A 54,971-nucleotide genomic window follows, 5' to 3' on the forward strand; every position below is an offset into this window, starting at 1 on the left:
CGTCGAGGCCACGACGCGGAAGTCGAAGAAGCCGCGGTTGCGATAGTACTTACGCAGCTGCTCGCGGTCGTACTCGATGCGGTCCGGGTCGTAGTTGTCGTTGCTGGTCAGGAACTTGTACCAGTGCGACTCCTTGGTGACGATGACGTCGGCCAGCTCGTTGTCCGAGAATTCCTTGTTGCCCAGGAAGTTGACGCCGAGGACGCCGCTCTTGGGGCCTTCGTTGATCTCGAACACCAGATCGACGCGCTTCTGCGGCAGCTCCACGACCTTGGGGGTCACGGTGGCCGAGATGCGGCCCGAGCGGCGGTAGAGCTCGATGATGCGCTGGACGTCGGCCTGCACCTTGGCGCGGGTGAAAATGCCGCGCGGACGGATCTGGACCTCGTCCTTCAGCTTGTCTTCCTTGAGCGCCGAGTTCCCTTCGAAGACCACCTGGTTGATGATCGGGTTCTCGACGACCTTGACCACCAGGTCGCCGCCGACCAGCTCGATCGAGACGTCGGCGAACAGGTCGGTGCGGGCGAGGGTCTTCAGCGCCAGATCGAGGCGAGCCGGATCGACGGTCTCGCCGGCCTGGATCGGCAGGTACGACAGCACGGTGCCCGCTTCGATCCGCTCGTTGCCCTGCACGACGATGCGCTGCACCACGCCCGAGGTCTGGGCCTGGGCGAACGCCGCCTGCGGCGCGATCAGGGCGGTGGAGCCGAAGAGGAGCGCAACGCCGGTGGCGAACGCGGCGCTGTGTGCGCGAATTTTGCTCATGGGACCAATCATGGACGGGCGGGCGGCGTTCACGTGAACAGGCCGCCGATGAATTTGAACACGTCGAAGCGGTTGAGGTCGTTCCAGGCCGCGAACAGCATGAAACAAAGGATCAAGGCAAGGCCCGCCCGGAACCCGGCGGCCTGGAAATCGGCGCGCAGAGGACGTCGGAAGACGGCCTCGTAGGCGTAGAGCAGCAGGTGGCCGCCATCGAGCACGGGGATCGGCAGCAGGTTCATGAAACCGATGCTGACCGACAGGCTGGCGATGAACAGCAGTTGGTTGAACAGCAGCCGCAGCATCACCGTGCCGACGTCAGGCGCGCCTTCGACGCTGGCCTTGGTCACCGCGCCGGCCGAGTGGCCGATGCCGATGATGCCGCTGATCTGGTCGGCCGGCAGCTGACCGGTCAGCAGGCGGCCCAGATAGAAGGCGATGGTCTTGAGCATGTCCCAGACCTGGCCGACGGCGTCTGGGATGGCGCTGAGCAGGCTGGACTTCTGCAGGTAGGGCCGGCTGCGGCTTTCGAGGCCCAGCTGGCCGACCTTCACGCGGCCGCTGAACTGGTCCTTCTGCTCGACCAGGCGCGGGGTGGCGGTCAGCGAGACGGTCTGGCCGCCGCGCTCGACGCCGAACGCGATCGGCAGCTTGGCGCGCAGGGTCACGTAGCGCTGAACCTGCTGGAAGTCCTTCACCTTGCGGCCGTCGATGCGGACGATGGTGTCGCCGGGACGGAAGCCCGCCTCGGCGGCGGCGCTGCCCGGCGTCACGGCCGAGATGGTGGCAGGCGACTTCAGGTCGCCGATGACCAGCAGCACGACGGCGAAGATCAGCGTCGCCAGCACGAAGTTGGCGAACGGACCAGCGGCGGCGATCACCGCCCGCTGCCAGATCGGCTTGAAATGGAAGTACTTGCCGACGGCCTCGGCGCCTTCGCGCTGGGCGATCTCGGCCTTCATGGCGTCGAGGTCGTTCTGGTCGGGCACGCTGGCGGCGTTCTCGTCGCCGGCGAAGCGCACGTAGCCGCCCAGCGGGATCGAGGCGATCCGCCACTCCACGCCGTGCTTGTCGCGCCACGAGAACAGGGCCGAGCCGAAGCCGATCGAAAAACGATCGATCGCGACGCCGCACGCGCGCGCCGCCCAGAAGTGTCCGAGCTCGTGCACCGTCACCACGACGGACAGCACGATGATCATCGACACGATCGAGATCAGAATACTGATCATCGGCTTGGAATCAGAGCTCCCCGGTCACTTCACTAAAGGCGCTTGTGAGCGACAACCTCGGCCGCAATACGGCGGGCCGAGCCGTCGATCATCATGGCTGTGTCAAGAACGTCACCCGCCGTTACGGCGAGGTCCCCTACCCCATTCATGCGTTCAAGCGTCCCCTCAACCGAGGCGGCAATATCGAGAAAGCCGATCTGCCGGTCAAGGAAAGCCGCGACGGCCACCTCATTGGCCGCGTTCATCGCCGTCGGCGCGCCGCCGCCGAGGCGCAAAGCCTCGCGCGCAACGCCCAAAAGCGGGAACCGCTCGAGGTCCGGATCCTCGAAGGTCAGCTGGCCGTAAGCGCCCAGATCCAGGGGCTTGGCAGGCCAGGCCAGGCGCTCGGGCCAGGAATAGGCGTAGGAGATCGGGCTGCGCATGTCCGGCGGCCCCAGCTGCGCCAGGGTCGAGCCGTCGGTGTATTCCACCAAGCTGTGGATCACGGACTGCGGGTGGATCACGACGCCGATGCGCTCTTCCGGGGTGTCGAAGAGGTAGGAGGCCTCGATCATCTCCAGCCCCTTGTTCATCATCGAGGCGGAATCGACCGAAATCTTGGCGCCCATCGACCAGTTGGGATGGGCCACGGCCTGCTCGGGCGTGGCGGCGGCCATCTGCTCGCGAGTCCAGGTGCGGAACGGGCCGCCCGAGGCGGTGAGGATCAGGCGCGCGACGCGGTCCAGGCAAGCCGGCTGCAGCACCTGGAAGATGGCCGAGTGCTCGGAATCGACCGGGATCACCGTGCCGCCGGCCTCGCGCGCGATGCGCAGCAGTTCGGGGCCGGCGCAGACCAGGCTTTCCTTGTTGGCCAGGGCCACGACCGCGCCGGTGCGGGCGGCCGCCAGGGTGGGCGCGAGACCCGCCGCCCCGACGATGGCCGACATCACCCAGTCGGCGCCCATGGCGGCGGCCTGCTCGACGGCGGCCGGACCGGCGGCGGCCTCGACGCCCGAACCGGCCAGGCGCTCGCGAAGCTCGCCCAGCAGGCGCTCGTCCTCGATCACCGCCAGCTTGGGGCGCCAGTGCAGTGCCTGCTGCGCCAGGCGCTCGACGTTGCGGCCAGCGGCCAGGGCCAGGATCTCGACCGGAACCTTGGACTGTTCGAAGAGATCGAGGGTGGAGACGCCGATCGAACCCGTCGATCCCAGAACGACAACCTTACGGGACGCGGTCAATGAGCCCATCCCCAGTGGTCGATCAAACGCACGGCAGCCACGACGATGGCCGCGAACATCAGGCCGTCGACGCGATCCAGCAGGCCGCCGTGGCCGGGGATCAGATCGCCGCTGTCCTTCACGCCGAAGCGGCGCTTGAGCATCGATTCCCAGAGGTCGCCGGCCATTGTGGCCAGGCCGCCGAGCAGGCCGATCAGAGCCGCCGCCGGCCAGACCAGTCGCAGGCCGGCCAGCTCCGACACCGCCACGGCGCCCAGCGTGGCCGCCACGAGGCCGCCGACGAAGCCCGACCAGGTCTTGTTGGGCGAGATGCGGGGCCACAGCTTGGGGCCCTTCAGCACGCTGCCGGTCGCATAGGCGAAGATGTCGGCGAACCAGGTGACGACGAACAGCAGCAGCGTCCACCACAGGCCGTCCGACAGCGAGCGCACCCAGACCATCGCGATGACGGCGGGTGCGATGTAGATGACGCCATAGGCCGCGTCGGCCCGGCGCTCGACCGCGCCGCGCGCGATCAGGCCGGCCAGGAAGGCGCCGGCCAGCACGACGGCCCAGGCGACGAAGAAGTGGGCCAGGAAGGCGGCGATCACCGCCACGGCGCAGAACACCGCGACGACCGCACCGACCGCGTTGGGCGCTTTGGGGGCGCTGATCTTGCCCCACTCGCGGGCCAACAGGCCCACGCACACCAGGGCCAGAGCCAGGAACCAGTAGCTCCCCAGCCAGACGGCGGCCACGACCGTGGGAACGAGCACGGTGGCCGAAGCCACGCGCGTCCAGAGATTGCCCCAGTTGAAGCGCTTAGCCGGCGACGGCGACGTCATCGGCCGCAATGCCTCCATAGCGCCGGTCACGGCTACGATATTCCGCGACGGCGGCGGCCAGGTGCTCGGGGCCGTAGTCGGGCCAGAGAACGTCCTGGAAGATCAGTTCGGCGTAGGCGCATTCCCACAGCAGGAAGTTGGAGATGCGGTGCTCGCCGCTGGTGCGGACGATCAGGTCCGGGGCCGGCGCGGCCGAGGTCGACAGGAAGCCGCCGAACATCTGCTCGTTGAGATCGGCCGCCCTCGCCTCGCCCCGCTCGACCTGCTCGGCGAAGCGGCGCGCGGCGTCGGTGATGTCGGCCTGGCCGCCATAGTTGAAGGCCACCTGCAACAGGAAGCGGTCGTTGTTGGCCGTGCGGCGCTCGGCGCGCTCGATCACCTCGAGCACGTCGGGCGACAGGCCCGTGCGCCGGCCTACGATCCGCACACGGACGCCTTCGCGGCTCAGGCGTTCGAGGTCCGATTCGACATAGGCCTTGAGCAGACCCATCAGCTCGGAGACTTCCTGGGCCGGGCGGCGCCAGTTCTCGGTCGAGAAGCCGAACACGGTCAGCACGCCGACGCCGGCCGAGGGCGCGCCCTCGACCGTGCGCTTCAGCGCGTTGACGCCGGCCCGATGGCCCAGCGCGCGCGGCATGCCGCGACGCTTGGCCCACCGGCCGTTGCCATCCATGATGATGGCCGCATGCAGACCCGCGCCGGCCTCGCCCCCGGGGCGCGCGGTCTTGGTCTGCAGGCCGGTCTTCGGCGACATGCGCTCTTAGCCTTCCCTTCTCATCCCCCAGGCGTCCAGCTTAGAGGACGATCAGACCTGCATGATCTCTTGTTCTTTGGTTTTCAAGGCCTCGTCGATGCGCTTGATCGCCTCGTCGGTCAGCTTCTGGACCTCGGTTTCCATCTTCTTGCGCTCATCCTCGTTGATGGCGCTGTCCTTCTCGGCCTTCTTGAGGTCGTCGTTGGCGTCGCGGCGAACGTTGCGCACGGCGATCTTCTGTTGTTCGGCGTACTTGCCGGCGATCTTGGAGAGGTCCTTGCGGCGCTCCTCGGTCAGCGGCGGGATCGGAATGCGCAGGTTCTGGCCTTCGACCACCGGGTTCAGGCCCAGGCCCGAGGCGCGGATGGCCTTCTCGACCGAGACCACGACGCCGCGATCCCAGACGCTGACGTTGATCTGGCGCGGCTCGGGCACGCTGACCGAGGCCACGGCGTTCAGCGGCGTGCTGGAGCCGTAGGCCTCGACCATCACCTGGTCGAGCAGGCTGGCCGACGCGCGGCCGGTGCGCAGGGAGCCGAACTCGTCCTTCAGGGCGAGCACGGCCTTGTCCATGCGGTCTTTGTAGCGGGAAAGGACGGGCTTTTCGGCGGCGGCCATGGCTTGGGCTCTCTTCGCTTAGATAAAATCAGGCGTTGGCGACGACGGTGTGCGTGCCTTGGCCACGCAGCACGTCGAGCAGGTTACCCCGCCCCTTGATCGAAAACACCACGATCGGGATGTTGCTGTCGCGCATGAGGGCGACGGCCGAGGCGTCCATGACGCGCAGGTCCTTGGCCAGCACGTCCATGTAGCTCAGGCGGTCGTAGCGCTGGGCGGTGGGATCCTTCTTGGGATCGGCGGTGTAGACGCCGTCGACGCTGGTGCCCTTGAACAGGGCGTCGCACTGCATCTCGGCGGCGCGCAGGGCGGCGGCGGTGTCGGTGGTGAAGAACGGGTTGCCGGTGCCGGCGGCGAAGATCACCACGCGGCCCTTCTCGAGGTGGCGCTGGGCGCGACGGCGGATATAGGGCTCGCAGACGGTGGCCATCGGGATGGCCGACTGCACGCGGGTCTCGACGCCGATGCGCTCGAGGGCGTCCTGCATGGCCAGGGCGTTCATGACGGTGGCCAGCATGCCCATGTAGTCGGCGCTGGAGCGTTCCATGCCCTTGGCCGCGCCGGCCATGCCGCGGAAGATGTTGCCGCCGCCGATCACCAGGCACAGCTCGACGCCCGACTTGACGATCTCGGCGATGTCGAGGGCGACGGATTGGACGGTGTTGGTGTCGATCCCGTAGGGCGTGTCGCCCATCAGCACTTCGCCGGAAACCTTGAGCAGAAGACGACGGTACGGCTTGGCGGGGGTGGGATCGGACATGGACCGGGCTCTTCCTGAGTCGTCGGCACGCACCATAGTGTGCGTTACACAAAAGTGGGATCGGTTTTGCGCCATCCGGGCGCGACGCCGTTCAAGCGCAAAAAAAGGGCGCGGCGCGCGTTCGATGCGCGCCGCGCCCTTGATTTGAAGACAGCGAAAGCGGCGAGACCTGCCCGCCGCCTTGCCTGTCTTTTCCGGCCTTAGGCTTGGCCGGTCATCGAGGCGACTTCGGCGGCGAAGTCGTCCTGCTTCTTTTCCACGCCTTCGCCCAGGGCGAGACGGGTGAAGCCCTTCACGACGATCGGGGCGCCGAGGGTCTTGCCGGTTTCAGCCACCAGCTGCTCGACGGTCTGGTCCGGGTTCATGACGAAGGCCTGCTTCAGCAGCACGACTTCTTCCAGGAACTTGCGGATGCGGCCTTCGATCATCTTCTCGACGACGGCCGCCGGCTTGCCCGACTCCAGAGCCTGCTCGGTGAACACGGCCTTTTCGCGCTCGATGGCGGCCGGGTCCAGATCGTCCGGCGACAGCGACAGCGGGGCGGTCGCGGCGACGTGCATGGCGATCTTGCGGCCCAGCTCGCGCAGGGCGGCCTTGTCGCCGGCCGACTCGAGGGCGACCAGCACGCCGATGCGGCCGAGGTCCGGCGCGGTGGCGTTGTGGATGTACGAGGCGACGACGCCGTTCTCGACCGTCCACTTGGCGGCGCGACGGACCATCATGTTCTCGCCGATCGTGGCGATCAGGTTGGTCAGGTGGTCCTGAGCGGTCTCGCCGCCGGCCAGCTTGGCCGCGCCGATGGCTTCGACCGAACCGTCGGTGCCGAGGGCGGCCTGAGCGATCTGACGGGCAGCGCCCTGGAACAGGTCGTTGCGCGACACGAAGTCGGTTTCGGCGTTCACTTCGACGGCGGTCGCGGTTTCACCAGCGCCGGCTTCGGCGACGGCGATGGCCACCAGGCCTTCGGCGGCGGCGCGATCGGCCTTCTTGGCGGCCTTGGACAGGCCCTTGGCGCGCAGCCAGTCGATGGACGCTTCGATGTCGCCGTTGTTCTCGGACAGGGCCTTCTTGCAGTCCATCATGCCGACGCCGGACTTTTCGCGCAGTTCCTTGACCAGCGCAGCCGTGATCTCAGCCATGGAAAATCTCCAGATTCAAACGTTTAGCGACCGGGCTTGATAGCCCGGTCGCGTGTCGGTAGCGCGACGGCCGCCCGCCCTCCGTCAAGAGAGCCGGCGGCCGAAGAGAAATCAGCCGGCGGCCGATTCGTCGGCGGCCGGAGCAGCGACTTCTTCAGCAGCAGCTTCCGGGGCGGCCGCTTCGGGAGCGACTTCCGGGGTCAGTTCGCGGGCCAGGGTCGGCTCGATCGGAGCGACCGAAGCGCCCAGGTCGACGCCCGAGGCGGCTTGACCGGCGGCCAGACCGTCGAGGACGGCGTCGGCGACCAGGTCGCAGTACAGCTGCAGGGCGCGAGCGGCGTCGTCGTTACCCGGGATCGGGTAGGTGATGCCGTCCGGATCGCAGTTGGTGTCGAGGATGGCGACGACCGGGATGTTCAGCTTGCGGGCTTCCAGGATCGCGATCGCTTCCTTGTTGGTGTCGATCACGAACATGATGTCGGGGATGCCGCCCATGTCCTTGATGCCGCCCAGCGACAGCTCGAGCTTGTCGCGCTCGCGGGTCAGCTGCAGCAGTTCCTTCTTGGAACGGCCCGAACCGTCGCCGCCCAGGACGCCTTCCAGCTCGCGCAGACGAGCGATCGAGCCCGAGACGGTGCGCCAGTTGGTCAGGGTGCCGCCGAGCCAGCGGTGGTTCACGTAGTACTGGGCGCAGCGCTTGGCGGCCGTGGCGACCGGATCCGAAGCCTGGCGCTTGGTGCCGACGAACAGCACGCGGCCGCCGGCGGCGGCGACTTCACGGACCTTCACCAGCGCTTGGTGCAGCAGCGGGATGGTCTGCGACAGGTCGATGATGTGGATGTTCGAGCGCGAACCGAAGATGTAGCGGTCCATCTTCGGGTTCCAGCGGTGGGTCTGGTGGCCGAAGTGGGCGCCGGCTTCCAGGAGCTGACGCATGGAGAATTCGGGAAGAGCCATCGGGCCTTAATCCTTTTTCCGGTTGAACCTCCGCGGACACCCCCGCTCCAGACCATTCTGGAGGCGGGACCGGAACGGCGACGTCGGGATGTCTCCCCGGCGCTGCCGAACGTCCGCGTGTGGAATGGCGCGCAGATAGTCGCGAAACGCGCTGAATGCAAGCCTTTCCCGACGCTCGCCGGCCGCTAGGGTCGTTCTTTCCGGACATTCGCGGCTGCGCGCATGCACCGGCCGCCGATAGAGAGGTCGCCGATGGATCTGGTTGGAATCAGGGGACCGCCCTGCCCGCCATTGCCGAACCGCGGCCGAAAAGGTTGAGTGCGGTCCGCGCCGCGTCCCCTCGCGTGCGCCCGACCAGGATCACGATGCCCGACCTCTCGCGCCTGTCCGACGCCGAACGCCGCGCCCTGCTGCTGCTGGCGCGCGGCCACACGGCCAAGAGCGCGGCCGCCGAACTGGGCGTCAGCGAAGGCGCGGTCAACGAACGGCTGCGCGAGGCGCGGCGCAAGACCGGCGTCGGCAGCAGCCGGCAGTTGGCGCGCCTGGTGGTGGACGATGGAGCGGGCGATGGGGCGGGCGGCGCGTTGGGTGATGGAACGGCCGCCCTGGCCACCGGCGCGCCGGCCGAAGTCCCGCTCGCGACGCCTCCTGCCCGGCCCCAAGAAATTCGGGACGAGAAAATCGGGATGGTCGCACCGCGCCCGCCGGGCCAGGACGGACGGCGCAACCCCGCCTTCCGGGCCGCCTGGCCCCTCCTCACCGGAGCTTCAGCAATGATCGTCATGGCCGCCGCCATCGGCGCCTTCGCCGCCCTCGCCGTCGCCGACCACAAGGAACCGCGGCCGCCCGCGCCGCCCCGCGTCGTCGCCGTCTCGCCAGCGCCCGGCGCCGTGGTCCCGGCCGGGCCTCTCGCCCTGAGCGTCACCTTCGATCAGCCGATGCAGGCCGGCTGGTCGTTCGTCACCCGCAATCCGGCCGCCTTCCCGGCCTGCGCGCCCAAGCCCGTCCAGTCCAAGGACCGGCGCAGCTTTACCCTCTCCTGCACCGTCCAGGCCGGACGCAGTTACGAGGTCGGCTTCAACAACGACCGCCACCGCAAGTTCGCTTCGGATACGGGCGTTCCGGCGATCCCGGCCGTGGTCAGGTTCTCGGCGCGGTAGGAGGACGGGGGTGGAATCCCGTCAGCGCACAACGATCTCGTCGCAGCCACCATAGCGTCCAGGCGGTTCGTGGACCTGAGACCCGAGACTGCCCAGGTTCCCAAAGCGGAGCGGCGAGAGGCCTCGCACTGAGACTGAACGACGACAGGTTCCGGGCGAGCCGCCGGGGTGAAGTGATGGAGTGCCGGGGCCTGAGCTTGTCCGCTCCCAAGCGTTCCTGCCCGCGCCCCCTCGAAGCAACATCGACTGGAGCGGCGACAGACGTTGGCGCCTGTTCAGACCGACCCGGCCGCCCTTTACGTCAGAACGATTTGCCGTCGACCTGTTGCGGCTCCAGGGCGAAGACGTCGACGCCGTCGACGCAGCGGACATTGATCGCCGCCATCTTCGCGCCGGTTGGGGCTTCGCCGCGGGCGAAGGATTCGATGCCGCAGTCGGCGCAGAACAGGTGCTGGATCTTGCCGGTGTTGAACCGGTATTCGGTCAGGGCGTCCTCGCCCGAGACGAGGCTGAACTGGTCGATCGGCGCGAAGGCCAGGACCGAGCCCAGCTTGCCGCAGCGCGAACAGTTGCAGGTGATGGTCTGCGACAGGTCGGCCTCGACCTCGAAGCGGACCTTGCCGCATTGGCAGCCGCCGGCGTGCTTGCTCATGTCGTCCTCCCTTTCGCCGGCTACGGCTCGCGGCCAGCGTCCTCGATCAGGCTCCGCGCCTATGCCGCACGATGAGCCCCTAGTTCGCATCGTAGATCTATCCGGCTCGCCCCGCCCAGCGCGCCGAAAAGCCCGCGCCAGTTCAGGGATGGACAGCGACGCTAGACATCTTCCAGCAGCGCCACGCCCGGCGCGGTCTTCAGCGCCCCGCGCAGCGAGGCGTCCAGGGTGTAGCGCCCCGGCAGCTTCAGTTCGATCTCGCGGCCGCCGCCGAGGGCCGCCACGAAGCTGATCTCGCCGCCCTTCTGGGCCGCGGCCGGCTCGATGCGGCGCTTGAGAGCTTCGATCTCGGTGGCCGAGGGCGACAGGTGCACGCGCAGGCCGGCGACCACGTTCTCGATGGCCTTCTCGATCGGCTCGGCGTCGTCGCCGAAGAACCGCACCTCGCCGTCGCGGGCCTTGGAGCGGACCTTGATGACCACCCCCTTGCCCGGCTCGAGCACGTCACGGCACTTGCGCAGGGATTCCGGCGGGAACAGCACCTCGTACTCGCCCGACGGATCCGACAGCGACACGAAGGCGAAGCGCTCGCCGCTCTGGGAGGCGCGCTCCTGGCGGCGGCGGACGATGCCGCACATCCGCAGGGCCTCGGCGCCGGCCTCGGCCTGGGCCAGGGCCTCGGTCAGCATGACGGTGCGCCGGCGGCGCAGCATGCCGATCATGTCCTCCAGCGGGTGGCCGGTCAGGTAGAACCCGACGGCCGACAGTTCCTCGTCGAGCAGATCGACCTGGGTCCAGGGCTCGACCTTCTTCAGGCGCGGGCGGCTGGCGGCGGCGTCGCCGCCGAACAGGGCGTGCTGGCCGCCCTGGCGGTCGGCGGCGATGCTCTGGCCGTGGGCGATCAGCACGTCGGCGTTGGCGAACACCTGGGCGCGGTTCTTGTGCAGCGAGTCGAAGGCGCCGGCCCGGGCCAGGTTTTCGATGGCCCGCTTGTTGACCTGCTTGGGATCGACCCGCTCGACGAAATCGAAGATGTCGCGGAACGGCCCGCCCTCTTCGCGCACCGCGACGAGATGCTTCATGGCTTCCAAGCCGACGTTGCGCACGGCGCCCAGGGCATAGAGCACCTCGCCGTTCTCGACCTCGAAGTCGGCGCCCGAGCGGTTGACGTCCGGCGCCCGCACGGTGATCGAGAAGCGGCGGGCGTCCTGGTGGAAGACCGCCAGCTTGTCGGTGTTGGAGATATCGAGGCTCATCGACGCGGCGAGGAACTCAACCGGCGTATTGGCCTTCAGCCAGGCCGTCTGATAGGCGATCAGGGCGTAGGCGGCGGCGTGGCTCTTGTTGAAGCCGTAGCCGGCGAACTTGGCCACCAGTTCGAAGATCGAGCCCGACTGGTCCTCGGGGACGCCCTTCTCCTTGGCGCCGGAGACGAAACGGATCTTCTGGAGATCCATCTCCTCCTTCTTCTTTTTACCCATGGCGCGACGCAGCAGGTCGGCCTCGCCCAGGCTGTAGCCGGCCAGGATCTGGGCGATCTGCATCACCTGCTCCTGGTAGACGATGACCCCGTAGGTCTCGCGCAGCACGCCTTCCAGCGACGGGTGCAGGGTGTCGACGGGCTTTCGGCCGAACTTGCAGTCGACGAAGGTGTCGATGTTGTCCATCGGGCCGGGGCGATAGAGCGAGATCAGCGCGGTGATCTCCTCGATCGAGCCGCAGCGCATCTTACGCAGGGTGTCGCGCATGCCCTGACTTTCGAGCTGGAACACGCCGACCGTCTGGCCTGAGGCGAGCAGCTCGTAGCTCTTGGTGTCGTCGAACGGCAGGCGGCCAAGATCGACCTCCATGCCGCGCTTGCGCAGGTGCTTCACCGCCCGGTCGAGCACGGTCAGGGTCTTCAGGCCCAGGAAGTCGAACTTCACCAGGCCGGCGCTCTCGACCCACTTCATGTTGAACTGGGTGGCCGGGAAGTCCGAGCGCGGATCCTTGTAGAGCGGGGTCAGCTGGGTCAACGGCCGGTCGCCGATGACCACGCCGGCGGCGTGGGTCGAGGCGTTGCGGAACAGCCCTTCCAGCTGCAGGGCCACGTCCAGGCAGTTGGAGACGTTGGCGTCCTCGTTCTTGGCCTGCTTGAGACGCGGCTCAATGTCGATGGCTTGGGCCAGGGTCACCGGCGCGGCCGGGTTGTTTGGCACCATCTTGCAGAGACGGTCGACCAGGCCCAACGGCAACTGCATCACCCGGCCGACGTCACGCAGCACGGCGCGGGCCTGCAACGAACCGAAGGTGATGATCTGGGCCACGCGGTCGCGGCCGTACTTGTCCTGGACGTAGGCGATGACCTCTTCGCGTCGCTCCTGGCAGAAGTCGACGTCGAAGTCGGGCATGGAAACCCGTTCGGGATTGAGGAAGCGCTCGAACAGCAGGCCAAAGCGCAGCGGATCCAGGTCGGTGATGGTCAGCACCCAGGCGACCAGCGAACCGGCGCCCGACCCCCGGCCCGGACCAACGGGAATGCCGTGGTCCTTGCCCCACTTGATGAAGTCGGAAACGATCAGGAAGTAGCCGGGGAAGCCCATCTTGACGATGATGCCCAGCTCGAAGTCGAGCCGTTCCCAGTAGACGTGCTCTTCCATGGCCAGGGTCAGGCCGTCGAGCCGCTTGCGCAGGCCTTCGCGGGCCTGGTGGGCCAGTTCCTCGGCTTCGTTGCGGCCGTCGCCGGTGGGGAAGCTGGGCAGGATCGGGTCGCGCTTCTTGACCATGAAGGCGCAGCGCCGGGCGATGTCGAGCGTGTTGTCGCAGGCCTCCGGCAGGTCGGCGAACAGCTTGCGCATCTCGTCGGCCGGCTTGAACCAGTGCTCGGGCGTCACGCGCCGCCGCTCGTCCTGGCCGACGAACGAGCCGTCGGCGATGCACAGCAGCGCATCATGCGCGTCGTAGAGCTCGGGTTTGGCGTAATAGCAGTCGTTGGTCGCGACCAGCGGCGCATCGTGATCATAGGCCCAGTCGACAAGGCCCGGCTCGGCCGCCGCCTGCTGCGGCAGGCCGTGGCGCTGGAGCTCGACATAGAAGCGGTCGCCGAACACCCGCTGCATCTCGGCCAGGGCCGCGTGCCCCTCGGCCGTCTTGCCGGCCGCCAGCAGCGAGTCAACCGGACCGTCGGTTCCGCCCGACAGCAGGATCAGCCCTTCGGCGTGCTCGATCACCTTGGCCCAAGGCACCACCGGCTCGGCCAGTTCGCCGCTTTCCAGATAGGCCAGGGACGACAGTTCCGAGAGGTTCAGATAGCCCTTCTCGTTCTGCACCAGCAGGGTGATCGTCGGCTCTCGCGCCCAGCGCTCGGACGGCTTGGCGCCGATGCCGTTAACAGGCAGAGCGCAGCCGATAAGCGGCTGCACGCCGTTGTCCTTGGCGTAGACGGAGAATTCCAAGGCGCCGAAAAGGTTGGCCCGGTCGGTGATCCCTACGGCGGGCATGCCGCCAGCGGCTGTCATGCCTGGGATCTTGTCGGCCTTGATGGCCCCTTCCAGCAGCGAATAGGCCGACCGGACGCGGAGGTGGACGAAACCCTGACCTTCCACACCCGACATGACCATGACCTCGCTGCTTCTCGACTCAGGCCACCAACTGGGCGACCGAACACATCATCCAGACGAAGCCGGCGACAGATACAAGCGCCAAAGACTCACGCGCGATCCGGACCATAACATCCCTCCACAGCTCGTTGGCCAGTTGCCTTTTTGTTCTCTATTCCCCTTTCGTTCTGATCGCAATAGTCCACAGGCAAATTGCGAGCTTTTTTGCCGCGTGGGGTTGATGGTCGCGCCACAACTTTCCGGCTCTGGCCTTGCCGGCTGGAACACGGCAGAAGCCGTTTCATGCGCCTGATCATCGACACCGACACCGCCGGAGACGACGTCTTCTCCCTGATGCTCGCCCTGCGCCGCCCCGGCGTGACCGTCGAGGCGATCACCATCAGCCACGGCAATGTCGGCTTCGAGCAGCACGCCGAGAACGCCCTGGTGACGCTGGAGGCCTGCGAGGCGGCCGGCGTTCCGGTCTATCTGGGGACCCAGAAACCGTTCAGCCGTGTTCCGCTGGACGCCGCCTATGTGTTCGGCGCCGACGGCATGAGCGACGCGGCGTTCCCGAAGACCGCCCAGCGCCCCTCCCCCGGCCACGCGGCCGACGAGATCGTGCGGCGGGTGATGGAAGCGCCCGGCGAGATCACCCTGCTGGCCCAGGCGCCGCTGACCAACATCGCGCTGGCCGTGCTGCGCGAGCCGGCCATCGCCCAGGCCGCCAAGGCCCTGTGGGTGATGGGCGGGACCGACAACGGCGTCGGCAACGTCACGCCCGCGGCCGAGTACAACTTCTATGCCGATCCCGAGGCGGCCAAGATCGTCGTCAACGCCGGCTTCGACCTGCACGTGGTGACCTGGACCGAGACCCTGCGCGACGGCCTGCTGACCACGGCGCAGCTCGCCGAGCTGGATGCGATCGGCACCCCGCGCGCGAAGTTCTTCACCAAGGTCAACGAGGCCTCGCTGGCCTTCGCCCGCGACACCGAGGGTCTGGACGGCAGCCTGCACCCCGACGCCCTGACCTGCGCGGCCATGCTGGACGAGGCCCTCGTCCTGGACGCCGAGCGCTGCGTCATCGACGTCGAGACCATGGGCGAGCTGACGCGCGGCTATCTCAGCGTCTCGCACTCGATCCTGCCGGACATCGAGATCGCCGACCCGGCCCTCAAGCGCCGCGAACCCAACGCCCGGGTGATCAAGAAGATCGACCAGGCGGGGTTCTTCAACGCGATGCGCGAGGCGCTGCTCTAGACCTTAAAAGGTCTGCGGCTCCAGGTGGCCGTCGCGCAGGGCGAAGACGCGGTCCATGTAGCGGGCCAACTCCATGTTGTGGGTGGCGATCAGGGCGGCGACGCCCTGGCCGCGCGCCAGGTCGTAGAGCGCCTGGAAGGTGGCCGCCGAGGTGCCGGGGTCGAGGTTGCCGGTCGGCTCGTCGGCCAGCAGCAGCTTGGGCGAATTGGCCAGGGCGCGGGCGATGGCCACGCGCTGCTGCTCGCCGCCCGACATCTGGCCGGGCTGGTGATCGACGCGGGCCGCGAGGCCCAGCTGGCTGAGAAGACCCACGGCATGCTCGCGGGCCTCGCCGCGACGGCGGCCGGCGATCATCAGCGGCAGTTCCACGTTCTCGGCGGCCGTGAACTCGGGCAGCAGGTGGTGGAACTGGTAGACGAAGCCGACGGTCGACAGCCGCACCTTGGTGCGCTGACGCTCGGAGAGCTTGGAGCAATCCTTGCCGTCGACGGCGATGACGCCGGCGTCGGGGCGCTCCAGCAGGCCGGCGGCGTGCAGCAGCGACGACTTGCCCGAGCCGGACGGGCCGATCAGCCCGACCACTTCGCCGGGATAGACGTCGAGATCGACGCCGCGCAGCACGGTCAGCTTGCCCGCCTCGGTGACATAGGTGCGCTCGACGCCGCGCAGGGCCAGGACCGGACTACTCATAGCGAAGGGCCTCAACGGGATCGAGGCGCGAGGCCCGCAGCGCCGGCGGCAGGGTCGCCAGCACGCTCATCAGGGTGGAGATCGAGACGACGCCAGCCACCTCGGCCCAGTCGATCTTGGCCGGGATGTGGGCCAGGAAATAGATGTCGGCGCTGAACACCGCCGTGCCGGTGACCCACTCGACGAAGTTCTGGATGGCGGTGATGTTGGCGCAGAACAGCGTGCCCAGCAGCAGGCCCGCCAGGGTGCCGGCAACGCCGATCGAGGCGCCGGCCATGATGAAGATGCGCAGGATCGAGGACTGGCTGGCCCCCATGGTGCGCAGGATGGCGATGTCGCGGCCCTTGTTCTTCACCAGCATGACGAGGCCGGAGATGATGTTCAGCGTGGCGATGGCGACGATGAAGAACAGGATCAGCCGCATGACCTTGCGCTCGACCTGCAGCGCGTTGAAGTAGCTGCTGTTCTTGTCCATCCAGTCGGTGATGAAGGCGCCCGGGCCGACGGCCTGCTCGATCGTGGCCTTGGCCGTCTTGGCGTTGTCGGGATCGGTGAGTTTGACCTCGACATAGTCGATGGCCGTGTCGCGCCCGAAGAACGGCTGGGCCTGGGCCAGCGGCATCATCACGTAGGACTCGTCGAACTGGCTCATGCCGACGCTGAAGATCCCGCCGACGACGTAGTCCTTCTCGCGGGTCGAGGTGCCGAAGGCGGTGGCCGGGCCGGCGGGCGAGATCAGGGTAATCGGGTCGCCGACCGAAAGACCCAGGTTGCGGGCCATGCGGTCGCCGATCAGCACCATGTCGCCGCCGTACTCGCCCTCGCCGAAGCCCTCGAGCGAGCCCTGCTTGATGTTGGCGGAGATCAGCTTCATGCCGCGCAGGTCGGCCGGGTTGACGCCGCGGACGATGGCGCCGGTCACCTGGTTGGGACCGATGACCATGGCCTGGGCCTCGACCAGGGGCGCGGCCTGGATCACGCCGGGCACGGCCTTGATGCGGGCGATGACGCCCTCGCGGTCGGGGCCGTTCACGAGCGGCCCCTGGGCGTAGATGTGGCCGTTGAAGCCGAGCAGCCGGCCGAGCAGTTCGGCGCGGAAGCCGTTCATGACGCTCATGACGGTGATGAGGGCGAAGACCGCCAGCATCACCGCGCTGAACGAGATCACCGAGATCAGAGCGACGCCGCCGTTCTTGCGCTTGGTGCGCAGGTAACGCCAGGCGACCGTCCGTTCCCAGGTTCCGAAAGGCCCCACGCCGATAGCCATCAGGCGGCCTTGCCGGTCAGGCGGGCCAGGACCGCGTCGAGCGGCTCGGACACGCGCTCGCCGGTCTTGCGGTTCTTCAGCTCGACCACGCCCTCGGCGACGCCCTTGGGGCCGACGATCAGCTGCCAGGGCAGGCCGATCAGGTCCATGGTGGCGAACTTGGCGCCGCCGCGCGCATCGGTGTCGTCGTAAAGCACGTCGACGCCGGCCGCCTGCAGGGCCTTGTAGGCGGCGTCGCAAGCCGCGTCGCAGGCGCCGTCGCCCTGGCGCATGTTGACGATGCCCACGTGATAGGGCGCGACGCTTTCCGGCCAGATGATGCCGCCGTCGTCGTGGCTGGCCTCGATGATCGCGCCCAGCAGGCGCGAAACGCCGACGCCGTAGCTGCCCATCTGGACCGGGACTTCCTTGCCGTCGGGACCCATGACCAGGGCCTTCATCGGCTCGGAGTACTTCGTGCCGAACGAGAAGATGTGGCCGACCTCGATGCCGCGGGCCGACAGGCGGTCGCCCTCTGGGATCGCGTCGAAGGCGGCTTCGTCGTGCATTTCCTCGGTAGCGGCGTAGAGGGCGGTGCGCTGGTCGACCAGCGGCTGCAGATCGCCGTACCACTCGACGTCCGGGCCGGGCGCGGCCATCTCGACCAGGTCCTTGTGGCAGAAGACGGCGCTTTCGCCGGTCTCGGCCAGGACGATGAACTCGTGGGAAAGATCGCCGCCGATCGGGCCGGTGTCGGCGCGCATCGGCACGGCCTTCAGACCCATCCGCGAGAACAGGTTCAGATAGGCCACGAACATGCGGTTGTAGGACTTGCGCGCGCCCTCGGCGTCGAGGTCGAAGCTGTAGGCGTCCTTCATCAGGAACTCGCGGCCGCGCATGACGCCGAAGCGCGGACGGCGCTCGTCGCGGAACTTCCACTGCACATGATAGAGGTTCTTGGGCAGGTCCTTGTAGGACCGCACCGAGCCACGGAAGATCTCGGTGACCATTTCCTCGTTGGTGGGCCCGTAAAGCAGCTCGCGCTCGTGACGGTCGGTGATGCGCAGCATCTCCGGGCCGTAGGCGTCGTAGCGGCCCGACTCGCGCCACAGGTCGGCCAGCTGCAGGGTGGGCATCAGCAGCTCGATGGCGCCCGCGCGATCCATCTCCTCACGGACGATCTGCTCGATCTTGTTGAGCACCCGCAGACCCAGCGGCAGCCAGGCGTAGATGCCGGCGGCCTCCTGGCGGATCATGCCCGCGCGCAGCATCAGCTGGTGGGACGCGATCTGGGCGTCGGAGGGAGCTTCTTTCAGAACGGGCAGGAAGTAGCGCGACAGGCGCATGGACGGAACGTCTCCGGGGGAATTCGAGGCGTTGAGATAGCCGGTCGCCGTTCAGCTTGGCAACGCGCGCGGCGAAAAGATGACGTTTTGAGTGTCGAGAGCGTCCAGGCGGCGAAACCGCGCTCACTTTCGCCTGACGCCCTCGAGCTAGACTAAACGAAAAGAAGGCCGCGCGGTTCACTCGCGCGGCCATCAAGTTCATCGTCGGGGAAGACGCCACAGAGCAAGGCCGAACCCGGCCTCGTCATGACAATCTAGGCCTCCGAACGACTGTTGGGGCATCCGATTGCCGCCAAGTGGGCAAGTCGGCCTGTTTCGCCCAACCGATGGGCGTTTGACGGGCAGAAGGCCAGCGCCCGCCCAAGGCTTGGGCGCCGGGCCGCGTTCTGCAAATTTTTCAGTAGGTGGACGGCAGGTCCGGCAGACTCACCAGCTGGAACTTCACCACCAGCCAGAACACCACGAACACCACGACCGAGATCCAGGTGGTGGTGAAGAACTTGCGCTTCAGGTTCGGGTTCACCGGCGCGCCGGGATCCGCGCCCGGCGGCGGCTCGATTCCCAGCTCGTGATAGCTGCGCGTGCCGATCGGCAGCACGGCGAACAGCACCGTCCACCAGATGGTGAGGAAGATCGCGACGCCGGTGATCGGACCCATCAGTGGTGCGCGTCCTTGGGGCTTTCCATCAATTCCACGAGCAGGCCGCCCATGTCCTTGGGGTGAACGAAGACGATCAGCGTTCCGTGGGCGCCGATCCGGGGCTCGCCTAGCACGGTCGCGCCCTTGGCGACCAGAGAATCGCGCGCCTCGTAGATGTTCTCGACCTCGAAGCAGATGTGGTGCTGGCCGCCCTTGGGGTTCTTGGCGAGAAAGCCGTGGATCGGCGAGTTCTCGCCATAGGGCTCGATCAGCTCGATCTGGCTGTTGGGCAGGTTGACGAAGCAGACCCAGACGCCCTGCTCGGGCATGGCCCACTTGTCGGTGACCGAGGTGGCGCCGAGCAGTTCGCGGTACATCTTCACCGACTCGTCGATGGACGGGGTGGCGACGCCGACGTGGTTGAGCCTGCCGATCATGGTGCGGGGTCCTGGCTGAAGCGGATCTAGCCGCCCACTAACCGCGCCTCCGCTCACGGCAGTCAAGCCGTGCGAGCGCCCTTCAGCCAGTGGAAGCGGACGGGCAGGATCGGGATCAGCAGGAAGCCCAGCACGAACCCGCCGAGATGGGCCTGCCAGGAGACCAGGATCATCCCCTGCTGCGAGGCAAGGCCATAGGCGCCGGCGGCGACCACGACGATCAGGTTCATCACCACGAAGGAGCCGACCGAGCGGCCGACCTGCGGCGAGAAGATCGGCGCCAGCTCCGCCCTCCCCGGCCCCGCCAGGCGCGCACCGGCGCCCCACAGGCCGCAGATCGCGCCCGAGGCGCCGACCAGCCAGCTTTCGGGACTGAGCACTATCGACAGCATGGCCCCGGCCACGCCGCAGACCAGGAACAGCGCTGCGAACAGCAGGCCGCCGACGGCGTCACGCCCGAAACGCTGGGCCAGGCCCGGCCCCAGGGCCACCAGGGCGGCCGAGTTCATGGCGATGTGGAACCAGCCGGCGTGCATGAAGATGTAGCTGATCGGCGTCCACCACAGCCCCTCGCGGAAGTTGCCGGGGTGGAAGGCGCCGAGGCTGAGCAGTTCGTTTTCGAAGCCCAGCGGCGCGCTGGCCAGCTGGACGGCGAAGACCGCCCAGATCAGGCCGAGCGTCACCAGCACCGGCCAGGCCTCGAACCAGAGGACGGCCGGTCCCGTGCCGAACAGGCCCTCGCGCCGGGGCGCGGGGGTCTCCTCGGTCAGGGTCGGATCCTCTGGCGTCGTCATGCGGCGATCAGAGGCGCAGGACGGTCGTCTCGACGACCGGCTTGCGTTCCCAGATGCGGAAGGCGGCCTTCTTCACCGCGCGCGAGATGGCGTTCTCGATGGTCTCGTCGATCTCGCGATCGTCGCCCGACAGGCGCTTGAAGGCCTCTTCGGCCTCTTCCGCCAGATCGTCCAGAGCCTCGTCGAGGGGGTATTCCTCGTCGCCGGCCAGACCCAGACCACGCACCTGCGGGCCCGAGACGACCTTGTTGCGGCCGTCGAGCACGATCGACACGGCCAGCACGCCGTTGAACGCCGCGTGGCGACGCTCGCGCAGGGCCTCGCCGTTCTCGGGCGTCACAACGCCGCCGTCGACGTAGAGACGGCCGGCCGGCACCTCGTCGATGATCTCCGGATGCCCGGGGGCCAGGCGGACCATGTCCCCGTTGCGCGGGCTGACGGCGTGCGGGATCTGCAGGTCCTTGGCGAAAGCGGCGTGCTCGAGCAGGTGGCGGCGTTCACCGTGGGTCGGCACGGCGATCTGCGGCCGGGCCCACTGGTACATCTGCTTCAGCTCGTCGCGGCACGGGTGGCCGGAGACGTGGATGCCGGGGGTGTCGCGCTCGGTGTGCAGGCGCACGCCGCGGTCGGCCAGCTTGTTCTGCAGGTTGCGGATCGGGATCTCGTTGCCCGGGATCACGCGCGAGCTGAACACCACGTGGTCGCCCGAGGAAAGCTTCACGTGCGGGTGGTTGCCCTCGGCGATACGGGCCAGGGCCGCCCTCGCCTCGCCCTGGCTGCCGGTGCAGAGATAGAGGATCTCGTTTTCCGGCATGTGCTTGGCCTGGTCGTCATTGACGAACGGCTCCAGGCCGTCGAGCAGCCCGACCGAGCGGGCCGCGGCGGCCATGCGGTGCATCGAGCGACCGGCCAGGCAGACCTTACGGCCGGCGGCCTGGGCGGCGCGGATCACGGTGTCCATGCGCGCCACGTTCGAGGCGAAGCAAGCCACGGCGATCTTGCCGGTCAGGCTGGCGATCAGCTTGTTCATCTCGACGCGGACGTCGGCTTCCGAGCCGGCGGTGCCTTCGACGAAGACGTTGGTGCTGTCGCAGACCATGGCCAGCACGCCCTCGTCGCCGAGACGGCGCAGGGCGTCGACGTCGGTGGCGGCGCCGAGCTGGGGATCCGGATCGATCTTCCAGTCGCCGGTGTGCAGGATGGTGCCCAGCGGGGTCTTGATCGCCAGGCCGTTGGGTTCGGGGATCGAGTGGGTCAGCGTCACCATTTCCAGGTGGAACGGCCCCAGGTCGAAGTTGCCGCTCAGCGGCACTTCGTGGATCTCGACCTCGTCCAGCAGGTTGGCGTCGCGCAGCTTCTCGCGCAGCAGGAAGGCGGTGAACGGCGTGGCGTAGACCGGAGCCTTCAGCTGCGGCCACAGCCAGGCGACGGCGCCCAGGTGATCCTCGTGGGCGTGGGTCAGCACGATGCCCAGAATGTCCTTGGCGTAGGGGACGATATATTCCGGATCGGGCAGGATGATCTCGACGCCCGGCGTGGTCTGGTCGCCGAAGGTCACGCCCAGGTCGACGACGATCCACTTGCGATCGTGCGCGGGCCCAAAGCCGTACAGGTTGAAGTTCATGCCGATCTCGTTCGACCCGCCCAGGGGCAGGAAGACGAGCTCGTCGTCAGGGTGCTTTTTCATTCGTTCTCTAGGTGGGTATTGCGGCGATGAATTTCGAGGAGACCACGGATGGTCAGATCAGGGTCGAAGTGGTCGATGCTGTCGGTGGCGCCCTCGAACAGCGAGGCGACGCCGCCGGTGGCGACCACGGTCAGGGGCTCGCCGCGCTCGGCCTTGATGCGCGCGACCAGCCCTTCGATGAGTGAGATATAGCCCCAGAACACGCCCGATTGCATGGCGCTCACGGTGTCGGTGCCCACGACGCGATTACGGGCGGGACGCTGGATGGCGATGCGGGGCAGCTTGGCGGCCGCTTCGTGCAGCGCCTGCATGGAAAGATTGATGCCCGGGGCGATGATGCCGCCCTCGAAGGCGCCGTCGGCGCCCACCACGTCGAAGGTGGTGGCCGTGCCGCTGTCGATGACGATCAGCGGGCCCTTGTAGGCCATGCTGGCGCCCACGGCGTTGACCAGGCGGTCGGCGCCGGCCTCGCTGGGCTTGTCGATGCGGACGTCGACGCCGAGCTTGGCGTTCTCGCCGATCACCAGCGGCTCGACGTTCAGATAGCGGCGCGACAGGTTACGCAGGTTGAACAGCGACTGGGGCACGACGCTGGAGATGATGCAGGCGTCGAGCGCCCGGAAGCCCAGGCCCTGCATCGACATCAGCTGCGACAGCCAGACCACGTATTCGTCGGCGGTGCGGGTGCTCTCGGTCGCCGCGCGCCACTGGGCGATCCACGACTGGCCGTCGTGAATGGCGAACATGGTGTTGGTGTTGCCCTGTTCGATGGCCAGCAGCATCAGGGGTTTCCTCCGAAGAAGACGTCGCCGGCGGTGATCCGGCGCAGTTGGCCGTCGGCTAGGCGCAGGCGCAAGGCGCCGTCGGCGTCGAGGCCCTCGGCGATCCCTTCGATCGTCTCGGTCGAGAGCCGCGCGGTGCAGGGCTCGCCCAGGCCGTGGGCCTTGGCGGTCCAGGCGTCGGCGATGGCGGGGAAGCCAAGGCGCGTCCAGACATCGAGCCAGCGGGCGAAGGCCGGGGCCAGGATCTCGATCGCCTCCACGGGCGACGGCGGCGGCTCGGCCCGCCAGGTCGGCAGGGCCGTGGCCGGACGCTCGCTGTCGATGGGCTTGCGGGCGAGATTGACGCCGATCCCGACGGCCAGCCACAGGCCGCCGGCGGGGCTCTTGCCGGACTCGACGAGGATGCCGCTGATCTTCAGGCCGCCGACCATCGGGTCGTTAGGCCATTTCAGGCTGACCAGCCGCTCGGCGACATAGGCGCTCAGCAGGTCGGCGACGGCCAGGGCCGCCACGAACGAGATCTGCGCGGCCTCGGCGGGCGGCTTGTCGGTGGTGAGCAGGAGGGTGGCGGCCAGGTTGCCGTCGCCGGTTTCCCAGGCGCGGCCCCGGCGACCGCGGCCCGCGGTCTGCCGCAGGCCGACGATCCAGACCGGGCCCGCCTGCCCCGCTTCCGCGCGGCGGCGAGCCTCGGCGTTGGTCGAGTCGATCTCGTCGAGAACGACGACGGGCGGCCCCTCGGCGGACGCGCCCGTCACGTCACGCGTGGCCAAAGGCCGCCGCGGCCGCCTTGGCGGCCGGATCGAGCCAGACCAGGGCGATCAGCACGATCGGGAACGAGAACAGGGCCGCGGCGAAGCCGATCGCGCGAGCGGTCGGTTGCGGCTTGTCCACCGCGCTGGTCGGCGCGTCGAACCACATCGTCTTGATCAGACGCAGGTAGTAGAAGGCGGCCACGACGCTGCCGACCAGGCCGATGACGGCGGCCCATTGCAGCGGCACGTCGCCCGAGCCCATGGCGGCCTTGAAGACGTAGAACTTGGCCCAGAAGCCCGAGAACGGCGGCAGGCCCAGGGCCGACAGCGAGAACGCGGTCATGGCCAGGGCGACGCCCGGACGTTCCTTCACCAGGCCGGCCATGTCCTCGATGGTCTCCATCGGCTTGCCGTCACGGGTCAGCGCCTGCAGGCAGGCGAAGAAGCCGGTGACGTCCACCATGTAGAGCACCATGAACACCAGCATCGAATGCAGGCCCACCTCGCCGCCGGTGGCGACGCCCAGCAGGGCGTAACCGACGTTGGCGATCGAGGAATAGGCCCACAGGCGCTTGAGGTTGCTCTGGGCCAGACCGGCGAAGGCGCCGACGAACACCGACAGCAGGGCCGCGATGATCAGCACCTGGCGCCATTGGGCCACGGCGTCCGGGAAGGCGTCGCCCAGCACGCGGGCGAACATCATCATGGCGGCCAGCTTCGGCGCGGCGGCGAAGAAGCCGACGACCGGGGTCGGGGCGCCTTCGTAGACGTCCGGGGTCCACATGTGGAACGGCGCGGCCGAGACCTTGAACGCCAGGCCGCAGATCACGAAGATCAGGCCGAACAGCAGGCCCACGCCATGGGCGCCGTGCGAGGCCGCAGCGATGTCGACGAAGCGGGTCGAGCCCGAGAAGCCGTAGATCAGCGAGGCGCCGTACAGCAGGATGCCCGACGACAGGGCGCCCAGCACGAAGTACTTGAGGCCCGCTTCCGAGGCCTTGGCGTCGTCGCGGCGGAAGGCCGCCAGGACGTACAGGGCCAGCGATTGCAGCTCGACGCCGATATAGAGGCTGATGAGGTCGCCGGCCGAAGCCGTGATCCCCATGCCCAGCGCGGCCAGGATCACCAGCACCGGGAACTCGAACTTCTGGTCGCCGCGGGCGGCCAGCCAGCGGTCGCCCAGCACGATGGCCAGGGCGCTGAACAGGAAGATCGCGACCTTGGCGTAGGTGGCGGCGGCGTCGGCCGAGTAGACGCCGTTGAAGGCGTCGCCGCGCGGTCCGTGGATCGCGAAGGCGGCGGCGACCACCAGGGCCAGCACCGAGGCGCCCGTGAAGACCGGCGTGGTCTTCTTGGAGAAGGCGCCCCAGACCAGCAGCAGCAGGGCCGAAATCGCCAGGACGACTTCAGGCAGGACGAGGGAGAAGTTGGCGGAGAACGTCATGGGATCCCTCACCCGCCCACGGCGGCGCGCCAGGCGCCGACGAGCCCGTCGACGGACGACGCGGTCAGGTTGAACACAAGATTAGGATAGATGCCGAGGACCAGGGTCATGATGATCAGCGGCGCGAAGAGCAGGATTTCCCGCGCGTCGAGGTCCTTGATCGTCTTCAGTTCGGGGTTGGTGATCTCCCCGTACATGACCCGGCGGTACAGCGTCAGGGCGTACATGGCCGACAGGATCACGCCGGTGGCCGAGACGATCGCCGTCCAGGTCGAGGCCTTGTAGACGCCCGTCATGGTCAGGATTTCGCCGACGAAGCCCGAGGTGCCCGGCAGGCCGACGTTACCCATCGTGAACAGCAGGAACACGAAGGCGTAGTGCGGCATGCGGTTGGTGAGGCCGCCGTAGAAGGCGATCTCGCGGGTGTGCATGCGGTCGTAGACCACGCCGACGCAGAGGAAGAGCGCGCCGGAGATCACCCCGTGGCTGATCATCTGGAACAGGGCGCCCTGCTCGCCGGCGGCGTTGCCCGAGAAGATGCCCATGGTCACGAAGCCCATGTGGGCGACCGACGAATAGGCGATCAGCTTCTTGATGTCGGTCTGACGGAAGGCGACCAGCGAGGTGTAGACGATGGCGATGCCCGACAGGGCGAAGACCAGCGGCTGGAACATCTCCGAGGCGTTCGGGAACATCGGGATGCTGAAGCGCATGAAGCCGTAGCCGCCCATCTTCAGCAGGATGCCGGCCAGGATGACCGAACCCGCCGTCGGGGCTTCCACGTGGGCGTCAGGCAGCCAGGTGTGCACCGGCCACATCGGCATCTTCACCGCGAACGAGGCGAAGAAGGCCAGCCACAGCCAGGTCTGGAGCCACGGCGCGAACTTGTAGGTCATGAGCTCGGGGATCGACGAGGTGCCGGCGATCGAGATCATGGCCAGAATGGCCGCCAGCATCAGCACCGAGCCGAGCAGCGTGTAGAGGAAGAACTTGTAGGCCGCGTAGATCCGGCGCTTGCCGCCCCAGATGCCGATGATCAGGAACATCGGCACCAGGCCCCCTTCGAAGAAGAGGTAGAACAGCACCAGGTCCAGCGCGCAGAACACGCCGATCACCAGGGTCTCGAGGACCAGGAAGGCGATCAGGTATTCGACGACGCGCTTTTCCACCGACTTCCAGCTGGCCACGATGCAGATCGGCAGCAGGAAGGCGGTCAGCAGGACGAGCAGCACCGAGATGCCGTCGATGCCCATGCGGTAATGCAGGCCGCCGAACCAGGCGATGTCTTCCACGAACTGGAAGCCCGGGTTCTTGGCGTCGAACTGGAGCGTCAGCACCAGCGACAGGGCGAAGGCGACCACGGTGGTCGCGAGCGCGATCCACTTGGCCAGGGTGTCGGTCTTGGCGCCGGGACCCTGGATGGCGCGAGCCACCAGGATAACGGCCACGCCGACGAGCGGAGCAAAGGTCGTAAGGCTGAGCAGGCCGGTCATCGATCCGTCCTCAACGGAATGCGTAAAGGGCGAACGTCAGCAGGCCGGCGACGCCGAGCAGCATGACGAAAGCGTAGTGGTAGACGTAGCCGGTCTGGGCTTTGCCCGTCTTGCGGCCGACGGCGTAGGAGACGGCGCTGACGCCGTCCGGGCCCAGGCGATCGATGATCTTCTGGTCCCCGCCCTTCCAGAACAGGTCGCCGAGGAACTTGGCGGCCCGCACGAAGGTGGCATCATAGAGCTCGTCGAAGAACCACTTGTTGTAGAAGAACACGTACAGCGGGCCATTACGCTCGGCGAGCTTGAGGCCAAGGCGCTCGTTGCCCTTGATCAGGTAGACGTAGACCGCGATCAGCAGGCCGATGATCGAGGCGATCAGCGGGCTCCACTTCACCCACTCGGCCACTTCGTGGGCCTCGTGCAGCACGTGGTTGGTCGGAGCGTTGAAGATCGCGCCGCGCCAGAACTCTTCCTGGTGGTGACCCACGAAGTAGCCGGTGAAGACGAAGCCGGCGGCGACCGCGCCGATCGACAGCACGACCAGCGGCAGCAGCATCACCCAGGGGCTCTCGTGCGGCTTGTGATCATGGCCGTGGCCGTGATCGTCATGACCGTGATCGTCGTGCGCGCCATGGGCATGGTCGTCATGACCATGGGCGGCGTGAGCGTGATCGTCGTGGCCATGAGCGTGCGCATCATGGGCGTGGTCGTCGTGACCCCAACGAGCCTTGCCGTTGAAGGTGAAGAAGGCCAGGCGCCAGGAGTAGAACGAGGTCAAGCCGGCCACCAGGACGCCGATCACCCAGGCGAACAGCGCGATCTGGTTGTGCGAGCCCGCGGCGAACGCCGCTTCGATGATGGTGTCCTTCGAGTAGAAACCGGCGAAGCCCAGGTGCAGCGGCGGGAAGCCGAGGCCCGTGATGGCGATCGTGCCGATCGTCATGGCGATAAAGGTCACCGGCAGCAGCTTGGCCAGGGCGCCATAGCGACGCATGTCCTGCTCGTGGTGCATGCCGTGGATCACCGAACCGGCGCCCAGGAACAGCAGCGCCTTGAAGAAGGCGTGCGTGAACAGGTGGAACATGGCCGCCTGATAGGCGCCGACGCCGGCCGCGAAGAACATGTAGCCCAGCTGCGAACAGGTCGAGTAGGCGATCACGCGCTTGATGTCGTTCTGGGTCAGGCCGACCGTGGCGGCGAACAGGGCCGTGATGGCGCCGATCACCGTGACGATGTTCTTGGCCACCGGGGCGTATTCGAACATCGGCGACAGCAGGCACAGCATGTAGACGCCGGCGGTCACCATGGTGGCCGCGTGGATCAGGGCCGACACGGGGGTCGGGCCTTCCATGGCGTCAGGAAGCCAGGTGTGCAGGAAGAACTGGGCCGACTTGCCCATCGCGCCGATGAACAGCAGGAAGCAGGCGATGTCGACCAGCGGCCAGCTGTGGCCCGCGAACTCCCAGGTGCGCGAGGCGCCGGCGGCGATCATCGGGAACAGTTCGTGGAACTGGATGGTGCCGAAGGCCCAGTAGGTGGTCATGATGCCGAGGGCGAAGCCGAAGTCGCCGACCCGGTTGACCACGAAGGCCTTGATGGCCGCGGCGCTGGCCGAGGGCTTCTTGAACCAGAAGCCGATCAGCAGGTACGAGGCCAGACCCACGCCTTCCCAGCCGAAGAACAGTTGCATGAAGTCGGCGGCGGTGACCAGCGACAGCATGGCGAAGGTGAAGAGCGACAGGTACGCGAAGAAGCGCGGCTTGCTGTCGTCCTCGGCCATGTAGCCCCAGGAATAGACGTGCACGAGCGCCGAGACGGTCGTGACCACGATCAGCATGGTCGCCGACAGGGCGTCGATGCGGATCGACCAGTTGGCGACAAAGTCGCCGATATGGATGAACGGCAGCAGGGTGACCGTGAAGGCCTCCATGTGCCCCCAGGTCCACTTGCTGAACGTGAACCACGACAGGGCGCAGGCCAGGATCAGCAGGCCGGTGGTGACCGACTGCGAGGCGACGTTGCCGATCCGCCGGCCGAACAGGCCAGCGATGATCGCGCCCACCAGCGGGGCGAAGACGAGAATGGTGACGAGCGATTGCACTGGGTCAGCCCTTCATCATGCTGGCGTCGTCGACCGCGATGTCGCCGCGGTTACGGAAGAAGGTCACCAGGATGGCGAGGCCGACGGCCGCCTCGGCGGCGGCCACGGTCAGCACGAACATCGCGAAGATCTGGCCCACCACGTCATGCAGGTAGGCCGAGAACGCCACCAGGTTGATGTTCACCGCGAGCAGGATGAGCTCGATCGACATCAGGATGACGATGATGTTCTTGCGGTTCACGAAGATACCGAAGACGCCGATCGTCAGAAGGATGGCGGCGACGATGAGGTAATGCGGAAGGCCGATCATTCGCTGATCCCCTCGCCCGGCTTGATCTGCACGAGTTCCATTCCGGTCTTGGGCGTACGGGCGATCTGCTTGCCAATGTCCTGGCGCTTGACGCCCGGCTTGTGGCGCAGGGTCAGGACGATGGCGCCGATCATGGCGACCAGCAGCACCAGGCCCGCCGCCTGGAAGAAGAAGACATAGTCGGTGTAGAGCACCCGACCGAGCGCCTCGGTGTTGCTGAAGCCGCCCGGCGAGGCGTTGGGCAGCGCGTTGGCGCTGGCCTTGCCGTTGGTGGCGACGCTGACGGCGACCATGATCATCTCGATGGTCAGCACGCCGGCGACGAGGCCGCCGATGGGCAGGTATTGCGCGAAGCCGTCCCGCAGCGCTTCGAAGTCGATGTCGAGCATCATGACCACGAAGAGGAACAGCACCGCGACCGCGCCCACATAGACGACGATCAGCAGCATCGCCAGGAACTCAGCGCCCAGAAGGACGAAGAGGCCGGCGGCCGAGAAGAAGGCGGTGATCAGGAAGAGCACCGAGTGCACGGGGTTCTTGGCCGACACGACGAGAAGACCCGCCGCTATCGTCACGAACGCCAGCAAATAGAAAGCTATCGCCTGCAAGGCCATTGGCCAGGGTGCTCCCCTGAAAGTTCAAATAACGACGGCGCGCGAAATACACGCCGCCAACCTCGGATTCGCGCCGGACCGTTTAGCGGTACGGAGCGTCCAACTCCAGATTCTTCGCGATCAGCCGTTCCCAACGGTCACCGTTGTCGAGCAGCTTTTCCTTGTCGTAGTAGAGCTCTTCACGCGTCTCGACCGCGAACTCGATGTTCGGGCCTTCGACGATGGCGTCCACCGGGCAGGCCTCTTGGCAGAGACCGCAGTAGATGCACTTCACCATGTCGATGTCGTAGCGGGTCGTACGGCGGCTGCCGTCCTCGCGCGGTTCGGCCTCGATGGTGATCGCCTGGGCGGGGCAGATGGCCTCGCACAGCTTGCAGGCGATGCAGCGCTCTTCCCCGTTGGGATAGCGACGCAGGGCGTGCTCGCCACGGAAACGAGGCGACTGCGGGCCGCGCTCGTTCGGGTAGATCACGGTCTTCTTCGGCGCGACCAGATACTTCATGGCCAGGCCGAAGGCGCCCGCGAAATCGAGCAGGGCCACCCCTTTGACCGCTTGCGTGATGCGCTGGAACACCAGAGCTCTCCTAACACTTTTCCTTAGGGAAAGGACGGACGTCCCTACCCCGCTCTTCCTGCTGACGCCGCACCTGCTGGCGCAGCACGCAGTCCTTTGTCTCTTCCTCGGCCTTCCGGCGGGCCTCGATCTGCTCCTCGAGCGATCGCTCCCGCGGCGGCCGAATGCTTCGTCCCGGTATCGTGCAGCCGGCAAGCAGGCCGATCACCGCGATCCCGAGGACGACCCGCCTCATTTCCCGGCTCGGGGAATGACGCAGGTGTAGTTCGAAAGCTGGGCGGGATCTCCCCCGTCCATCTTGGCCTGCAACGTTCCGCCCTCGGCCTTGCACTTGTCGCCGGCCCGGCGCAGTTCGTCGTAGTTCACGATCCCCCGTCCCAGCGAATAGGAGCGGTCCGAGGCCTCGCTCGACGCGCATGCGCCCAGCGAAACCAGGACCAGCCCCGTCAAGGCCAGGGCGGCGGGACGCATCAGCCCGCCACCGGCGAGAAGACGCGCCAACCGGCGACCAGGGCGACCAGCACCAGCGACATCGGCAGGAAGACCTTCCAGCCCAGGCGCATCAGTTGGTCGTAGCGGTAGCGAGGCACGATCGCCTTAGCCATGGCGAACATGAAGAACCAGAAGACGATCTTGGCGTAGAACACCAGGGCCAGGGCCAGCTTGCCCCACCAGCCCCACATCGCCACCAGGTCGATCGGCAGACCCAGATTCCAGCCGCCGAAGAACAGCACGCTGATCATCGCGCACATCAGCACGATGTTCGAATATTCGGCGACCATGAACAGCAGGTACGGGGTCGACGAGTACTCGACCTGGTAACCGGCCACGAGTTCGGATTCGGCTTCCGGAAGGTCGAAGGGCGGGCGGTTCGTCTCGGCCAAGGCCGAGATGTAGAACATGCCCATGGCGATCACCATGACCGGCAGCAGGATGATGTTCTTGAGGCCGCCGCCGCCGAACACGTTCCAGTTCCAGATCCAGCCGGACTGGTTCTCGACGATCGTCGACAGGTTCATCGAGCCGGCCAGCAGGATCACCGTGATGATGATCAGGCCGATCGAGACTTCGTACGACACCATCTGCGCCGCCGAACGCAGCGCGCCCAGGAACGGGTACTTCGAGTTCGAAGCCCAGCCGCCCATGATGATGCCGTAGACGCCCAGCGAGCTCATCGCCAGCAGGTAGAGGATGCCGACGTTCAGGTTGGAGACGACCCAGCCCGGCGCGAACGGCACCACGGCCCAGCCGATGAAGCCCAGGACCAGGCTGATCAGCGGGGCCAGCAGGAAGATCGCCTTGTCGGCGCCAGCCGGGATGACGATTTCCTTCAGCACGAACTTGCCGAAGTCGGCGAAGGACTGCAGCAGGCCGAAGGGGCCGACGACGTTCGGGCCCTTGCGCATCTGGACGCCGGCCCAGATCTTGCGGTCGGCCAGCAGCAGGAAGGCCAGGCTCAGCAGAACCCAGATCACGACCAGCAGGATGCCGCCGAGAGTGAGGCCGAACCAGATAAGCGGGTTGGTCTGAGACACGGCTTACTCCGCGGCGATCTTGGCGGCGGCCGAGACGTTGGCCGCGCACTCGGCCATGGTCACGCTGGCGCGCGCAATGGGGTTGGTCAGGTGGAAGGCCTTCACCGGGCTCTCGAACGGAGCTTCGGAGACGTCCCCTTCCCCACCGACGGCGGCGAGGTCGAACACGGTCGGGACCGAGCCCGGCGCGAAGTCGATCTGGCCGAAGGTGGGGTGATCGGCGAACAGCTTGGCGCGCAGCTGGTCCAGGCTGTCATAGGGCAGCTTGGCGCCCAGCACTTCCGACAGCGCCCGCAGGATCGACCAGTCTTCCTTGGCCTCGCCCTTCGGGAACACGGCGCGCTTGCCCATCTGCACCCGGCCCTCGGTGTTGACGTAGAGGCCGTTCTTTTCGGTGTAGGCCGCGCCCGGCAGGATGACGTCGGCCTTGTGGGCGCCGGCGTCGCCGTGGGTGCCCAGATAGATCTTGAAGGCGTCGCTGGCGGCGGGCTCGCACTCGTCGGCGCCCAGCAGGAACAGCACGTCCAGCGCGCCCGGCTTCAGCATGTCGCGCGCCGAGAGAGCGCCCTCGGCCGGGACGAAGCCCAGATCGAGGCCGGCCACGCGGGCGGCGGCGGTGTGCAGCACGTTCCAGCCGTTCCAGCCCCCTTTTTCATCGCTTGAGGGGCGCACGACCTTGAAGGTCTTGGCGACGCCGGCGGCGGCCTTGAGGATCGCCGCGCCGTCGGCGCGGGCCAGGGCGCCCTGGCCGATGATGATGGCGGGACGCTCGGCGGCCTTCAGGGCGGCGACGAAGTCGTTCTTGGCCTTGGCCAGGCCCGACAGCGTCTTGGCGCCGGCGCCGAGGTAGTCGTAGTCGAACGTCAGATCGGCCTGTTCGCCGATGACGCCGAAGCGGGTCTTGCCGGCGATCCACTGCTTGCGGAAGCGGGCGTTGAGGACCGGAGCCTCGAGGCGCGGGTTGGCGCCCACGAACAGCACGACGTCGGCGTCTTCGATGCCGGCGATGGTCGAGTTGAACAGCCAGCTCTCGCGCGGGCCATTGCCCAGGGCCGTACCGTCCTGGCGGGCGTCGAGGTTCTTCACGCCCAGGGCGGTGAAGAGATCCTTGGTCGCCTTCAGGCTTTCGGCGTCCTGCAGGTCGCCGGCGATGACGCCGATGCGCTCAGGAGCGGTCGCCTTGATCTTGGCGGAGACGGCGGCGAAAGCCTCAGACCACGTGGCCGGCTTCAGCTTGCCGTCGACGCGGACGTACGGGCGGTCGAGGCGCTGGCGCTGCAGGCCGTCGACGGCGTAGCGCGTCTTGTCGCTGATCCACTCTTCGTTGACGTCCTCGTTGACGCGCGGCAGCACGCGCAGGACGGCGTTGGCGCGAGCGTCGACGCGGATCGACGAGCCCAGGGCGTCCTGGACGTCGACGCTTTCGGTCTTCTTCAGTTCCCACGGACGGGCTTCGAAGGCGTAGGGCTTGGAGGTCAGGGCGCCGACCGGGCACAGGTCGATGACGTTGGCCGACAGCTCCGAGGTCACCGCGGCGCCCAGATAGGTCGTGATTTCAACGTCTTCGCCGCGCGAGATCAGGCCGATTTCCGGCGAGCCGGCGACTTCGGTGATGAAGCGGACGCAGCGGGTGCACTGGATGCAGCGCGTCATCACGGTCTTGATGAGCGGGCCCATGGCCTTCTCTTCGACCGCGCGCTTGTTCTCTTCGTAGCGGCTGTCGTCACGGCCGTAGCCGACGGCCTGGTCCTGCAGGTCGCACTCGCCGCCCTGGTCGCAGATCGGGCAGTCCAGCGGGTGGTTGATGAGCAGGAACTCCATCACCCCTTCGCGGGCCTTCTTGACCATCGGAGTCTTGGTGAAGATCTCCTGGCCCTCGGCGGCCGGCAGGGCGCAAGACGCCTGCGGCTTCGGCGGACCGGGCTTAACCTCGACCAGGCACATGCGGCAGTTGCCGGCGATGCTCAGACGCTCGTGATAGCAGAAGCGCGGGATCTCTTCCCCAGCCAGTTCCGCGACCTGCAGAACCGTCATGCCGGGTTCGAACTCGACCTCGACGCCGTTGACCTTGGCGATTGCCATTCTCGTTACTCCGCCGCGATCAGCTTGGCGCCCTGCACGTGCAGGCGACCGCTACGATAGGAAGCGATCCGCTCCTCCACCTCGTGGCGGAAGTGGCGGAACAGACCCTGGATCGGCCAGGCGGCCGCGTCGCCCAGGGCGCAGATGGTGTGACCCTCGACCTGGGTCGTGACGTCCAGCAGGGTGTCGATCTCTTTCGGATCGGCTTCGCCGGTGGCCATGCGTTCCATGACCCGCCACATCCAGCCGGTGCCTTCGCGGCACGGCGTGCACTGGCCGCAGCTCTCGTGCTTGTAGAAGTACGACAGGCGGGCGATGGCGCGGACGAGGTCGGTGGACTTGTCCATGACGATGACGGCGGCGGTGCCCAGGCCCGACTTCAGGTTCCGCAGAGCGTCGAAGTCCATCGGCAGGTCTTCGCACTGCTCGGCGGGGATCATCGGCACCGACGAACCACCCGGGATGACGGCCTTGAGGTTGCCCCAGCCGCCGCGAATGCCGCCGCAGTGGTCTTCCATCAGCTGACGGAAGGGGATGCTCATGGCTTCTTCGACGTTGCAGGGCAGGTTCACGTGGCCCGAGACGCAGAACAGCTTGGTGCCGGCGTTGTTGGGACGGCCAAAGCCCGCGAACCAGGCCGCGCCGCGGCGCAGGATGGTGCCGGCGACGGCGATGCTCTCGACGTTGTTGACCGTGGTCGGCATGCCGTAGAGGCCAGCGCCGGCCGGGAACGGCGGCTTCAGGCGCGGCTGGCCCTTCTTGCCTTCCAGGCTTTCCAGCAGGGCGGTCTCTTCACCGCAGATATAGGCGCCGGCGCCGTGGTGGACGTAGAGGTCGAAGTCCCAGCCGTGGACATTGTCCTTGCCGATGAGCTTGGCCTCGTAGGCCTGCTTGACCGCCGCTTCCAGGCGCTCGCGCTCGAAGACGTATTCGCCGCGGATGTAGATGTAGCAGGCGTGGGCCAGCATGGCGCGCGAGGCGATCAGACAGCCCTCGATCAGGAGGTGCGGATCGTGCCGCATGATCTCCCGGTCCTTGCAGGTGCCCGGCTCGGACTCGTCGGCGTTGACCACCAGGTAGTGCGGACGGCCGTCCTTCACTTCCTTGGGCATGAAGGACCACTTCAGACCGGTCGAGAAACCAGCCCCGCCCCGGCCTCGCAGACCGGAGTTCTTCATGTTCTCGATGATCCAGTCGCGACCGGCGTCAAGAATGTCCTTGGTGCCGTTCCAGCAACCGCGCGCCTTCGCACCTTCCAGACCCCAGTCCTGGAGCCCGTAAAGGTTGGTGAAGATGCGATCCTTGTCTTCGAGGATACCGACCATGACTCTAGCTTTGCGGATCGAATGGATGGGTGCGGACATAGCGCGTCCGCCGGACGATGACATAGGCGAAAAGCAGCCAACCGGCGCCGATCACCAAAAGACCTGTGGGCGCCGCCCAGGCCGGAGCCCCAGGGACCTCCCGGCCCCAGATCAGCAGCAGGACGCCGGCCAGGCAGGCCACGAAACCCAGGACCCGCTCCTTGCGGTAGAGCCCCTTGATCGTGGCCAGATAGGCCGCCCGCCTGGCGGAAAGGTCGTCGCTCAAGGCGCCCTCCCCGCTTGCGGCTCGGCTCCAGCCTCGGCGGCGGCTTCAGGCTTGGTGGCCTTCATCCAGCCGAGGATGAACCAGATCTGGGCGCCCAGCCCGACCACGACGGCCAGGATGAACACCGGCAGCAGCCACCAGACGTGGAAGGCCACGTGGCCGACGATCGCCGCGCCGGCCAGCAGGAAGCACACGACGTCGATGGCGAGCATCGTCGTGAGGCGCTTCTTCTGATGGACGGCGACGTCGGTCATCAGGCGGCGGGCTCCGCCTTGGTCTTCTTGGGCTTCTCGGGCAGGTTCGGGATCTTGATCTTCTTGGCCGCCGAGCCGTCGTACAGCTTCGGATCGGTCAGGGTCTGGATCTTTTCCTTCGGCTCCGAGGACTTGCGGCCCTCGTAGCTGCCCGGCTGCGGGGCCTTGCCCGCGGCGAAGTCGTCGAGGATCTGGGCCAGGCTCTCCGGCGTCAGGTCTTCGTAGTAGTAGTCGTTGATGGCCGCCATCGGGGCGTTGCAGCAGGCGCCGAGGCACTCGACCTCTTCCCAGCTGAACTTGCCGTCGGCCGACACGGTGTGGGCCGGGCCGATCTTCTTCTCCAGCACCGACTTCAGGTCGAGCGCGCCGCGCAGCTGGCACGGCGTGGTGCCGCACAGCTGGACGAAGGCGGTCTTGCCGACCGGGGCCAGCTGGAACATCACGTAGAAGGTGGCGACTTCCAGCACGCGGATGACCGGCATCTCGAGCTGCTTGGCGATCTCCTGGATCGCCGGCTCGGAAATCCAGCCTTCCTGCTTCTGGGCCAGCCACAGCATCGGGATCACCGCCGACTGCTTGCGGGCGGCGGGATACTTGGCCTTCCACCAGTCGGCCTTGGCCTGGCTGTCCTTCGAGAAGGCGAAGCTGGCGGGCTGCTCTTTGGCGAGACGACGAACGCTCATCGTGCGAAATCCACGCGGACGATCTTGTCGCCCTTGAAGGTGTAGATGGCGGCGACCTGGAAGGGCGCGTCGCCGTTGCCGCGGTCGACGTGCTCGTGATCGATCACGTTCGAGCCGACCACGATGCGGTTCAGGAGCTCGGCCTTGTTCTTGGGGAACTCGGCGAAGGTCTTGGCGTAGAAGGCGCGGTAGGCCTCGATGCCCGTGCGCGCGACTTCGCCGTTCAGGCCGGCCACGACCACGTCGTCCGAGAAGTGGGCGCAGTGGGCGTCCAGATCCTGGGCGTTGTAGGCGTCGAGCTGAGCCTGGGCGATGCTCTCGAGGCTCATCGATCGACCTCGCCGAACACGATGTCGAGCGAGCCCAGGATGGCCGAAACGTCGGCCAGCTGGTGGCCGCGGTTCATCCAGTCCATGGCCGCCAGGTGCGAGAAGCCCGGAGCCTTGATCTTGCAGCGGTACGGCTTGTTGGTGCCGTTGCTGACCACGTAGACGCCGAACTCGCCCTTGGGGGCTTCGACGGCCGCGTAGACCTCGCCTTCCGGCGTCTTGAAGCCCTCGGTGTAGAGCTTGAAGTGGTGGATCAGGGCTTCCATCGAGCGCTTCATCTCGGCGCGACGCGGCGGGCTGACCTTGTTGTCCTCGGTCAGCACCGGACCCGGCGTGCCGCGCAGCATGGCGACGGCCTGCAGGATGATCTTGGTGCTCTCGCGCATCTCCTGCATGCGGCAGAGATAGCGATCATAGCAGTCGCCGTTCTTGCCGAGCGGGATGTCGAACTCGAACTCGTTGTAGTTCTCGTACGGCTGGTTGCGGCGCAGGTCCCAGGCGATGCCCGAACCACGCACCATCACGCCCGAGAAGCCCCAGGCCCACGCGTCTTCCTTGCTCACGACGCCGATGTCGACGTTGCGCTGCTTGAAGATGCGGTTGTCGGTGATCAGGCCCTCGATGTCGTCGCAGATCTTCGGGAAGGCCTTGGCCCAGCTCTCGATGTCGTCGATCAGCGAGGGGGTGAGGTCCTGGTGGACGCCGCCCGGACGGAAGTAGTTGGCGTGCAGGCGAGCGCCGCAGGCGCGCTCGTAGAACACCATCAGCTTCTCGCGCTCCTCGAAGCCCCAGAGCGGCGGCGTCAGGGCGCCGACGTCCATGGCCTGGGTCGTCACGTTCAGCAGGTGGTTCAGGACGCGGCCGATCTCGCAGAACAGCACGCGGATGACCTGGCCGCGCTTGGGCACTTCAACGCCCAGCAGCTTTTCGATGGCCAGGCAGAACGCATGCTCCTGGTTCATCGGCGCCACGTAGTCGAGGCGGTCGAAGTACGGGATGTTCTGCAGATAGGTGCGCGCTTCCATCAGCTTCTCGGTGCCGCGGTGCAGCAGGCCGATGTGCGGATCGACGCGCTCGACGATTTCACCGTCGAGTTCGAGCACCAGACGCAGCACGCCGTGCGCGGCAGGGTGCTGGGGGCCGAAGTTGATGTTGAACTTGCGGACCGGGGTCTCCGGGATCACCGGAACCGTCGGTTCGTCGCGGAAGAAGTCGGTCGCCGCGGCGGGCGCGTTCGTGCCAGTCATGACTTAAGCCTTTTCCGCCTTCTCGTCGCCCGGCAGAGCGTACTTCGCCCCTTCCCACGGAGACAGGAAGTCGAAGGCGCGGAACTCGGTGATCTTCACGGGTTCGTAGACGACGCGCTTGAGCTCGTCGTCGTAGCGGACCTCGACATAGCCGGTCATCGGGAAGTCTTTCCGCAGCGGGTGGCCGTGGAAACCGTAGTCCGTCAGGATCCGGCGCAGGTCCGGGTGGCCTTCGAAGAACACGCCGTACATGTCGAACGCCTCGCGCTCGAACCAGTCGGCGACCGGGAACACCGGCGTGGCGCTCGGCACCGGGGTGTCTTCGTCGGTCTGCACCTTCACGCGGACGCGGACGTTCTTCACCATCGACAGCAGGTGGTAGACCACGTCGAAACGCGCGGCGCGCTCGGGGTAGTCGACTGCCGTCAGGTCCACCAGCTGGTGGAAGCGGTAGTCGGGGTGATCACGCAGATAGGTCAGCAGCTCGACCACGCGGTTCGTCGAACCGAGCAGGTTCAGCTCGCCGAACGCGACGTTGTACGAGGCGATGGCCCCGGCCGAGTTGGCGACGATCGCCTGGCCGAGGGCTTCGAGGTCTTGGCTCATCGCTCGATGGTCCCCGTGCGACGGATCTTCTTCTGGAGCTGCAGCACGCCGTAGACGAGCGCTTCGGCCGTGGGCGGGCAGCCCGGCACGTAGATGTCGATCGGCACGACGCGGTCGCAGCCGCGCACGACGCTGTAGCTATAATAGTAGTAGCCGCCGCCATTGGCGCAGCTGCCCATCGAGATGACGTAGCGGGGCTCGGGCATCTGGTCGTAGACCTTGCGCAGAGCCGGAGCCATCTTGTTGGTCAGCGTGCCGGCGACGATCATCACGTCCGACTGACGCGGACTGGCGCGCGGCGCGAAGCCGTAGCGCTCCAGGTCGTAGCGCGGCATGGCCGAGTGCATCATCTCGACGGCGCAGCACGCCAGGCCGAACGTCATCCACATCAGCGAGCCGGTGCGCGCCCAGGTGATCAGGTCGTCGGCGGCCGCGGTGATGAAGCCCTTGTCGGCCAGCTGCTGCGACACGCCGTCGAAGAAGGCGTCGTGCAGCTTGGGGTCATAGCCCTGCACCGTCGAGCGGCCAGCGGCGCCAGCCGCCGGAAGCGGCGAGCTGTTGGCGGGAACGATCACTCCCATTCGAGGGCGCCCTTCTTCCATTCGTAGATAAAGCCGACAGTCAGAACGCCGAGGAAGCTCATCATCGACCAGAAGGCGAAGACCGAGGCTTCATGCGGAAGCTTCAGCAGGGTCACCGCCCACGGGAACAGGAAAGCCACTTCGAGGTCGAAGATGATGAAGAGGATCGAGACCAGGTAGAACCGGACGTCGAACTTCATGCGCGCGTCGTCGAAGGCGTTGAAGCCGCATTCGTATGCGGACAGCTTTTCCGGGTCCGGCGCCTTGGGCGCGAGCACGGCGGCAGCCAGCATGAAGACGATGCCGATAACCGCCGCGATCCCGAGGAAGATCACGATCGGCAGGTACTGGAGAAGGAAGGCGTTCATGACAGCCCTTGGCTTGAATCGGCCGCGTTGTAGCCCAGTGTCTTCCAGGCTTCAAACGCCCCGGGCACATTGAGAAACGATCGCAACTTCTGGCCATCCACAGGTTCGGCGACATGGCCGTTGACACGAGTCTTCGCCCGACATATCAGACGCCCCTCGCCGCACGGCGGGTCGCACTTTCGCTTCGGCGGACGGTAATGCGGATGTAGCTCAGTTGGTTAGAGCGCCGGCCTGTCACGCCGGAGGTCGCGGGTTCGAGCCCCGTCATTCGCGCCACCTTCTCCTAGAAGGTCGCGATCCGAGGTAAAAGCGAGCGCTTCGTAGGGTTTTACGACCTTACGCGACGCGGATGTAGCTCAGTTGGTTAGAGCGCCGGCCTGTCACGCCGGAGGTCGCGGGTTCGAGCCCCGTCATTCGCGCCACTTTTCCCCTCCCCCATTTTTTGAACTGCCCAGACAAGCGCCTCATGCTGCTGCTTGTACGCGCGTTCGCGACATCGACTGCGACAAATTGTGTCCGCGGACGGTTGTTACCGAGCGGTCGCATCCCGATCTAGCGGGCATGACTCAGCCCGCCGATATCCCGCTTTCCGTCCTGGATCTGTCGCCGGTTCCTCAAGGAACATCGGTCAGTAAAGCCTTGGCCAATACTTTGGACCTCGCGCGTCATGCCGAGTCTCTAGGTTTCCACAGGTTTTGGCTGGCCGAGCACCACAACATGCCCGGGATCGCCAGCGCCGCTACAACCGTGGTGATCGGTCACGTGGCCGCCGGAACCTCGAAGATTCGAGTCGGGTCGGGAGGAATCATGCTGCCGAACCACGCGCCGCTGATGGTCGCCGAGGCTTTCGGCACGCTGGCGGCCCTGCATCCGGGCAGAATCGATCTGGGTCTGGGCCGCGCGCCGGGCACCGACCAGGCCACCATGCGGGCGCTTCGCCGCTACATGGGCGGGGTCGACCGCTTCGCCGAGGACGTCGTCGAGCTGCAGCAGTGGTTCAAGCCGGCCTCGGAAGACCAGTCGGTGCGCGCCGTTCCGGGTGAAGGACAGGACGTGCCGATGTGGCTGCTGGGCTCCAGCACCTATGGCGCGCAGCTGGCCGCGGCGCTGGGCCTGCCCTACGCCTTCGCCGCCCACTTCGCGCCGGACCAGTTGATGGAGGCGATCGAGGTCTATCGCCGGGGCTTCCGGCCGTCCGAACAGCTGGACAAGCCCTACTTCATGATCTGCATCGGGGTGTGCGCGGCCGACACCGACGAGGAGGCGCGTCGCCTGTTCACCTCGACCCAGCAGCAGTTCCTGGCCCTGCGCCGCGGCCGCCCCGGCCTGCTGCCGCCGCCCGTAGATGACATTACCGCCATCGCTGCGCCGCACGAACTGGCTGGCCTGGATCATACGTTCCGTTATTCGGCGATCGGCTCGCCGCAAACCGTCGCCGCCAAGGTCAAGGCCGTGATCGCCGCCACCGGAGCCGATGAGGTGATGGCCGCCTCGCAAATCTTCGACCACGCCGCGCGGCTGCGCAGCTACGAGATCCTGGCAGGCCTGCGCAGCGAACTGCGCCAGGCCGCCTGACGCTTTGCTAGTGCGAGGCGGCGACTTCCGCCGCTTCGCCGACGAACGCCCGCGAGCCGGTGAGGCGTCCGTAGATTCCGGTTAGGCGCTCGAATACGGGCGTCCAACCGTGCCGGGCCTCGGCCCGCTGGCGCGCGGCGCGACCCAGGGCGGAGACGTCGCGGGCGAACAGCGCCTCGACCGCCTCGGCGAAAACCCCGCCTTCCGAGGCGGACGCCAGCATGCCGACGGCTTCATCGACGCTTTCGGCCACGCCGCCGGCGTCGATGCCGACCACCGGCAGGCCGCAGGCCATGGCCTCCAGCACGATCAGGCCGAAGGGCTCGTTGTCGTTGGCGTGCACGAAGGCGTCGCAGCCGGCCAGGATGGCGGCCAGGGCTTCGGGATCGCGCTGGTAGTCCATCGAGATGACGCGGTCGCTGGGCCGCGCGCCCGCCCCGGCCCCGACCAGCAGCAGAACATAGGGCTCGCCCAGCTTCTCGACGGCGTCGACCAGCACGTCGAGCTTCTTTTCGCGCGCCGGGCGGCCGGCGAAGACGAGAATGCGATGGCGATCGGTCAGGCCAAGGCGCCGGCGCAGGGCCGCGCGGTCGCCGCGCGCCGGATGGAAGGTGTCGACATCGACGCCCAGCGGCAGGCCGATGGCGTCTCGAACCCCCGCTTCGACGAGACGGCCGGCGATGAAGTGGCTGGGGGCCACGACCTGGTCGAACTGGCGATAGATCGCCGCCCAACGCTTCTGGACCGGCTTTTCGGCCCACTCGCCGATATGCAGCGCCGCCAGGGCGCCGAGATCGGTGTGGCAGAATCCGACGACCGGCACGCCCATGGCGTCGCCCGCCTTCAGCGCCGCCAGACCGGGCGTATAGGGGTCGCCCGCCTCGATGATGTCGGGCCGTTGGCGAATCAGCCGCTCCATCCAGCTGGTCTTGCCGATGGGCCAGCGGTAGCCGTCGCCGAACGGCAGGGGCGCGGCGTAGATCGACACGCGGCCGTGGCCGTCATGGGCGTCGCGCGGCCCGGGCACGACCAGGGTGTGGCGCACGCTCGGGCGATTGGCGGCCAGCCAGGCGCGTTTGGCGTTGAGATATCGGCGCACGCCGCCGCTGCGCGGCGCGTAAAGCATTGTCGTGTCGATCAAACGGGCGGGCCGACCTGAGGCGGATCGAATCTGCGGCGCGCCGGCTTCGGGGCTCGGCGGGGAAGTGGGCAGAAGATCGATCACGCCGTACCTCGCTGTTGCAGCGGGGCCGTCTTACGCGGCCGCCAAGCGATTAAGGTGCTCAGCGACGGGAGGTTCCCCCGAAGCTTGGCCGCTGTCCAGCGGCTCGCCGCGCCACCCTACGTCGTGCCCGCGCCAGGCGCAAAAACATCTGATACGAGACCGTTCGCTAGGTTGCGTAGGGGGGCGAGGATCATGGCGCGGTTTCTGTTCACGACCTGGGAGGGCGGCGGTCACGTCCAGCCGCTGCTGATGGTCGCCGCCGACCTCGCCGCGCGCGGCCACGAGGTGCTAGCGATCAGCGATCCGGCCAACGCCGCCGACGCAGCGGCGCTGTCCGTGCCGTTCCGCGCCTGGACGACCGCGCCGTTCCAGACCGGCAAGACCCGCGATGACGACCGGCTGCGCGACTTCGAGGCCGACAATCCCATGGCGGTGATCGAGCGCCTGCTCGACCGGGTGATGACCGGCCCGGCCGCGTCTTACGCCCGCGACGTGCTTAAGGCGTTGGACGATTTCCCCGCCGACGTGGTGGTTAGCCAGGAGTTGCTGCTCGGCGCGATGGTCGCCGCCCAGACGCGGGGAACCAAGATCGCCCTGCTGGCCGCCAATGTCTGGTCGCTGCCGAACCTTGCCGGCGCGCCGCCGTTCGGGGCCGGCATGGCTCCGGCGGCCGACGACCAGGAGCGGGCCATGCATGCGATGGTCGCCCAGATGGCGCGCGGCCTGTTCCAGTCGGGCCTGCCGGCGCTGAACGCCGCTCGGGCCGAGCACGGCCTGCCTGAACTGTCCGACCTCTTCGCGCAGTACGAGGCCGCCGACGCGATCCTGCTGGCGACCAGCCCGGCCTTCGACTTCGCGCCCGATCCCCTGCCCGCTCCGTTCGCCCATGTCGGCCCGTACCTGGCCGATCCGGCCTGGGTGGAGACCGTCGAACTTCCGCAGGGCGAGGCGCCCCTGGTGCTGGTGTCGTTCTCAAGCCTTTATCAGGCGCAGGAAGCGACGCTTCGCAACGTGCTGGCCGCTCTGGCCGCCCTGCCCGTCCGCGCCCTGGTCACGACCGGCCCGACCTTGGATCCGGCTGAGTTCGAGGCCCCGGCCAATGTGAAGGTCGTTCGCAGCGCCCCGCACGGCGCCCTGCTGAAGAACGCCGCCGCCTTCGTGACCCACGCCGGCCACGGCTCGACCCTGCGGCCGCTGATGGCAGGCGTACCGCTGCTGTGCCTGCCCATGGGTCGCGACCAGAACGACAACGCCATGCGCGCCGCCCACCGGGGCGCGGCGATCACCCTGGCGCCGGACGCCTCGCCGGAGAAGATCGGCCAGGCCCTGACGCGGCTGCTGGATGAGCCGGCCTGGCGCGAGGCGGCCAAGGTTCTGGGCGATCAGATCGCCGCCGACGCCAAGGGCCGCGGCGCCGCCCAGGCGCTGGAGGCCTTGCTCTGAGGCTCACCAGTCGTCGCGGCCGTTGAGATGGTTCACCGGCAGGGGCGACAGGTCGAAGCCTTCGAGCAGGCGAGCGTTGATGGCGACCCGGGGACTGTCGTAGTCGGCCTGGCCGCTGCTGAAGTCTGGAAACTGGCTGTAGGTCCCGCAGCCGCAGACGCCGCAGTGATGGTGCGTGCCCATGTAGTCGCCCCACTGGTAGGTCGCGACCCGGTCGCGGGCGGTCAGCAGCCTGAAGGCGGCGAGCGGGTAGTAGGCGACCAGATTGCCGCGCTTTGAGCAGAACGAGCAGTTGCAGTCGGCGAGCTCGGTCGGCTCGGTCTCGACCTGGAACTGGACGGCGCCGCAGTGGCAGCTTCCCTTGACGGGCATGACGATCTCCCTTTTCGGCGTCGGAACGCCTGGGAGACTGCCGAAGATCGCTGACAGTTCGTGTCAGCAGTCCCTGGTGGGCGGTGAGGGGATCGAACCCCCGACCCTCTCGGTGTAAACGAGACGCTCTACCGCTGAGCTAACCGCCCGCTCGGGAATGGAGCGCGCTTCTAGCCGCCGAATGGCGGTCTGGGAAGCACGCATGAAAAAGGGCGGGACGCCGTTGGAACGCCCCGCCCCTTTGAAGACCGAAAACGGGATTAGCCGTTCAGGGTGGTCTTCAGGCCTTCACCGACCTGGAAGCGGGCGGTCTTGGAGGCCGGACGCTCGACGGTTTCACCGGTGCGCGGGTTGCGCGCGGTGCCCGCGGCGCGGGTCACGGCCTTGAAGGTGCCGAAGCCCACCAGACGCACGTCCGAGCCCGACTTCAGCGAAGCGGTGACGGTGTCGATGAAAGCTTCCAGGGCGTCCTTCGCCTGGTTCTTGTTGATGCCCGCCTTTTCGGCGATCGCCGTGACGAGTTCGGCTTTTGTGGTCATTTTTATCTCCCAGCCAATAAGCGGCGGCGCTGCAACAGCTTACGCCGCTTCGCTCGCCGGGAAGTATGCGGGGAACGCTTGCCCCGTCAAACGAAGGCGGCGCGGAAAATTCCCGCGCCGCCCCAGTTATCAACAATAAGTTACTGTTAGTGCGTGAGAACCGCGTCGTCTCCGGCTTCATCGCCCTTCGCGGGGCTCGCCAGAGGCTCCTCCGATTCGCTCCACTCGACCGGAGTCAGGGGTCCGGTGAGGGCGTGCTTGAGCACTTCGTCGACCGTCGAGACCGGAATGATCTCGAGACCGGCCTTCACCGATTGCGGCACGTCGACGAGATCCTTCTCGTTTTCCTGCGGGATCAGCACCGTCTTCACGCCCGAACGCAGGGCCGCCAGCAGCTTCTCCTTGAGGCCGCCGATGGCGGTCACCCGGCCGCGCAGGGTGATCTCGCCGGTCATGGCGATGTCCTTGCGGATCGGGATGCCGGTCAGCACCGAGACCATGGCCAGAGCCATGGCGATACCGGCCGACGGACCGTCCTTGGGCGTGGCGCCGTCCGGCACGTGCACGTGGACGTCGGTCTTCTCGAAGATCGGCGGCTTGATGCCGAACGCGGTCGCCCGCGAGCGGACGTAGCTGTTGGCCGCCGAGATCGACTCCTTCATCACTTCCTTGAGGTTGCCGGTGACCGTCATGCGGCCCTTGCCCGGCATCTTCACGGCTTCGATCGTGAGAATGTCGCCGCCGAATTCCGTCCAGGCCAGACCGGTGACGATGCCGACCTGGTCGACTTCGTCGGTCTCGCCGTAGCGGTACTTCTTGACCCCGGCGTACTTGGCCAGACGCTCGTCGTCGATCGTGATCGAGGTGACCTTTTCGCGCGACAGGTCACGCACCGTCTTGCGAGCCAGGGCGCCCAGTTCCCGCTCCAGCGACCGCACGCCGGCTTCCCGGGTGTAGTAGCGGATCAGGTCGCGGATCGCCTTTTCCGGGACGATGAACTCGCTGTCCTTCAGGCCGTGATCCTTGGCCAGCTTGGGCAGGACGTGGCGCTTGGCGATCTCCAGCTTCTCATCCTCGGTGTAGCCGGGGATGCGGATGATCTCCATGCGGTCCAGCAGCGGCTGGGGCATGTTCAGGCTGTTGGCCGTGGTGACGAACATCACCTGGCTCAGGTCGTAGTCGACCTCCAGATAGTGGTCGCCGAAGGTCGAGTTCTGCGACGGATCCAGAACTTCCAGCAGGGCCGAGGCCGGATCGCCGCGATAGTCGCTGCCCATCTTGTCGATTTCGTCGAGCAGGACGAAGGCGTTGGTGGTCTTGGCCTTCTTCATCGACTGGACGACCTTGCCGGGCATCGAGCCGATATAGGTGCGGCGGTGACCGCGGATCTCGGCCTCGTCGCGCACGCCGCCGAGGCTCATGCGCACGAATTCGCGACCCGTCGCCTTGGCGATCGACTTGCCCAGCGAGGTCTTGCCGACGCCCGGAGGACCGACGAGGCACAGGATCGGGCCCTTCAGGGAGTTGGTCCGGGCCTGCACGGCCAGGTACTCCAGGATCCGCTCCTTGACCTTGTCCAGACCGTAGTGGTCGGCGTCGAGGATCTCCTCGCTCTCGCCCAGATCGATCTTCTTGGTCTTGGCCTTGCCCCACGGGATCGACAGCAGCCAGTCCAGATAGTTGCGGACCACCGTGCTCTCGGCCGACATCGGGCTCATGTTGCGCAGCTTCTTCAGCTCGCCCTCGGCCTTGGCCCGGGCTTCCTTCGAAAGCTTGGTCTTCTTGATGCGCTTCTCGAGCTCGATCAGCTCGTCGCGCTGATCGTCGGGGTCGCCCAGCTCGCGCTGGATCGCCTTCATCTGCTCGTTCAGATAATATTCGCGCTGGGTCTTCTCCATCTGGCGCTTCACGCGCGAGCGGATCTTCTTCTCGACCTGCAGCACCGAGATCTCGCCTTCCATGAGGGCGAAGACCTTCTCCAGGCGCTTGGTGACGTCGAAGATTTCCAGCAGGTGCTGCTTGTCGCCGATCTTCACCGACAGGTGGGCGGCGATGCTGTCGGCCAGCTTGCCCGGCTCGGCGATCTGCGGGATCGACGCCAGGGCCTCGGGCGGCACCTTCTTGTTCAGTTTGACGTAGTTCTCGAACTGCTCGACGACGGCGCGCGACAGGGCCTCGGCCTCAGGGCCCGCGCCCTGGTCTTCGCTGACTTCGCCGACCTGGGCCTCGTAATAGGCCTCCTGCTCGGTGAAGCGCACGACGGCGGCGCGGCCCTTGCCCTCGACCAGCACCTTGACGGTGCCGTCGGGCAGTTTCAGCAGTTGCAGCACGGTGGCCAGCACGCCGACTTCGTAGATGTCGGCCGGGGCCGGATCATCGTCGGCGCTGTTCTTTTGGGTGACGAGCAGGATCTGCTTGTCGCCGCGCATCACTTCCTCGAGGGCGCGGACGGATTTGTCGCGCCCAACGAACAGCGGCACCACCATGTGCGGGAACACAACGATATCCCGCAGGGGCAACACAGGAAGCGTACGGATCTCAGACATGTTTTCACTCCCGGCCGGCGCGCGAAACTCGCGCCTTGCCACGCGGACCGCCGTCACTTCAGACGATGCGCCTGAGTCGTACGGTCCGTCCGCCCGGGACTGGGCGGATGGTCGTTATTTATGTGGACCTTTTGCGACGCGGTTCAAGCGTGCTCGCCCGCCAGCGGCGACGAGTCGCGCATTGGTGGTGACGCTGGATATTTCGGTCGCGCGGCGGGCTGAGCCATGGCGATTTCGGCCGCTTGGCCGTTGACGCAGCGGCATATCGTTTCTTCGCTGCGGTGCGAGAGAACGTGATCCTTCTCCCCTTGCGGGAGAAGGTGGCGGCCGAAGGCCGTCGGATGAGGGGTCTCTCAGATGGGAGACGCCCCGCCCGGCCTGAGCGCTGCACGCGGCTTTGAATTCTGAGAGACCCCTCACCCGACCTCCTTCGGAGGCCACCCTCTCCCGCAAGGGGAGAGGGACACGGGTATGCGATCTCCCGCGCGAAGGCGCGTTAGGTCGGGGAGGCGCGGAGCGGCCGGGCGGAGCCCGGAGACCGTGATGTGTTTTAGCGTTTCGGCTTCGTCTGACCGCTCCGCCACATCGTAGGCTCGAAGGACCGGGGGCGCGGGTGCTTTTTCAACCCTGGACCCGGTTGTCCCTCGGACGGGCAGGACCAATAGCTCCGCGGTGATCCGGCGGCGCCTCGGCTGATCCTGTTAGGCCGGTTTGAAACGATCCCGGCCCTGTCGACCCGCTTGTCTCGTCACGGAACGGCTTGACGGCCCAATCACGCCTTCTGAGCGATCCTGCAAACCCGCCCTTCCCATGACGCCCCAAGCGGCCCCGCTCGATGCGATCCACAGCCGCTAACTCGGGCCGGTACCAAGAGCCCTCCCCATGGCTGGGATGGGGATGATTATGGGGGTGGTTTGAGACCCCGGGGATAAGTTGGGGTTATAAAGTTGTAGGGCGTTGAGTTCGCTGGACTCTTTTCCGCATTTGCCGTGTGAGCAGCGTGCGTAAGGCCGCCTCAACTCCGTAAAATCCCCGCGAAAGCGGGGACCCAGGTGTTTTATCGTCGAGCGCCGAGCGTTTCAGAAAAAGCCTGGGTCCCCGCTTTCGCGGGGATTTTACGGGGAGAGGGATCAGGCCCCGCGCCCGGCCTGACCGGTGCACGCAGCTTTCAGTTTTGAGAGACCCCTCACCCGACCCTGCTCCGCAGGGCCACCCTCTCCCGCAAGGGGAGAGGGATCAGGCCCCGAGCCCAGTCTCGCCCCCTCCACCACTTCGTGGCCCCCCTCCCCCGTTGCACGGGGGAGGAATAAAAAACGGCGGGCTCTTTCGAGCCCGCCGTTCTCATCTCTCAAGCGATGCAGCCAGGCCTCAGGCCGAGGCCGCTCCGCCCTTCTTTTCGGCGTAGATCAGCAGCGGCTGAGCGCGGCCTTCGACGACCTCGGCGTTGACCACCACTTCCTCGACGCCCTCGTAGTTGGGCAGTTCGAACATGGTCTCCAGCAGGATGCCTTCCATGATCGAGCGCAGACCGCGGGCGCCGGTCTTGCGGGCGATGGCCTTCTTGGCGACGCCGTGCAGGGCGTCCTCGGTGAAGGTCAGGCCGATGTTCTCCATCTCGAACAGGCGCTGGTACTGCTTGACGAAGGCGTTCTTCGGCTCGGTCAGGATCTTCACCAGGGCGGCCTCGTCGAGGTCTTCCAGGGTGGCGATCACCGGCAGACGGCCGATGAATTCCGGGATCAGGCCGAAGCGCTGCAGGTCGTCGGGCTCGACGCCGCGCAGGATCTCGCCGGTGCGGCGGTCTTCCGGATCGGCGACCTTGGCGCCGAAGCCGATCGACTTGGCCGAACCGCGGGCCGAGATGATGCGCTCGAGGCCCGCGAAGGCCCCGCCGCAGATGAACAGGATGTTCGTCGTGTCGACCTGCAGGAACTCCTGCTGCGGATGCTTGCGCCCGCCCTGCGGCGGCACGGAGGCGACGGTGCCTTCCATGATCTTCAGCAGGGCCTGCTGCACGCCTTCGCCCGACACGTCGCGGGTGATCGACGGGTTGTCGGACTTGCGGCTGATCTTGTCGATTTCGTCGATGTAGACGATGCCGCGCTGGGCGCGCTCGACATTGTAGTCGGCGGCCTGGAGCAGCTTCAGCACGATGTTCTCGACGTCTTCGCCGACGTAACCGGCTTCGGTCAGCGTCGTGGCGTCGGCCATGGTGAACGGCACGTCGATGATTCGGGCCAGGGTCTGGGCCAGCAGGGTCTTACCCGTGCCGGTCGGACCGACCAGAAGGATGTTCGACTTGGCCAGTTCGACGTCGTTGTTCTTCGAAGCGTGGTTCAGGCGCTTGTAGTGATTGTGCACCGCGACCGCGAGCACCTTCTTGGCGTGACCTTGCCCGATCACGTAGTCGTCCAGGACCTCGCAGATCTCGCGCGGCGTCGGAACGCCATCCTTGGACTTCACGAAGGCGATCTTGTGCTCTTCACGGATGATATCCATGCAAAGCTCGACGCATTCATCGCAGATGAACACGGTAGGTCCGGCGATGAGCTTGCGCACTTCATGTTGGCTCTTTCCGCAGAAAGAACAGTACAGGGTGCTCTTGGCGTCGCCGCTGGCGGCTTTCGTCATGGTCGCTTCTCACGCTAGGGCGTTGACGGCGAAAGCCGCTACCGCCGACCCCCGCGCGTATCCCGCCACCGAAGCAACAGGATACCGAACGGGAGTTGTCTAATCCTTGACATTCCCCGATCCGAACGCGCGGCACAAGCCTTGGAGCCCGTTTCCGGCGCCAAGTTCGTGGATGTTTCGCGTCTGATCATGGGATTCCATCCCTAGATGGGACGACTGTAGGCCAAAGCAAGCGCCAGACGGGGTGTGGAACATCGACGCAGGCTCTAAGCTTTTCGAACACAGCCGGAATCGTGCTGCAAGCGGCGCCGTTAAAAGGAGTTCGCCCGAGGGGCGGAGACGAAATGGCCGAGACCCAAGAAACGGCGCCGGGCGCGTCGCACGACGCTCACGCCCCGACCCACACCGAAGCCAGCCCGCCGCTGGTGGCCTTCGACTTCGACGGCACCCTGACGGTGCGCGACAGCTTCACGGCCTTCCTGAAGTGGCGGGTCAGCGGCGGCCGCTGGACGATCGGCATGATCCGCCTGGCGCCGGCCGCCCTCTCCTATCTGTTCCATCGCGACCGAGGCCGCATCAAGGCCGCCGCCATCCGCGAATTCCTCAAGGGCGTGCCGCAGGAGCGGCTGGAAGCCCAGGCCCGCAAGTTCGCCGAAGGCCATGCGCAGAGCCTATTCCGTCCCGACGCCCTGGCGGTGTGGCGGCGCTGGCGGGCGCAGGGCGCCAGGATGGTCATCGTCACCGCCTCGCCCGACCTGGTGGTGGCCCCGTTCGCGCGCGGCATCGGCGCCGACCTGCTGATCGGCACCAGGCTGGCCTTCGACCTCAACGGCAAGGTGGTCGGCTCCCTCCAGGGACCCAACTGCCGGGGTCCGGAGAAGGTGGTGCGCCTGCGCGAGACCTTCGGCGAGAACATGAAGCTGGCCGCCGCCTACGGCGACACCTCCGGCGACACCGAGATGCTGGCCATCGCCCAGGAGCGCGGCTACCGGATTTTCAAGGGCAAGCCGGTTTAGGGCCAAGACCCTAGCCCTTCATATCCCGTCATTCCCGCCCTTGTGGCGGGAACCCCTCTGTCAGCCGCAAGTGCAGATGGGGCGGATCGCTGGCGATCCGCTGGTGATTCACGTGCGAACGGAACCAGGGTTTCCCGCCACAAGGGCGGGAATGACGGGAGGTTATGGGCCAGGTTAGGTCCGGTTGCCCCTTCCGCTACTCCACCCCCGCACCCGCCTGGGCGAAGCCCGCCGGGACCTGGGTGGTGCTGACCGACAGGCTGCCGATCACCGAATAGGCCTGGTCGAAGACCGCGCGCTGGTTGGCGTCGAGCGACTTGTAGAGCCGCCCCATGGCCTTTACCCGCCGCTGCTCGAAGGCCAGTTGCTCGCGCTGCAGGACGAGGCCGGCCTTGGCCTGGGCGAGCGGGGTCTCGTCCTCGGGCGCGACGACGGCCAAAACGAGCCCCGAGGGCTTGGCGTTCGAGGCCAGGATGAAGTCGCGCCAGCGGCCCTGCTGGGCGGGGGTCAGGGAGAGGTTCTGCCGCAGGGTCGCCAGGCCCGCCGTGACGCCGTCCTGCAGCAGGCGGTCGGAGACGATCTGCTGCACCTGCTCCGGACTGACCGCCAGCCGCATGGTGGCGACGCCGTGCTGGGGCGTCGGATCGGAAAGACCCTGGGCGTGGGCGGCGGCGCCCGCCAGGCTCAGGAAGGCCGCGCAGGCCGAAAGCAGCGAAAGGCGGCGGAGGGTCATGGCCGGGCTCCGGAGAGAAAGGATCGTCATGCGATCCTTGTCGCCGCCCTGCCCGGCCGATCTGGGGCCTGTTTGTTTCGTCTTTCCCCGCGCCCTGGCCCAACTCGGCCATAAACGCCCCGCGTTCGACGGTGAACGCTACAGGAAGCGCTGGAGGAGATTGGCCGGCTTCAGGTTCACCTTGCCGGCCGAGGCCTTGCAGATGTAGCTGCCGCCAGCGGTCTTGCCGAACTTCTTCCAGCCGGCCCGATGATAGATGCGCTTGTTCTGGGCCCAGACGACCTCGTCGCCCTTGCATCCGGCCTGGGCGCGCTGGACGGTCGAGAACTCGGTGATCAGCGCGTCGCCGCCGGGGGCCTGCGGACACCACATCGTGCACTGCGCCGCGGCCGCCCCGGCTACGAGAACGCCGGCCAGCAGCGCCGCCGACGCCACAGCGGCCGACACAGTCCTTGCCTGATTTCGCATGGTGATCCTCCCCCTCCGGCAAGATCATAGGTTGAGGCCGAAACCCACGCAACGCGCACGAAAAAGCCGCCGACCTCGCGGCCGGCGGCTTCGTCTTCAGATCGTCAGCTGGCTTTAGGCGCCGGCTTCCGAGCTTTCGCGGTTCTCGTGGATCTGGTCGATCAGACCCCAGGCCTTGGCTTCCTCGGCGCTCATGAAGTTGTCGCGGTCCAGATCGCGCTCGACCTCGTCATAGGTGCGGCCGCAGTGCTTGACGTAGATTTCGTTCAGGCGGCGCTTGGTCTTGGAGATGTCCTCGGCGTGACGGACGATGTCCGAGGCCTGGCCGCGGAAGCCGCCCGACGGCTGGTGCACCATGATGCGGGCGTTTGGCAGGGCGACGCGCTGGCCGGCGGCGCCGGCGCAGAGCAGCAGGCTGCCCATCGAGGCGGCCATGCCCATGCACACGGTGGTCACCGGGCTCTTGATGTATTGCATGGTGTCGTAGATCGCGAGGCCCGACGTCACCACGCCGCCCGGCGAGTTGATGTACATGGCGATTTCCTTCTTGGGGTTCTCCGACTCCAGGAAGAGCAGCTGGGCGCAGATCAGCGAGGCCATGCCGTCCTCGACGGGGCCCGTGAGGAAGATGATCCGCTCCTTCAGAAGGCGCGAGAAGATGTCGAAGGCGCGTTCGCCGCGGCTGGTCTGCTCGACCACCATGGGAACCAGGTTCATCGCCGTCTCGACCGGATCGTACATCATGTGGGGTTCGCCCTTCTCAGAATGTCCTTGCGGGCGCGAATCACCGCCGCGCTCTCGCTCCTGACGCATATCGCGTGGCGCTTAACAGGTTGCAAGGCGCCGGCCCGAACGAACGCGCTAACGAAAAGGGCGCGGACCTCTCGGTCCGCGCCCTCAATTCGTCACCCGAAGGAACGACGGCCTCAGCCGCCGTAGCCTTCCGGCAGGTCGTCTTCTTCCAGGAGCTCTTCCTTGGAGACTTCCTTTTCCTCGATCTTGGCCTTGGCGAAGATCAGGTCGACGACCTTGTCTTCGTAGATCGGGGCGCGCAGCGAGGCCTGCAGGTCGGCGCGCTGGCGGTACATGTCGAACACCTGCTGGGCCTGGGCGCCGTACTGGCGGGCTTCGCGGACGATCGCTTCGTTCAGTTCCTGGTCGGTGACGACCACGTCGTTCTTGCGGCCGATCTCGGCGAGCACCAGACCCAGGCGCACGCGGCGCTCGGCGATCTTGCGGTACTCGTCCTTCAGCTGGTCTTCGGTCTTGTCGGCGTCTTCCGGCGGCAGGCCGCCTTGCGACTTGTCGGCCTGGACCTGTTGCCAGATGCCGGCGAACTCGGCGTCGACCATGCGCGGCGGCAGCGGGAAGTCGTGCTTGGTGTCCAGCACGTCCAGCAGGGCGCGCTTCAGCTTGAAGCGGCTCGAGTTGGTGTAGCGGCCTTCCAGGTTCGACTTCAGCAGGTCCTTCAGGGCGGCCAGATCGGCCAGGCCCAGGCGCTTGGCCAGCTCGTCGTCCGGCTCGGCGTCGACCGGAGCGCGCACTTCCTTGACGGTGGTGGCGAACTCGGCGGCCTTACCGGCCAGCTCGGCGGCCTGGTAGTCTTCCGGGAAGTTGACCTTCACGGTGACGACGTCTTCCGGCTTGGCGCCGACCAGTTGCTCTTCGAAGCCCGGGATGAACTGGCCCGAACCGAGCACCAGCTCGGCGTCGTTGGCCGTGCCGCCGGCGAAGGCGACGCCGTCAATGGTGCCGACGAAGTCGATCAGCAGTTGGTCGCCGTCCTTGGCCTTCAGGCTCTTGCCCTTGCGCGGCTCGTAGGTGCGGGCCTGCTTGGCCAGCTCGGCCAGGGCTTCGTCGACTTCGGCGTCTTCGATCTTGTAGACCGGCTTGACCAGCTCGATCGAGGTCGGGTCGATCGGCTCGAATTCCGGCATGATCTCGACGGCCAGGTCGAAGGCGAGGTCTTCACCACCGGCGATGACCTTGTCCATGTCGGACGTCGGCTTCAGGTCGGGCTGGCCGGCGGGGCGCAGCTTGTTTTCGTCGAGGATCTTCTGGGTGGTCTCGTTGAGCGCCTGCTCGATGACTTCGCCCATCAGGCCCTTGCCGTACAGGCGACGGACGTGAGCGGTCGGCACCTTGCCGGGGCGGAAGCCCTTGACGTTCATCTGCGGCGCGACTTCGGCGATACGAGCCTCGAGACGCGTGGCCAGCTCACTCGCGGGCACCGTAACGCCGTAAACCCGGCTGAGGCCTTCGCCCGACTTTTCAACGATCTGCATCGACATTCTTAGCTTCTCGGCTCTGGGCGCCCGCGCCCGTCGTCCGCCCCAGGGGTCAAAAAATCATAGCCGCCCACGTCACCGGGGGCGGCGAAAGAGCGCCCTTATGTCACGACACTTCGCGTCGATCAAAGGGTATGGCGTCGCCGCGCGCAAAACGCTGCGCGCGGCGACATGGTGCGGATGAGAGGACTCGAACCTCCACGCCTCTCGGCGCTGGAACCTAAATCCAGTGCGTCTACCAGTTCCGCCACATCCGCATGGGCGCAGAGCCTTAGCCGCGACCGCGACCGATTTGAAGTGGCGCCGCAGATTTTTCGCGCCAGGGCGGAACCGGCCAGCGCTCGCGTCGTTCTCATCGTGTCCCGTCGAGCGTAACGCCACGGGGCATTAACCGGCCCGGGCCTTGCCCCCCCGACTGACGCCCGGGCCGGTTTTCCCTCTCCCCTTCGATCCCATCTCGCGAATCCCTCAGCGCACGGACGTGCCGCTTGAATTTTCGTGGATTCGCACGCAACCATTCAAAACCAGCGACGGTTAACTGCGCCATGGCGTAGGAGGCAGCGTATGCGGACGATCGAGGTCACCGAGACCGAGGCCGGATGGGAGGTCACCTGCGACCGGCAGGTGCTCTATACCGACCTCGCCGAGCAGCGCTCGTTCCAGGCGGCGCTCGACTACGGCAGCCGCCTGTTCGACGAAGGCGTGCGCGCCGAGATCGTGCTGCACCGCCTGGAAGCCTGAAGCGCCCTCCCCGCCCTGTCCGAACCGCGGTCGCGACCCTGCGTCCCCTTGCGATCGGCAAGCGAGGCCTTTAAAGCCGCACGTGCATCAAGAGTTGGGCTCGCCCAACGCCAACCTGCTTCCCGAGCAAGGTGGCGCCCCGTCGGGGGGATGCGGCCGAGACGGCAACGAAACGGGTGATCCCTAAAGCCGTCCCGAGTCTTGTTTTTTCGACGGACGGACGCAGCGCATGCCCATCAAGATTCCCGACAACCTGCCGGCCCGCGCTTTGCTGGAAGCCGAAGGCCTGTCGCTGATGG

General features: G+C 66.9%; 55 protein-coding genes, 4 tRNA genes and 1 riboswitch (2 of these 60 running past the window's edge). Of the genes, 9 read left to right on the forward strand and 50 right to left on the reverse strand.

Annotated features, from left to right (window positions below; all coding sequences use genetic code 11):
• The 9 genes from bamA to rpsB all read right to left on the reverse strand — a co-directional run.
• A protein-coding gene (bamA, locus tag AC2YHT_RS06435) for an outer membrane protein assembly factor BamA (RefSeq protein ID WP_110117794.1) crosses the window boundary here: on the reverse strand, positions 1-777 show its beginning. The gene continues 1,584 nt to the left of window position 1, outside the view; 777 of the gene's 2,361 nt are visible here — the first part of the coding sequence; the start codon lies at positions 775-777; its stop codon lies beyond the left edge, outside the window.
• 17 nt (positions 778-794) lie between these two features.
• The gene (locus tag AC2YHT_RS06440; protein ID WP_487288758.1) at positions 795-1,991 is read right to left on the reverse strand and encodes a M50 family metallopeptidase; all 1,197 of its coding nucleotides are present in this window, start codon (positions 1,989-1,991) and stop codon (positions 795-797) included.
• 32 nt (positions 1,992-2,023) lie between these two features.
• On the reverse strand, positions 2,024-3,217 hold the full coding sequence (dxr, locus tag AC2YHT_RS06445; protein WP_487288759.1) for a 1-deoxy-D-xylulose-5-phosphate reductoisomerase: 1,194 nt from the start codon (positions 3,215-3,217) through the stop codon (positions 2,024-2,026).
• Positions 3,205-4,050, reverse strand: coding sequence for a phosphatidate cytidylyltransferase (locus AC2YHT_RS06450; RefSeq protein ID WP_487288839.1), 846 nt, complete (start codon positions 4,048-4,050; stop codon positions 3,205-3,207). The genes dxr and AC2YHT_RS06450 overlap by 13 nt, the downstream gene beginning before the upstream one ends.
• Positions 4,010-4,786, reverse strand: a complete 777-nt coding sequence (gene uppS / locus AC2YHT_RS06455; protein ID WP_487288761.1) for a polyprenyl diphosphate synthase — start codon at positions 4,784-4,786, stop codon at positions 4,010-4,012. The genes AC2YHT_RS06450 and uppS overlap by 41 nt, the downstream gene beginning before the upstream one ends.
• 51 nt (positions 4,787-4,837) lie before the next feature.
• Positions 4,838-5,404, reverse strand: a complete 567-nt coding sequence (gene frr, locus AC2YHT_RS06460) for a ribosome recycling factor (protein WP_058346382.1) — start codon at positions 5,402-5,404, stop codon at positions 4,838-4,840.
• A 28-nt stretch (positions 5,405-5,432) separates the two neighbouring features.
• Positions 5,433-6,164 (reverse strand): UMP kinase, encoded by a 732-nt coding sequence (gene pyrH / locus AC2YHT_RS06465; protein WP_110117788.1) that lies wholly within the window; start codon positions 6,162-6,164, stop codon positions 5,433-5,435.
• 200 nt (positions 6,165-6,364) lie between these two features.
• A complete protein-coding gene (gene tsf / locus AC2YHT_RS06470) occupies positions 6,365-7,303 on the reverse strand; it encodes a translation elongation factor Ts (protein WP_110117787.1) in 939 nt (312 codons plus the stop codon).
• Positions 7,304-7,414: 111 nt separating this feature from the next.
• On the reverse strand, positions 7,415-8,260 hold the full coding sequence (rpsB, locus tag AC2YHT_RS06475) for a 30S ribosomal protein S2 (protein WP_487288763.1): 846 nt from the start codon (positions 8,258-8,260) through the stop codon (positions 7,415-7,417).
• A 365-nt stretch (positions 8,261-8,625) separates the two neighbouring features.
• Here rpsB and AC2YHT_RS06480 point away from each other — a divergent pair, with 365 nt between their 5' ends.
• Complete coding sequence (locus AC2YHT_RS06480) at positions 8,626-9,420, forward strand: helix-turn-helix domain-containing protein (RefSeq protein WP_487288764.1); 795 nt, start codon at positions 8,626-8,628, stop codon at positions 9,418-9,420.
• A 301-nt stretch (positions 9,421-9,721) separates the two neighbouring features.
• Here AC2YHT_RS06480 and AC2YHT_RS06485 read toward each other — a convergent pair whose 3' ends face one another.
• The 3 genes from AC2YHT_RS06485 to sidA all read right to left on the reverse strand — a co-directional run bounded on the left by AC2YHT_RS06485 (position 9,722) and on the right by sidA (position 13,780).
• The gene (locus tag AC2YHT_RS06485; protein ID WP_487288765.1) at positions 9,722-10,072 is read right to left on the reverse strand and encodes a GFA family protein; all 351 of its coding nucleotides are present in this window, start codon (positions 10,070-10,072) and stop codon (positions 9,722-9,724) included.
• A 161-nt stretch (positions 10,073-10,233) separates the two neighbouring features.
• A complete protein-coding gene (gene dnaE, locus AC2YHT_RS06490) occupies positions 10,234-13,665 on the reverse strand; it encodes a DNA polymerase III subunit alpha (protein ID WP_487288840.1) in 3,432 nt (1,143 codons plus the stop codon).
• A 25-nt stretch (positions 13,666-13,690) separates the two neighbouring features.
• Positions 13,691-13,780 carry a cell division inhibitor SidA gene (gene sidA / locus AC2YHT_RS06495; protein WP_058346375.1) on the reverse strand — a complete coding sequence of 30 codons (90 nt, stop codon included), beginning with the start codon at positions 13,778-13,780 and terminating at the stop codon, positions 13,691-13,693.
• A gap of 173 nt (positions 13,781-13,953) precedes the next feature.
• On the opposite strand from sidA, the gene AC2YHT_RS06500 reads away from it, so the two are divergent.
• A complete protein-coding gene (locus AC2YHT_RS06500; protein WP_487288766.1) occupies positions 13,954-14,910 on the forward strand; it encodes a nucleoside hydrolase in 957 nt (318 codons plus the stop codon).
• Positions 14,911-14,913: 3 nt separating this feature from the next.
• Here the strand turns inward: AC2YHT_RS06500 and AC2YHT_RS06505 are convergent, their stop codons facing one another.
• The 27 genes from AC2YHT_RS06505 to AC2YHT_RS06635 form a co-directional block, all read right to left on the reverse strand.
• Positions 14,914-15,600 carry an ABC transporter ATP-binding protein gene (locus tag AC2YHT_RS06505; RefSeq protein ID WP_110117780.1) on the reverse strand — a complete coding sequence of 229 codons (687 nt, stop codon included), beginning with the start codon at positions 15,598-15,600 and terminating at the stop codon, positions 14,914-14,916.
• The gene (locus tag AC2YHT_RS06510) at positions 15,593-16,867 is read right to left on the reverse strand and encodes a lipoprotein-releasing ABC transporter permease subunit (RefSeq protein WP_487288768.1); all 1,275 of its coding nucleotides are present in this window, start codon (positions 16,865-16,867) and stop codon (positions 15,593-15,595) included. The genes AC2YHT_RS06505 and AC2YHT_RS06510 overlap by 8 nt, the downstream gene beginning before the upstream one ends.
• The gene (gene proS, locus AC2YHT_RS06515; protein ID WP_487288769.1) at positions 16,867-18,192 is read right to left on the reverse strand and encodes a proline--tRNA ligase; all 1,326 of its coding nucleotides are present in this window, start codon (positions 18,190-18,192) and stop codon (positions 16,867-16,869) included. The genes AC2YHT_RS06510 and proS overlap by 1 nt, the downstream gene beginning before the upstream one ends.
• A 397-nt stretch (positions 18,193-18,589) precedes the next feature.
• Positions 18,590-18,850 (reverse strand): DUF1467 family protein, encoded by a 261-nt coding sequence (locus AC2YHT_RS06520; protein WP_110117777.1) that lies wholly within the window; start codon positions 18,848-18,850, stop codon positions 18,590-18,592.
• A complete protein-coding gene (mce, locus tag AC2YHT_RS06525; RefSeq protein ID WP_110117776.1) occupies positions 18,850-19,269 on the reverse strand; it encodes a methylmalonyl-CoA epimerase in 420 nt (139 codons plus the stop codon). The genes AC2YHT_RS06520 and mce overlap by 1 nt, the downstream gene beginning before the upstream one ends.
• 62 nt (positions 19,270-19,331) lie before the next feature.
• Positions 19,332-20,063, reverse strand: coding sequence for a rhomboid family intramembrane serine protease (locus tag AC2YHT_RS06530; protein WP_487288771.1), 732 nt, complete (start codon positions 20,061-20,063; stop codon positions 19,332-19,334).
• Between the two features lie 7 nt (positions 20,064-20,070).
• Positions 20,071-21,750, reverse strand: coding sequence for a ribonuclease J (locus tag AC2YHT_RS06535; RefSeq protein ID WP_487288772.1), 1,680 nt, complete (start codon positions 21,748-21,750; stop codon positions 20,071-20,073).
• Positions 21,747-22,535, reverse strand: a complete 789-nt coding sequence (locus tag AC2YHT_RS06540; RefSeq protein WP_487288841.1) for a type III pantothenate kinase — start codon at positions 22,533-22,535, stop codon at positions 21,747-21,749. The genes AC2YHT_RS06535 and AC2YHT_RS06540 overlap by 4 nt, the downstream gene beginning before the upstream one ends.
• Positions 22,532-23,287: a biotin--[acetyl-CoA-carboxylase] ligase gene (locus tag AC2YHT_RS06545; RefSeq protein WP_487288842.1), complete on the reverse strand. Its 756-nt coding sequence runs from the start codon at positions 23,285-23,287 to the stop codon at positions 22,532-22,534. Before AC2YHT_RS06545 ends, AC2YHT_RS06540 begins: the two co-directional genes overlap by 4 nt.
• Position 23,288: 1 nt before the next feature.
• Entirely contained in the window at positions 23,289-24,728 is a 1,440-nt protein-coding gene (gene nuoN, locus AC2YHT_RS06550) for an NADH-quinone oxidoreductase subunit NuoN (RefSeq protein WP_487288773.1), read from the reverse strand.
• A gap of 8 nt (positions 24,729-24,736) precedes the next feature.
• Positions 24,737-26,221, reverse strand: a complete 1,485-nt coding sequence (locus tag AC2YHT_RS06555; RefSeq protein WP_110117772.1) for an NADH-quinone oxidoreductase subunit M — start codon at positions 26,219-26,221, stop codon at positions 24,737-24,739.
• 10 nt (positions 26,222-26,231) lie between these two features.
• Entirely contained in the window at positions 26,232-28,322 is a 2,091-nt protein-coding gene (gene nuoL / locus AC2YHT_RS06560) for an NADH-quinone oxidoreductase subunit L (RefSeq protein ID WP_487288774.1), read from the reverse strand.
• A gap of 4 nt (positions 28,323-28,326) precedes the next feature.
• Complete coding sequence (nuoK, locus tag AC2YHT_RS06565; protein ID WP_110117770.1) at positions 28,327-28,632, reverse strand: NADH-quinone oxidoreductase subunit NuoK; 306 nt, start codon at positions 28,630-28,632, stop codon at positions 28,327-28,329.
• Positions 28,629-29,246 (reverse strand): NADH-quinone oxidoreductase subunit J, encoded by a 618-nt coding sequence (locus AC2YHT_RS06570; protein ID WP_110117769.1) that lies wholly within the window; start codon positions 29,244-29,246, stop codon positions 28,629-28,631. The genes nuoK and AC2YHT_RS06570 overlap by 4 nt, the downstream gene beginning before the upstream one ends.
• Positions 29,247-29,328: 82 nt before the next feature.
• Positions 29,329-29,820, reverse strand: coding sequence for an NADH-quinone oxidoreductase subunit NuoI (nuoI, locus tag AC2YHT_RS06575; RefSeq protein ID WP_487288775.1), 492 nt, complete (start codon positions 29,818-29,820; stop codon positions 29,329-29,331).
• A gap of 231 nt (positions 29,821-30,051) precedes the next feature.
• On the reverse strand, positions 30,052-30,291 hold the full coding sequence (locus tag AC2YHT_RS06580) for a hypothetical protein (RefSeq protein WP_110117766.1): 240 nt from the start codon (positions 30,289-30,291) through the stop codon (positions 30,052-30,054).
• Complete coding sequence (gene nuoH / locus AC2YHT_RS06585; protein ID WP_110117765.1) at positions 30,291-31,355, reverse strand: NADH-quinone oxidoreductase subunit NuoH; 1,065 nt, start codon at positions 31,353-31,355, stop codon at positions 30,291-30,293. The genes AC2YHT_RS06580 and nuoH overlap by 1 nt, the downstream gene beginning before the upstream one ends.
• Before the next feature lie 3 nt (positions 31,356-31,358).
• On the reverse strand, positions 31,359-33,437 hold the full coding sequence (gene nuoG, locus AC2YHT_RS06590) for an NADH-quinone oxidoreductase subunit NuoG (RefSeq protein WP_487288777.1): 2,079 nt from the start codon (positions 33,435-33,437) through the stop codon (positions 31,359-31,361).
• Positions 33,438-33,442: 5 nt separating this feature from the next.
• The gene (gene nuoF / locus AC2YHT_RS06595; protein WP_110117763.1) at positions 33,443-34,762 is read right to left on the reverse strand and encodes an NADH-quinone oxidoreductase subunit NuoF; all 1,320 of its coding nucleotides are present in this window, start codon (positions 34,760-34,762) and stop codon (positions 33,443-33,445) included.
• A gap of 4 nt (positions 34,763-34,766) precedes the next feature.
• A complete protein-coding gene (locus AC2YHT_RS06600) occupies positions 34,767-35,027 on the reverse strand; it encodes a hypothetical protein (RefSeq protein WP_487288778.1) in 261 nt (86 codons plus the stop codon).
• Positions 35,024-35,281, reverse strand: a complete 258-nt coding sequence (locus AC2YHT_RS06605) for a hypothetical protein (RefSeq protein ID WP_487288779.1) — start codon at positions 35,279-35,281, stop codon at positions 35,024-35,026. Before AC2YHT_RS06605 ends, AC2YHT_RS06600 begins: the two co-directional genes overlap by 4 nt.
• The gene (gene nuoE / locus AC2YHT_RS06610; protein WP_110117760.1) at positions 35,281-35,964 is read right to left on the reverse strand and encodes an NADH-quinone oxidoreductase subunit NuoE; all 684 of its coding nucleotides are present in this window, start codon (positions 35,962-35,964) and stop codon (positions 35,281-35,283) included. Before nuoE ends, AC2YHT_RS06605 begins: the two co-directional genes overlap by 1 nt.
• Complete coding sequence (locus AC2YHT_RS06615) at positions 35,961-36,293, reverse strand: nuclear transport factor 2 family protein (protein WP_110117759.1); 333 nt, start codon at positions 36,291-36,293, stop codon at positions 35,961-35,963. The genes nuoE and AC2YHT_RS06615 overlap by 4 nt, the downstream gene beginning before the upstream one ends.
• Positions 36,290-37,540, reverse strand: a complete 1,251-nt coding sequence (locus tag AC2YHT_RS06620) for an NADH-quinone oxidoreductase subunit D (RefSeq protein ID WP_487288780.1) — start codon at positions 37,538-37,540, stop codon at positions 36,290-36,292. The genes AC2YHT_RS06615 and AC2YHT_RS06620 overlap by 4 nt, the downstream gene beginning before the upstream one ends.
• 3 nt (positions 37,541-37,543) lie before the next feature.
• Complete coding sequence (locus AC2YHT_RS06625) at positions 37,544-38,146, reverse strand: NADH-quinone oxidoreductase subunit C (RefSeq protein WP_110117757.1); 603 nt, start codon at positions 38,144-38,146, stop codon at positions 37,544-37,546.
• A complete protein-coding gene (locus AC2YHT_RS06630) occupies positions 38,143-38,748 on the reverse strand; it encodes a NuoB/complex I 20 kDa subunit family protein (RefSeq protein WP_110117756.1) in 606 nt (201 codons plus the stop codon). The genes AC2YHT_RS06625 and AC2YHT_RS06630 overlap by 4 nt, the downstream gene beginning before the upstream one ends.
• The gene (locus AC2YHT_RS06635; RefSeq protein WP_110117755.1) at positions 38,718-39,095 is read right to left on the reverse strand and encodes an NADH-quinone oxidoreductase subunit A; all 378 of its coding nucleotides are present in this window, start codon (positions 39,093-39,095) and stop codon (positions 38,718-38,720) included. Before AC2YHT_RS06635 ends, AC2YHT_RS06630 begins: the two co-directional genes overlap by 31 nt.
• Positions 39,096-39,294: 199 nt before the next feature.
• On the opposite strand from AC2YHT_RS06635, the gene AC2YHT_RS06640 reads away from it, so the two are divergent.
• The 3 genes from AC2YHT_RS06640 to AC2YHT_RS06650 all read left to right on the forward strand — a co-directional run bounded on the left by AC2YHT_RS06640 (position 39,295) and on the right by AC2YHT_RS06650 (position 40,670).
• Positions 39,295-39,371, forward strand: a tRNA-Asp gene (locus tag AC2YHT_RS06640).
• A gap of 69 nt (positions 39,372-39,440) precedes the next feature.
• Positions 39,441-39,517, forward strand: a tRNA-Asp gene (locus AC2YHT_RS06645).
• Between the two features lie 139 nt (positions 39,518-39,656).
• Positions 39,657-40,670 carry an LLM class flavin-dependent oxidoreductase gene (locus AC2YHT_RS06650; protein WP_487288781.1) on the forward strand — a complete coding sequence of 338 codons (1,014 nt, stop codon included), beginning with the start codon at positions 39,657-39,659 and terminating at the stop codon, positions 40,668-40,670.
• A gap of 7 nt (positions 40,671-40,677) precedes the next feature.
• On the opposite strand, the gene AC2YHT_RS06655 is transcribed toward AC2YHT_RS06650, so the two are convergent.
• Positions 40,678-41,841, reverse strand: coding sequence for a glycosyltransferase family 4 protein (locus AC2YHT_RS06655; protein WP_487288843.1), 1,164 nt, complete (start codon positions 41,839-41,841; stop codon positions 40,678-40,680).
• Positions 41,842-42,087: 246 nt separating this feature from the next.
• Between AC2YHT_RS06655 and AC2YHT_RS06660 the strand changes: the two genes are divergently transcribed.
• Entirely contained in the window at positions 42,088-43,338 is a 1,251-nt protein-coding gene (locus tag AC2YHT_RS06660) for a nucleotide disphospho-sugar-binding domain-containing protein (protein WP_487288782.1), read from the forward strand.
• Between the two features lie 3 nt (positions 43,339-43,341).
• Here AC2YHT_RS06660 and AC2YHT_RS06665 read toward each other — a convergent pair whose 3' ends face one another.
• The 5 genes from AC2YHT_RS06665 to clpX form a co-directional block, all read right to left on the reverse strand.
• Positions 43,342-43,710: a GFA family protein gene (locus AC2YHT_RS06665; protein ID WP_487288783.1), complete on the reverse strand. Its 369-nt coding sequence runs from the start codon at positions 43,708-43,710 to the stop codon at positions 43,342-43,344.
• A 74-nt stretch (positions 43,711-43,784) separates the two neighbouring features.
• A tRNA-Val gene (locus AC2YHT_RS06670) sits at positions 43,785-43,859 on the reverse strand.
• A 111-nt stretch (positions 43,860-43,970) separates the two neighbouring features.
• Complete coding sequence (locus AC2YHT_RS06675) at positions 43,971-44,249, reverse strand: HU family DNA-binding protein (protein ID WP_110117750.1); 279 nt, start codon at positions 44,247-44,249, stop codon at positions 43,971-43,973.
• A 146-nt stretch (positions 44,250-44,395) separates the two neighbouring features.
• Positions 44,396-46,795 (reverse strand): endopeptidase La, encoded by a 2,400-nt coding sequence (lon, locus tag AC2YHT_RS06680; protein ID WP_487288784.1) that lies wholly within the window; start codon positions 46,793-46,795, stop codon positions 44,396-44,398.
• A 1,368-nt stretch (positions 46,796-48,163) separates the two neighbouring features.
• Positions 48,164-49,426: an ATP-dependent Clp protease ATP-binding subunit ClpX gene (clpX, locus tag AC2YHT_RS06685; protein ID WP_058350342.1), complete on the reverse strand. Its 1,263-nt coding sequence runs from the start codon at positions 49,424-49,426 to the stop codon at positions 48,164-48,166.
• A 344-nt stretch (positions 49,427-49,770) separates the two neighbouring features.
• Between clpX and AC2YHT_RS06690 the strand changes: the two genes are divergently transcribed.
• Positions 49,771-50,442 (forward strand): HAD-IB family hydrolase, encoded by a 672-nt coding sequence (locus tag AC2YHT_RS06690; RefSeq protein WP_487288786.1) that lies wholly within the window; start codon positions 49,771-49,773, stop codon positions 50,440-50,442.
• Positions 50,443-50,638: 196 nt separating this feature from the next.
• Here AC2YHT_RS06690 and AC2YHT_RS06695 read toward each other — a convergent pair whose 3' ends face one another.
• The 5 genes from AC2YHT_RS06695 to AC2YHT_RS06715 all read right to left on the reverse strand — a co-directional run bounded on the left by AC2YHT_RS06695 (position 50,639) and on the right by AC2YHT_RS06715 (position 54,188).
• Positions 50,639-51,175: a Spy/CpxP family protein refolding chaperone gene (locus AC2YHT_RS06695; RefSeq protein WP_487288787.1), complete on the reverse strand. Its 537-nt coding sequence runs from the start codon at positions 51,173-51,175 to the stop codon at positions 50,639-50,641.
• Between the two features lie 138 nt (positions 51,176-51,313).
• The gene (locus AC2YHT_RS06700) at positions 51,314-51,643 is read right to left on the reverse strand and encodes a hypothetical protein (protein ID WP_487288788.1); all 330 of its coding nucleotides are present in this window, start codon (positions 51,641-51,643) and stop codon (positions 51,314-51,316) included.
• Between the two features lie 114 nt (positions 51,644-51,757).
• Positions 51,758-52,387, reverse strand: coding sequence for an ATP-dependent Clp protease proteolytic subunit (locus AC2YHT_RS06705; RefSeq protein WP_110121833.1), 630 nt, complete (start codon positions 52,385-52,387; stop codon positions 51,758-51,760).
• A gap of 182 nt (positions 52,388-52,569) precedes the next feature.
• Positions 52,570-53,928, reverse strand: a complete 1,359-nt coding sequence (gene tig / locus AC2YHT_RS06710) for a trigger factor (RefSeq protein ID WP_487288845.1) — start codon at positions 53,926-53,928, stop codon at positions 52,570-52,572.
• A 175-nt stretch (positions 53,929-54,103) separates the two neighbouring features.
• A tRNA-Leu gene (locus AC2YHT_RS06715) sits at positions 54,104-54,188 on the reverse strand.
• Positions 54,189-54,495: 307 nt separating this feature from the next.
• Between AC2YHT_RS06715 and AC2YHT_RS06720 the strand changes: the two genes are divergently transcribed.
• Together AC2YHT_RS06720 and AC2YHT_RS06725 are read left to right on the forward strand one after the other, a co-directional pair.
• A complete protein-coding gene (locus tag AC2YHT_RS06720; protein WP_487288789.1) occupies positions 54,496-54,672 on the forward strand; it encodes a hypothetical protein in 177 nt (58 codons plus the stop codon).
• A 79-nt stretch (positions 54,673-54,751) separates the two neighbouring features.
• Positions 54,752-54,854: riboswitch (SAM-I-IV-variant riboswitch) on the forward strand.
• Positions 54,855-54,901: 47 nt separating this feature from the next.
• Positions 54,902-54,971 carry the start of a homoserine O-succinyltransferase gene (locus AC2YHT_RS06725; protein WP_487288790.1) on the forward strand. 851 nt of this gene lie beyond the right edge of the window, so only the first 70 of its 921 coding nucleotides appear in the window; the start codon lies at positions 54,902-54,904; its stop codon lies off the right edge, out of view.

It is taken from the genome of Caulobacter sp. SRI_008 (assembly GCF_057586355.1).

Excerpts from the sequence above, each read along its gene's own strand:
- AC2YHT_RS06440 (WP_487288758.1), bottom strand. The coding sequence starts at position 1,991 with ATGATCAGTATTCTGATCTCGATCGTGTCGATGATCATCGTGCTGTCC.
- dxr (WP_487288759.1), bottom strand. The coding sequence starts at position 3,217 with ATGGGCTCATTGACCGCGTCCCGTAAGGTTGTCGTTCTGGGATCGACG.
- AC2YHT_RS06450 (WP_487288839.1), bottom strand. The coding sequence starts at position 4,050 with ATGGAGGCATTGCGGCCGATGACGTCGCCGTCGCCGGCTAAGCGCTTC.
- uppS (WP_487288761.1), bottom strand. The coding sequence starts at position 4,786 with ATGTCGCCGAAGACCGGCCTGCAGACCAAGACCGCGCGCCCCGGGGGC.
- frr (WP_058346382.1), bottom strand. The coding sequence starts at position 5,404 with ATGGCCGCCGCCGAAAAGCCCGTCCTTTCCCGCTACAAAGACCGCATG.
- pyrH (WP_110117788.1), bottom strand. The coding sequence starts at position 6,164 with ATGTCCGATCCCACCCCCGCCAAGCCGTACCGTCGTCTTCTGCTCAAG.
- tsf (WP_110117787.1), bottom strand. The coding sequence starts at position 7,303 with ATGGCTGAGATCACGGCTGCGCTGGTCAAGGAACTGCGCGAAAAGTCC.
- rpsB (WP_487288763.1), bottom strand. The coding sequence starts at position 8,260 with ATGGCTCTTCCCGAATTCTCCATGCGTCAGCTCCTGGAAGCCGGCGCC.
- AC2YHT_RS06480 (WP_487288764.1), top strand. The coding sequence starts at position 8,626 with ATGCCCGACCTCTCGCGCCTGTCCGACGCCGAACGCCGCGCCCTGCTG.
- AC2YHT_RS06485 (WP_487288765.1), bottom strand. The coding sequence starts at position 10,072 with ATGAGCAAGCACGCCGGCGGCTGCCAATGCGGCAAGGTCCGCTTCGAG.
- dnaE (WP_487288840.1), bottom strand. The coding sequence starts at position 13,665 with ATGTCGGGTGTGGAAGGTCAGGGTTTCGTCCACCTCCGCGTCCGGTCG.
- sidA (WP_058346375.1), bottom strand. The coding sequence starts at position 13,780 with ATGGTCCGGATCGCGCGTGAGTCTTTGGCGCTTGTATCTGTCGCCGGC.
- AC2YHT_RS06500 (WP_487288766.1), top strand. The coding sequence starts at position 13,954 with ATGCGCCTGATCATCGACACCGACACCGCCGGAGACGACGTCTTCTCC.
- AC2YHT_RS06505 (WP_110117780.1), bottom strand. The coding sequence starts at position 15,600 with ATGAGTAGTCCGGTCCTGGCCCTGCGCGGCGTCGAGCGCACCTATGTC.
- AC2YHT_RS06510 (WP_487288768.1), bottom strand. The coding sequence starts at position 16,867 with ATGGCTATCGGCGTGGGGCCTTTCGGAACCTGGGAACGGACGGTCGCC.
- proS (WP_487288769.1), bottom strand. The coding sequence starts at position 18,192 with ATGCGCCTGTCGCGCTACTTCCTGCCCGTTCTGAAAGAAGCTCCCTCC.
- AC2YHT_RS06520 (WP_110117777.1), bottom strand. The coding sequence starts at position 18,850 with ATGGGTCCGATCACCGGCGTCGCGATCTTCCTCACCATCTGGTGGACG.
- mce (WP_110117776.1), bottom strand. The coding sequence starts at position 19,269 with ATGATCGGCAGGCTCAACCACGTCGGCGTCGCCACCCCGTCCATCGAC.
- AC2YHT_RS06530 (WP_487288771.1), bottom strand. The coding sequence starts at position 20,063 with ATGACGACGCCAGAGGATCCGACCCTGACCGAGGAGACCCCCGCGCCC.
- AC2YHT_RS06535 (WP_487288772.1), bottom strand. The coding sequence starts at position 21,750 with ATGAAAAAGCACCCTGACGACGAGCTCGTCTTCCTGCCCCTGGGCGGG.
- nuoN (WP_487288773.1), bottom strand. The coding sequence starts at position 24,728 with ATGACGTTCTCCGCCAACTTCTCCCTCGTCCTGCCTGAAGTCGTCCTG.
- AC2YHT_RS06555 (WP_110117772.1), bottom strand. The coding sequence starts at position 26,221 with ATGACCGGCCTGCTCAGCCTTACGACCTTTGCTCCGCTCGTCGGCGTG.
- nuoK (WP_110117770.1), bottom strand. The coding sequence starts at position 28,632 with ATGATCGGCCTTCCGCATTACCTCATCGTCGCCGCCATCCTTCTGACG.
- AC2YHT_RS06570 (WP_110117769.1), bottom strand. The coding sequence starts at position 29,246 with ATGGCCTTGCAGGCGATAGCTTTCTATTTGCTGGCGTTCGTGACGATA.
- AC2YHT_RS06580 (WP_110117766.1), bottom strand. The coding sequence starts at position 30,291 with ATGCGTCCCGCCGCCCTGGCCTTGACGGGGCTGGTCCTGGTTTCGCTG.
- nuoG (WP_487288777.1), bottom strand. The coding sequence starts at position 33,437 with ATGGCAATCGCCAAGGTCAACGGCGTCGAGGTCGAGTTCGAACCCGGC.
- nuoF (WP_110117763.1), bottom strand. The coding sequence starts at position 34,762 with ATGGTCGGTATCCTCGAAGACAAGGATCGCATCTTCACCAACCTTTAC.
- AC2YHT_RS06605 (WP_487288779.1), bottom strand. The coding sequence starts at position 35,281 with ATGACCGACGTCGCCGTCCATCAGAAGAAGCGCCTCACGACGATGCTC.
- nuoE (WP_110117760.1), bottom strand. The coding sequence starts at position 35,964 with ATGAGCGTTCGTCGTCTCGCCAAAGAGCAGCCCGCCAGCTTCGCCTTC.
- AC2YHT_RS06615 (WP_110117759.1), bottom strand. The coding sequence starts at position 36,293 with ATGAGCCTCGAGAGCATCGCCCAGGCTCAGCTCGACGCCTACAACGCC.
- AC2YHT_RS06620 (WP_487288780.1), bottom strand. The coding sequence starts at position 37,540 with ATGACTGGCACGAACGCGCCCGCCGCGGCGACCGACTTCTTCCGCGAC.
- AC2YHT_RS06625 (WP_110117757.1), bottom strand. The coding sequence starts at position 38,146 with ATGAGCCAAGACCTCGAAGCCCTCGGCCAGGCGATCGTCGCCAACTCG.
- AC2YHT_RS06630 (WP_110117756.1), bottom strand. The coding sequence starts at position 38,748 with ATGGAAGAAGGGCGCCCTCGAATGGGAGTGATCGTTCCCGCCAACAGC.
- AC2YHT_RS06635 (WP_110117755.1), bottom strand. The coding sequence starts at position 39,095 with ATGAACGCCTTCCTTCTCCAGTACCTGCCGATCGTGATCTTCCTCGGG.
- AC2YHT_RS06650 (WP_487288781.1), top strand. The coding sequence starts at position 39,657 with ATGACTCAGCCCGCCGATATCCCGCTTTCCGTCCTGGATCTGTCGCCG.
- AC2YHT_RS06660 (WP_487288782.1), top strand. The coding sequence starts at position 42,088 with ATGGCGCGGTTTCTGTTCACGACCTGGGAGGGCGGCGGTCACGTCCAG.
- AC2YHT_RS06665 (WP_487288783.1), bottom strand. The coding sequence starts at position 43,710 with ATGCCCGTCAAGGGAAGCTGCCACTGCGGCGCCGTCCAGTTCCAGGTC.
- AC2YHT_RS06675 (WP_110117750.1), bottom strand. The coding sequence starts at position 44,249 with ATGACCACAAAAGCCGAACTCGTCACGGCGATCGCCGAAAAGGCGGGC.
- lon (WP_487288784.1), bottom strand. The coding sequence starts at position 46,795 with ATGTCTGAGATCCGTACGCTTCCTGTGTTGCCCCTGCGGGATATCGTT.
- clpX (WP_058350342.1), bottom strand. The coding sequence starts at position 49,426 with ATGACGAAAGCCGCCAGCGGCGACGCCAAGAGCACCCTGTACTGTTCT.
- AC2YHT_RS06690 (WP_487288786.1), top strand. The coding sequence starts at position 49,771 with ATGGCCGAGACCCAAGAAACGGCGCCGGGCGCGTCGCACGACGCTCAC.
- AC2YHT_RS06695 (WP_487288787.1), bottom strand. The coding sequence starts at position 51,175 with ATGACCCTCCGCCGCCTTTCGCTGCTTTCGGCCTGCGCGGCCTTCCTG.
- AC2YHT_RS06700 (WP_487288788.1), bottom strand. The coding sequence starts at position 51,643 with ATGCGAAATCAGGCAAGGACTGTGTCGGCCGCTGTGGCGTCGGCGGCG.
- AC2YHT_RS06705 (WP_110121833.1), bottom strand. The coding sequence starts at position 52,387 with ATGATGTACGATCCGGTCGAGACGGCGATGAACCTGGTTCCCATGGTG.
- tig (WP_487288845.1), bottom strand. The coding sequence starts at position 53,928 with ATGCAGATCGTTGAAAAGTCGGGCGAAGGCCTCAGCCGGGTTTACGGC.
- AC2YHT_RS06720 (WP_487288789.1), top strand. The coding sequence starts at position 54,496 with ATGCGGACGATCGAGGTCACCGAGACCGAGGCCGGATGGGAGGTCACC.